The 57,671-nt window shown below is 39.4% G+C and carries 59 protein-coding genes, 9 tRNA genes, 3 rRNA genes and 1 pseudogene (2 of these 72 only partly in view); 69 read left to right on the top strand and 3 right to left on the bottom strand.

Annotated elements, in window-relative coordinates; translation table 11 throughout:
• The 50 genes and pseudogenes from rplB to JFU24_RS15515 form a co-directional block, all read left to right on the top strand.
• Positions 1-176, top strand: partial view of a 50S ribosomal protein L2 gene (gene rplB, locus JFU24_RS15755; protein ID WP_053349063.1) — the 3' portion only. It extends 655 nt beyond the left edge of the window; the window shows 176 of its 831 coding nt (coding positions 656-831); its start codon lies off the left edge, out of view; the stop codon is at positions 174-176.
• A gap of 60 nt (positions 177-236) precedes the next feature.
• Positions 237-515: a 30S ribosomal protein S19 gene (gene rpsS / locus JFU24_RS15750; protein ID WP_034305018.1), complete on the top strand. Its 279-nt coding sequence runs from the start codon at positions 237-239 to the stop codon at positions 513-515.
• A gap of 17 nt (positions 516-532) precedes the next feature.
• Positions 533-874, top strand: coding sequence for a 50S ribosomal protein L22 (gene rplV, locus JFU24_RS15745; RefSeq protein ID WP_034305017.1), 342 nt, complete (start codon positions 533-535; stop codon positions 872-874).
• Positions 875-877: 3 nt separating this feature from the next.
• Positions 878-1,534: a 30S ribosomal protein S3 gene (gene rpsC / locus JFU24_RS15740; protein ID WP_053349062.1), complete on the top strand. Its 657-nt coding sequence runs from the start codon at positions 878-880 to the stop codon at positions 1,532-1,534.
• Position 1,535: 1 nt separating this feature from the next.
• Positions 1,536-1,970 carry a 50S ribosomal protein L16 gene (gene rplP, locus JFU24_RS15735; RefSeq protein WP_053349061.1) on the top strand — a complete coding sequence of 145 codons (435 nt, stop codon included), beginning with the start codon at positions 1,536-1,538 and terminating at the stop codon, positions 1,968-1,970.
• A complete protein-coding gene (rpmC, locus tag JFU24_RS15730) occupies positions 1,960-2,163 on the top strand; it encodes a 50S ribosomal protein L29 (protein ID WP_034305010.1) in 204 nt (67 codons plus the stop codon). The genes rplP and rpmC overlap by 11 nt, the downstream gene beginning before the upstream one ends.
• A gap of 18 nt (positions 2,164-2,181) precedes the next feature.
• On the top strand, positions 2,182-2,445 hold the full coding sequence (gene rpsQ / locus JFU24_RS15725) for a 30S ribosomal protein S17 (protein WP_034305007.1): 264 nt from the start codon (positions 2,182-2,184) through the stop codon (positions 2,443-2,445).
• Positions 2,446-2,486: 41 nt separating this feature from the next.
• Complete coding sequence (rplN, locus tag JFU24_RS15720; RefSeq protein WP_053349060.1) at positions 2,487-2,855, top strand: 50S ribosomal protein L14; 369 nt, start codon at positions 2,487-2,489, stop codon at positions 2,853-2,855.
• Between the two features lie 43 nt (positions 2,856-2,898).
• Positions 2,899-3,210 (top strand): 50S ribosomal protein L24, encoded by a 312-nt coding sequence (gene rplX, locus JFU24_RS15715; RefSeq protein WP_053349059.1) that lies wholly within the window; start codon positions 2,899-2,901, stop codon positions 3,208-3,210.
• Between the two features lie 29 nt (positions 3,211-3,239).
• On the top strand, positions 3,240-3,779 hold the full coding sequence (gene rplE, locus JFU24_RS15710) for a 50S ribosomal protein L5 (protein WP_053349058.1): 540 nt from the start codon (positions 3,240-3,242) through the stop codon (positions 3,777-3,779).
• 25 nt (positions 3,780-3,804) lie between these two features.
• Positions 3,805-3,990 (top strand): type Z 30S ribosomal protein S14, encoded by a 186-nt coding sequence (locus JFU24_RS15705; protein WP_034304998.1) that lies wholly within the window; start codon positions 3,805-3,807, stop codon positions 3,988-3,990.
• A 30-nt stretch (positions 3,991-4,020) separates the two neighbouring features.
• Positions 4,021-4,419: a 30S ribosomal protein S8 gene (rpsH, locus tag JFU24_RS15700; RefSeq protein ID WP_053349057.1), complete on the top strand. Its 399-nt coding sequence runs from the start codon at positions 4,021-4,023 to the stop codon at positions 4,417-4,419.
• 30 nt (positions 4,420-4,449) lie between these two features.
• Positions 4,450-4,986: a 50S ribosomal protein L6 gene (rplF, locus tag JFU24_RS15695; RefSeq protein ID WP_053349056.1), complete on the top strand. Its 537-nt coding sequence runs from the start codon at positions 4,450-4,452 to the stop codon at positions 4,984-4,986.
• Positions 4,987-5,018: 32 nt separating this feature from the next.
• Positions 5,019-5,381, top strand: coding sequence for a 50S ribosomal protein L18 (rplR, locus tag JFU24_RS15690; RefSeq protein WP_053349055.1), 363 nt, complete (start codon positions 5,019-5,021; stop codon positions 5,379-5,381).
• Between the two features lie 23 nt (positions 5,382-5,404).
• Entirely contained in the window at positions 5,405-5,905 is a 501-nt protein-coding gene (gene rpsE / locus JFU24_RS15685) for a 30S ribosomal protein S5 (protein ID WP_034304987.1), read from the top strand.
• Between the two features lie 16 nt (positions 5,906-5,921).
• Complete coding sequence (rpmD, locus tag JFU24_RS15680; protein ID WP_053349054.1) at positions 5,922-6,104, top strand: 50S ribosomal protein L30; 183 nt, start codon at positions 5,922-5,924, stop codon at positions 6,102-6,104.
• A gap of 32 nt (positions 6,105-6,136) precedes the next feature.
• On the top strand, positions 6,137-6,577 hold the full coding sequence (rplO, locus tag JFU24_RS15675; RefSeq protein ID WP_053349053.1) for a 50S ribosomal protein L15: 441 nt from the start codon (positions 6,137-6,139) through the stop codon (positions 6,575-6,577).
• A complete protein-coding gene (secY, locus tag JFU24_RS15670) occupies positions 6,577-7,872 on the top strand; it encodes a preprotein translocase subunit SecY (protein ID WP_053349052.1) in 1,296 nt (431 codons plus the stop codon). Before rplO ends, secY begins: the two co-directional genes overlap by 1 nt.
• A 58-nt stretch (positions 7,873-7,930) precedes the next feature.
• The gene (locus JFU24_RS15665) at positions 7,931-8,584 is read left to right on the top strand and encodes an adenylate kinase (RefSeq protein ID WP_201188204.1); all 654 of its coding nucleotides are present in this window, start codon (positions 7,931-7,933) and stop codon (positions 8,582-8,584) included.
• A gap of 169 nt (positions 8,585-8,753) precedes the next feature.
• A pseudogene (locus JFU24_RS30345) lies at positions 8,754-8,971 on the top strand (M24 family metallopeptidase); the annotation flags it as partial.
• Between the two features lie 177 nt (positions 8,972-9,148).
• On the top strand, positions 9,149-9,367 hold the full coding sequence (gene infA / locus JFU24_RS15660) for a translation initiation factor IF-1 (RefSeq protein WP_028390440.1): 219 nt from the start codon (positions 9,149-9,151) through the stop codon (positions 9,365-9,367).
• Positions 9,368-9,407: 40 nt separating this feature from the next.
• A complete protein-coding gene (gene rpmJ / locus JFU24_RS15655; protein ID WP_003156543.1) occupies positions 9,408-9,521 on the top strand; it encodes a 50S ribosomal protein L36 in 114 nt (37 codons plus the stop codon).
• Between the two features lie 22 nt (positions 9,522-9,543).
• A complete protein-coding gene (rpsM, locus tag JFU24_RS15650) occupies positions 9,544-9,909 on the top strand; it encodes a 30S ribosomal protein S13 (RefSeq protein ID WP_053349050.1) in 366 nt (121 codons plus the stop codon).
• 22 nt (positions 9,910-9,931) lie between these two features.
• On the top strand, positions 9,932-10,321 hold the full coding sequence (rpsK, locus tag JFU24_RS15645; protein WP_028390438.1) for a 30S ribosomal protein S11: 390 nt from the start codon (positions 9,932-9,934) through the stop codon (positions 10,319-10,321).
• A 176-nt stretch (positions 10,322-10,497) separates the two neighbouring features.
• Complete coding sequence (locus JFU24_RS15640; RefSeq protein ID WP_053349049.1) at positions 10,498-11,442, top strand: DNA-directed RNA polymerase subunit alpha; 945 nt, start codon at positions 10,498-10,500, stop codon at positions 11,440-11,442.
• A gap of 82 nt (positions 11,443-11,524) precedes the next feature.
• Positions 11,525-11,887, top strand: coding sequence for a 50S ribosomal protein L17 (rplQ, locus tag JFU24_RS15635; RefSeq protein WP_056521835.1), 363 nt, complete (start codon positions 11,525-11,527; stop codon positions 11,885-11,887).
• Positions 11,888-12,262: 375 nt separating this feature from the next.
• Positions 12,263-13,102 carry an energy-coupling factor ABC transporter ATP-binding protein gene (locus JFU24_RS15630; protein ID WP_056521838.1) on the top strand — a complete coding sequence of 280 codons (840 nt, stop codon included), beginning with the start codon at positions 12,263-12,265 and terminating at the stop codon, positions 13,100-13,102.
• Positions 13,078-13,944 (top strand): energy-coupling factor ABC transporter ATP-binding protein, encoded by an 867-nt coding sequence (locus tag JFU24_RS15625; RefSeq protein ID WP_056521841.1) that lies wholly within the window; start codon positions 13,078-13,080, stop codon positions 13,942-13,944. The genes JFU24_RS15630 and JFU24_RS15625 overlap by 25 nt, the downstream gene beginning before the upstream one ends.
• A complete protein-coding gene (locus tag JFU24_RS15620) occupies positions 13,944-14,741 on the top strand; it encodes an energy-coupling factor transporter transmembrane component T family protein (protein WP_056521844.1) in 798 nt (265 codons plus the stop codon). The genes JFU24_RS15625 and JFU24_RS15620 overlap by 1 nt, the downstream gene beginning before the upstream one ends.
• Positions 14,742-14,757: 16 nt before the next feature.
• Positions 14,758-15,498 (top strand): tRNA pseudouridine(38-40) synthase TruA, encoded by a 741-nt coding sequence (truA, locus tag JFU24_RS15615; protein WP_201250180.1) that lies wholly within the window; start codon positions 14,758-14,760, stop codon positions 15,496-15,498.
• Between the two features lie 267 nt (positions 15,499-15,765).
• A complete protein-coding gene (gene rplM, locus JFU24_RS15610; RefSeq protein ID WP_034304960.1) occupies positions 15,766-16,203 on the top strand; it encodes a 50S ribosomal protein L13 in 438 nt (145 codons plus the stop codon).
• Positions 16,204-16,223: 20 nt separating this feature from the next.
• On the top strand, positions 16,224-16,616 hold the full coding sequence (gene rpsI / locus JFU24_RS15605; protein WP_053349043.1) for a 30S ribosomal protein S9: 393 nt from the start codon (positions 16,224-16,226) through the stop codon (positions 16,614-16,616).
• A 1,086-nt stretch (positions 16,617-17,702) separates the two neighbouring features.
• Entirely contained in the window at positions 17,703-20,420 is a 2,718-nt protein-coding gene (locus JFU24_RS15600) for an alpha-mannosidase (RefSeq protein WP_201250179.1), read from the top strand.
• A 5-nt stretch (positions 20,421-20,425) separates the two neighbouring features.
• Positions 20,426-21,754, top strand: coding sequence for a glycoside hydrolase family 125 protein (locus JFU24_RS15595; RefSeq protein ID WP_201250178.1), 1,329 nt, complete (start codon positions 20,426-20,428; stop codon positions 21,752-21,754).
• 75 nt (positions 21,755-21,829) lie between these two features.
• Complete coding sequence (locus JFU24_RS15590; protein WP_207203208.1) at positions 21,830-24,487, top strand: endo-beta-N-acetylglucosaminidase; 2,658 nt, start codon at positions 21,830-21,832, stop codon at positions 24,485-24,487.
• A gap of 67 nt (positions 24,488-24,554) precedes the next feature.
• The gene (locus JFU24_RS15585; protein WP_201188212.1) at positions 24,555-25,199 is read left to right on the top strand and encodes a YesL family protein; all 645 of its coding nucleotides are present in this window, start codon (positions 24,555-24,557) and stop codon (positions 25,197-25,199) included.
• Between the two features lie 20 nt (positions 25,200-25,219).
• Positions 25,220-28,354, top strand: a complete 3,135-nt coding sequence (locus JFU24_RS15580; RefSeq protein WP_201222454.1) for an alpha-mannosidase — start codon at positions 25,220-25,222, stop codon at positions 28,352-28,354.
• Between the two features lie 154 nt (positions 28,355-28,508).
• Complete coding sequence (locus JFU24_RS15575; RefSeq protein ID WP_201222453.1) at positions 28,509-30,329, top strand: sensor histidine kinase; 1,821 nt, start codon at positions 28,509-28,511, stop codon at positions 30,327-30,329.
• A 1-nt stretch (position 30,330) separates the two neighbouring features.
• Positions 30,331-31,836 (top strand): response regulator transcription factor, encoded by a 1,506-nt coding sequence (locus JFU24_RS15570; protein WP_201188217.1) that lies wholly within the window; start codon positions 30,331-30,333, stop codon positions 31,834-31,836.
• A 255-nt stretch (positions 31,837-32,091) separates the two neighbouring features.
• The gene (locus JFU24_RS15565; protein ID WP_053349096.1) at positions 32,092-32,976 is read left to right on the top strand and encodes an ABC transporter permease; all 885 of its coding nucleotides are present in this window, start codon (positions 32,092-32,094) and stop codon (positions 32,974-32,976) included.
• Between the two features lie 189 nt (positions 32,977-33,165).
• Positions 33,166-34,020 carry a carbohydrate ABC transporter permease gene (locus tag JFU24_RS15560; RefSeq protein ID WP_053349095.1) on the top strand — a complete coding sequence of 285 codons (855 nt, stop codon included), beginning with the start codon at positions 33,166-33,168 and terminating at the stop codon, positions 34,018-34,020.
• Positions 34,021-34,059: 39 nt separating this feature from the next.
• Positions 34,060-35,514 (top strand): ABC transporter substrate-binding protein, encoded by a 1,455-nt coding sequence (locus JFU24_RS15555; RefSeq protein ID WP_201188219.1) that lies wholly within the window; start codon positions 34,060-34,062, stop codon positions 35,512-35,514.
• A gap of 75 nt (positions 35,515-35,589) precedes the next feature.
• Positions 35,590-36,996, top strand: coding sequence for a glycoside hydrolase family 1 protein (locus tag JFU24_RS15550; RefSeq protein WP_201222452.1), 1,407 nt, complete (start codon positions 35,590-35,592; stop codon positions 36,994-36,996).
• A 61-nt stretch (positions 36,997-37,057) separates the two neighbouring features.
• A complete protein-coding gene (locus JFU24_RS15545; protein WP_201188223.1) occupies positions 37,058-37,957 on the top strand; it encodes an ROK family protein in 900 nt (299 codons plus the stop codon).
• 24 nt (positions 37,958-37,981) lie between these two features.
• The gene (locus JFU24_RS15540) at positions 37,982-38,875 is read left to right on the top strand and encodes an ROK family protein (protein WP_201222451.1); all 894 of its coding nucleotides are present in this window, start codon (positions 37,982-37,984) and stop codon (positions 38,873-38,875) included.
• A gap of 61 nt (positions 38,876-38,936) precedes the next feature.
• Positions 38,937-39,887 (top strand): mannose-6-phosphate isomerase, class I, encoded by a 951-nt coding sequence (manA, locus tag JFU24_RS15535; RefSeq protein WP_201188226.1) that lies wholly within the window; start codon positions 38,937-38,939, stop codon positions 39,885-39,887.
• Positions 39,888-40,540: 653 nt separating this feature from the next.
• Complete coding sequence (locus JFU24_RS15530) at positions 40,541-41,086, top strand: LysR substrate-binding domain-containing protein (protein ID WP_242485473.1); 546 nt, start codon at positions 40,541-40,543, stop codon at positions 41,084-41,086.
• Between the two features lie 438 nt (positions 41,087-41,524).
• Complete coding sequence (locus tag JFU24_RS15525; protein WP_201188230.1) at positions 41,525-41,950, top strand: DUF2521 family protein; 426 nt, start codon at positions 41,525-41,527, stop codon at positions 41,948-41,950.
• An 86-nt stretch (positions 41,951-42,036) separates the two neighbouring features.
• Entirely contained in the window at positions 42,037-42,753 is a 717-nt protein-coding gene (cwlD, locus tag JFU24_RS15520; RefSeq protein WP_201188232.1) for an N-acetylmuramoyl-L-alanine amidase CwlD, read from the top strand.
• Positions 42,754-42,902: 149 nt separating this feature from the next.
• Positions 42,903-43,961: an Mrp/NBP35 family ATP-binding protein gene (locus JFU24_RS15515; RefSeq protein WP_201188234.1), complete on the top strand. Its 1,059-nt coding sequence runs from the start codon at positions 42,903-42,905 to the stop codon at positions 43,959-43,961.
• Between the two features lie 36 nt (positions 43,962-43,997).
• Here the strand turns inward: JFU24_RS15515 and gerD are convergent, their stop codons facing one another.
• Positions 43,998-44,597, bottom strand: coding sequence for a spore germination lipoprotein GerD (gerD, locus tag JFU24_RS15510; protein WP_201188235.1), 600 nt, complete (start codon positions 44,595-44,597; stop codon positions 43,998-44,000).
• Positions 44,598-44,734: 137 nt separating this feature from the next.
• On the opposite strand from gerD, the gene JFU24_RS15505 reads away from it, so the two are divergent.
• Positions 44,735-45,412, top strand: coding sequence for a KinB-signaling pathway activation protein (locus JFU24_RS15505; RefSeq protein ID WP_201222445.1), 678 nt, complete (start codon positions 44,735-44,737; stop codon positions 45,410-45,412).
• A 129-nt stretch (positions 45,413-45,541) separates the two neighbouring features.
• Here the strand turns inward: JFU24_RS15505 and pdaB are convergent, their stop codons facing one another.
• Positions 45,542-46,294 carry a polysaccharide deacetylase family sporulation protein PdaB gene (gene pdaB, locus JFU24_RS15500; RefSeq protein WP_201188237.1) on the bottom strand — a complete coding sequence of 251 codons (753 nt, stop codon included), beginning with the start codon at positions 46,292-46,294 and terminating at the stop codon, positions 45,542-45,544.
• Between the two features lie 132 nt (positions 46,295-46,426).
• Here pdaB and JFU24_RS15495 point away from each other — a divergent pair, with 132 nt between their 5' ends.
• From JFU24_RS15495 to rocF, 14 genes are all read left to right on the top strand, one after another.
• Positions 46,427-46,657: a hypothetical protein gene (locus JFU24_RS15495; RefSeq protein ID WP_201188239.1), complete on the top strand. Its 231-nt coding sequence runs from the start codon at positions 46,427-46,429 to the stop codon at positions 46,655-46,657.
• A gap of 289 nt (positions 46,658-46,946) precedes the next feature.
• Positions 46,947-48,499, top strand: a 16S ribosomal RNA gene (locus JFU24_RS15490).
• Between the two features lie 175 nt (positions 48,500-48,674).
• Positions 48,675-51,608: ribosomal RNA gene (locus JFU24_RS15485) — 23S ribosomal RNA — on the top strand.
• Between the two features lie 74 nt (positions 51,609-51,682).
• Positions 51,683-51,798, top strand: a 5S ribosomal RNA gene (gene rrf / locus JFU24_RS15480).
• The 16S, 23S and 5S rRNA genes sit together here with 9 tRNA genes alongside, the layout of an rRNA operon.
• A 46-nt stretch (positions 51,799-51,844) precedes the next feature.
• Positions 51,845-51,919 (top strand) — tRNA-Asn (locus JFU24_RS15475).
• A gap of 3 nt (positions 51,920-51,922) precedes the next feature.
• Positions 51,923-51,995: transfer RNA gene (locus JFU24_RS15470), tRNA-Thr, on the top strand.
• Between the two features lie 29 nt (positions 51,996-52,024).
• Positions 52,025-52,099: transfer RNA gene (locus JFU24_RS15465), tRNA-Glu, on the top strand.
• A gap of 18 nt (positions 52,100-52,117) precedes the next feature.
• Positions 52,118-52,193: transfer RNA gene (locus JFU24_RS15460), tRNA-Val, on the top strand.
• 19 nt (positions 52,194-52,212) lie between these two features.
• Positions 52,213-52,288: transfer RNA gene (locus tag JFU24_RS15455), tRNA-Thr, on the top strand.
• 18 nt (positions 52,289-52,306) lie between these two features.
• Positions 52,307-52,390 (top strand) — tRNA-Tyr (locus tag JFU24_RS15450).
• A 103-nt stretch (positions 52,391-52,493) separates the two neighbouring features.
• Positions 52,494-52,568, top strand: a tRNA-Gln gene (locus tag JFU24_RS15445).
• Between the two features lie 3 nt (positions 52,569-52,571).
• Positions 52,572-52,643 (top strand) — tRNA-Gly (locus tag JFU24_RS15440).
• A gap of 21 nt (positions 52,644-52,664) precedes the next feature.
• A tRNA-Ala gene (locus tag JFU24_RS15435) sits at positions 52,665-52,740 on the top strand.
• A gap of 237 nt (positions 52,741-52,977) precedes the next feature.
• Positions 52,978-53,880, top strand: a complete 903-nt coding sequence (gene rocF / locus JFU24_RS15430; protein WP_201188241.1) for an arginase — start codon at positions 52,978-52,980, stop codon at positions 53,878-53,880.
• Between the two features lie 132 nt (positions 53,881-54,012).
• Here rocF and JFU24_RS15425 read toward each other — a convergent pair whose 3' ends face one another.
• The gene (locus tag JFU24_RS15425; RefSeq protein WP_098176662.1) at positions 54,013-54,198 is read right to left on the bottom strand and encodes an aspartyl-phosphate phosphatase Spo0E family protein; all 186 of its coding nucleotides are present in this window, start codon (positions 54,196-54,198) and stop codon (positions 54,013-54,015) included.
• A 170-nt stretch (positions 54,199-54,368) separates the two neighbouring features.
• On the opposite strand from JFU24_RS15425, the gene sigW reads away from it, so the two are divergent.
• The 4 genes from sigW to JFU24_RS15405 form a co-directional block, all read left to right on the top strand.
• Entirely contained in the window at positions 54,369-54,932 is a 564-nt protein-coding gene (gene sigW / locus JFU24_RS15420; protein WP_098176663.1) for an RNA polymerase sigma factor SigW, read from the top strand.
• 16 nt (positions 54,933-54,948) lie between these two features.
• Positions 54,949-55,578 carry an anti-sigma factor family protein gene (locus tag JFU24_RS15415; protein ID WP_201188245.1) on the top strand — a complete coding sequence of 210 codons (630 nt, stop codon included), beginning with the start codon at positions 54,949-54,951 and terminating at the stop codon, positions 55,576-55,578.
• Positions 55,579-55,789: 211 nt separating this feature from the next.
• A complete protein-coding gene (gene cdaA, locus JFU24_RS15410) occupies positions 55,790-56,614 on the top strand; it encodes a diadenylate cyclase CdaA (protein WP_056525977.1) in 825 nt (274 codons plus the stop codon).
• Positions 56,607-57,671, top strand: partial view of a CdaR family protein gene (locus JFU24_RS15405; RefSeq protein WP_201250177.1) — the 5' portion only. The gene runs 276 nt beyond the window's last position; 1,065 of the gene's 1,341 nt are visible here — the first part of the coding sequence; it begins with the start codon at positions 56,607-56,609; the stop codon falls past the right edge of the window. Before cdaA ends, JFU24_RS15405 begins: the two co-directional genes overlap by 8 nt.

Here is a 57,671-nt window from a genome sequence, read left to right as displayed (position 1 = left end):
CTGTTCGTGGATCAGTAATGAACCCGAATGATCACCCACACGGTGGTGGTGAAGGTAAATCTCCAATCGGACGTAAATCACCAATGTCTCCATGGGGTAAACCAACTCTTGGATTCAAAACTCGTAAGAAGAAAAATAAATCCGATAAATTTATCGTACGTCGTCGTAAAAAATAACGGGATTGACCTACGGTTCATATATAGAACCGTAGAACAGTCACGAAGGGAGGTACTCGCATGGGTCGTAGCTTAAAAAAAGGGCCTTTTGTTGATGATCATTTATTGGTAAAAGTTGAAAAATTAAATGAAGCTGACAAGAAACAGGTAGTAAAAACTTGGTCTCGTCGCTCAACAATCTTCCCGCAATTCATCGGACATACAATCGCTGTTTATGACGGTCGTAAGCATGTGCCGGTTTATGTAACAGAAGATATGGTAGGTCACAAACTAGGCGAATTCGCGCCTACACGCACTTATAAAGGTCACGCAAGTGATGACAAGAAAACAAGACGTTAATGAGAGGAGGGCATCTCATGCAAGCAAAAGCTGTCGCTAAAACAGTTCGTATTGCTCCTCGTAAAGTGCGTTTAGTCGCAGATTTAATTCGAGGAAAACAAGTAGGTGAAGCAGTGGCGATTCTTCGCTTAACACCAAAATCTGCTTCTCCAGTCGTAGAAAAAATTCTGAAATCTGCTATCGCAAATGCAGAACATAACTACGAAATGGATATTAATAACCTAGTCGTTTCAGAGGCATACGTTAACGAAGGACCAACATTAAAACGTTTCCGTCCTCGCGCTCAAGGTCGTGCGAGTGCAATAAACAAACGTACTAGTCATATTACAATCGTTGTATCAGAAAAGAAGGAGGGGTAATCTGTGGGTCAAAAGGTAAATCCTATCGGTTTGCGTATCGGAATCATTCGTGATTGGGAATCCAAATGGTACGCTGATAAAGACTACGCTACTCTTTTGCATGAAGACATTAAAGTTCGTGAATATATCGCGAAACGCTTAAGTGATGCTTCTGTATCCAAGGTTGAAATCGAACGTGCTGCTAACCGCATCAATGTATCAGTTCACACTGCTAAACCAGGAATGGTTATCGGTAAGGGCGGTACTGAAGTTGAAGCACTTCGTAAAGCTTTGAACCAGCTAACTGGCAAAAGAGTTCATATTAATATCATTGAAATTAAAAGAGCAGATCTTGACGCAAAATTGGTTGCTGAAAACATCGCTCGTCAATTAGAAAACCGTGTTTCATTCCGTCGTGCTCAAAAACAAGCTATTCAACGCACTATGCGTTCTGGCGCAAAAGGAATCAAAACACAAGTTTCTGGTCGTCTTGGCGGTGCTGATATTGCTCGTGCTGAACACTACAGCGAAGGAACAGTTCCACTTCACACACTTCGTGCTGACATAGATTATGCTCATGCTGAAGCAGATACTACTTACGGGAAGCTAGGCGTGAAAGTTTGGATCTACCGTGGAGAAGTTCTTCCTACTAAGAAGAAATCTGAGGAAGGAGGAAAATAATATGTTATTGCCAAAACGCGTAAAATACCGTCGTGAACATCGCGGTAAGATGAGAGGGATGGCTAAGGGCGGCACTGAAGTTCATTTTGGAGAATTTGGACTTCAAGCTCAAGAAGCTTCTTGGATCACTAACCGTCAAATCGAGGCAGCTCGTATTGCGATGACTCGTTACATGAAACGTGGAGGAAAAGTTTGGATTAAGATTTTCCCAAGCAAACCTTACACTGCAAAACCGCTTGAAGTACGGATGGGTTCCGGTAAAGGTGCTCCTGAAGGTTGGGTAGCAGTAGTTAAACCGGGCAAAGTATTGTTTGAAATCTCTGGTGTATCTGAAGAGGTGGCAAGAGAAGCATTGCGCCTTGCAGCACACAAACTTCCAATCAAATGTAAGTTTGTAAAAAGAGAGGAAATTGGTGGTGAAACAAATGAAAGCTAATGAAATCAAAGATCTAACCACTGCTGAAATTGAACAAAAACTAAAATCTCTTAAAGAAGAACTATTTAATCTTCGTTTCCAGTTAGCTACTGGACAACTTGAAAATACAGCTCGCATCCGTGAAGTTCGCAAATCGATTGCTCGTATGAAAACAGTTGTTCGTCAAAGAGAGATCGGTGTCACTAATCGATAATGAATGGAGGTTTGCAGAATGAGCGAACGCAACCAACGCAAAATCTACACTGGCCGCGTAGTATCCGATAAAATGGATAAAACAGTAACAGTTGTTGTAGAAACCTATAAAAAGCATTCTTTATACGGTAAACGCGTGAAATACTCTAAAAAGTTAAAAGCTCATGACGAGCTAAATGAAGCGAAAGCTGGCGACGTAGTACGTATTATGGAAACTCGTCCACTTTCAGCTACAAAACGCTTCCGTCTTGTAGAAGTAGTAGAAAAAGCAGTAATTATTTAATATAGTTCGGATTAAGCTAATTCCGAAGGGAGGTACCGTACATGATTCAACAAGAATCTCGTTTAAAAGTCGCTGACAATTCAGGTGCTCGTGAAGTACTAACAATTAAAGTCCTAGGTGGTTCTGGCCGTAAATATGCTAACATCGGTGATGTTATCGTTTGTACAGTTAAACAGGCAACACCAGGAGGCGTTGTTAAAAAAGGTGAAGTCGTTAAGGCTGTTGTTGTCCGTACAAAACGTGGTATGCGTCGTCCTGACGGTTCTTACATTCGTTTTGATGAAAACGCATGTGTAATTATCCGTGACGATAAGAGCCCACGTGGAACTCGTATTTTTGGACCTGTTGCTCGTGAATTACGTAACAATAGTTTCATGAAGATCGTTTCTCTAGCTCCAGAAGTTCTATAATATGTAAAATTTGTATAAAGCCTTTCAAGGAGGTGCCAAGCTAATGCATGTTAAAAAAGGTGACAAAGTCGTAGTCATCTCTGGTAAGGACAAAGGCAAACAAGGAACAATTCTTGAAGCATATCCGAAACAAAATCGTGTGCTTGTTGAAGGAATTAACATCGTGAAAAAGCATTCCAAGCCATCTCAAATTAATCCACAAGGTGGAATTATTAGCAGAGAAGCTGCAATTCACGTATCCAATGTAATGCCACTTGATCCAAAATCAGGTAAACCGACTCGTGTTGGATATAAGATTGAAAATGGTAAAAAAGTACGCGTAGCTAAAATATCAGGTGAAACTTTAGATAAATAAGTCATAAATGAAGGGAGGTACACTAAGCAATGAGCCGCCTTAAAGAAAAATTCAAAAGTGAAATTACACCATCATTGATGGGTAAATTCAACTATCAATCAGTAATGCAAGTACCAAACATTGAGAAAATCGTTATTAATATGGGTGTTGGTGACGCAGTATCTAACTCAAAAGCTTTAGATACAGCTGTTGAAGAACTTACACTTATCACTGGTCAAAAACCAGTTGTAACAAAAGCTAAAAAATCAATCGCAGGCTTCCGTTTGCGTGAAGGTATGCCTATCGGAGCGAAAGTTACATTACGTGGAGAACGTATGTATCAATTCCTTGATAAGCTAGTATCAGTATCTTTACCACGTGTACGTGATTTCCGCGGCGTTTCAAAGAAATCTTTTGACGGACGTGGGAACTATACATTAGGTGTTAAAGAACAACTTATCTTCCCTGAGATTGATTACGATAAAGTGAGCAAAGTTCGTGGTATGGATATCGTTATCGTAACGACTGCCAACACTGACGAAGAAGCTCGTGAACTACTTACTCAAGTTGGAATGCCGTTCCAAAAGTAATCTCTAAATAAAGGGAGGCGAAATCGTGGCTAAAAAGTCTATGATCGTAAAGCAAAAACGCGAACAAAAGTTTAAAGTACAAGAATATACACGTTGCGAACGTTGCGGACGTCCACATTCTGTATTACGTAAATTTAAGCTTTGTCGTATTTGTTTCCGCGAACTTGCATATAAAGGACAAATTCCTGGCGTTAAAAAAGCTAGCTGGTAAAACCCGAGTTTGGGAAGGAGGTAAAATATAATGGTCATGACAGATCCTATTGCAGATATGCTTACTCGCATCCGTAATGCGAATATGGTTCGTCACGAAAAACTAGAAGTTCCTGCTTCAAAGATCAAGAAAGAAATTGCTGAGATCTTAAAGCGTGAAGGCTTCGTACGTGACTTTGAATTAATCGAAGACAACAAACAAGGTATCATCCGTATCTTCTTAAAATACGGTGCAAACAACGAACGTGTTATCACTGGTCTAAAACGTATCAGCAAACCTGGTTTGCGTGTATATGCAAAAACTGGAGAAGTACCACGCGTTTTAAACGGTTTAGGTATCGCGGTTGTTTCTACTTCTCACGGAGTTTTAACTGACAAGGAAGCTCGCTCTAAACAAGTTGGCGGAGAAGTTTTAGCATACGTTTGGTAATACATTTTCACAAGAATGGAGGTGCACAATATGTCTCGTATAGGTAAAAAACCTATTGAAATCCCTGCAGGTGTAACAGTTACTGTTAACGGAAGTGAAGTAACTGTAAAAGGACCTAAAGGTGAATTATCTAGATCATTTAGTCCTGATCTTACAATCGTTGTTGAAGAGAACGTGGTAACTGTTACACGCCCGTCTGACGAGAAGACTCACCGTTCTTTACACGGTACTACTCGCGCACTTATCTCTAACATGGTTGAAGGTGTATCAAAAGGATTTGTAAAATCACTTGAACTTATTGGGGTTGGGTACCGTGCGCAAAAGCAAGGTACTAAGCTTATCCTTAACGTAGGATATTCTCACCCTGTAGAAATAGAACCAGAAGCTGGTGTTGAAGTCGAAGTTCCTTCTAATACAAAAGTAATTATTAAAGGTGCTAGCAAAGAACGTGTAGGAGCTCTTGCAGCTAATATCCGTGATGTTCGCCCACCTGAACCGTATAAAGGTAAAGGTATTCGTTACGAAGGCGAATTCGTTCGTCGTAAAGAAGGTAAAACTGGTAAGTAATGCCGCATAAGTAAACGAAAGGAGTGACGTAAATGATTACGAAGCTTGATAAAAATGCTACTCGTCAGAAAAGACATGCACGTGTGCGTGCAAAGCTTTCTGGAACAGAAGCTCGTCCTCGTTTAAATGTGTTTCGTTCAAACAAACACATTTACGCACAATTAATTGACGATGCAAAAGGCGTAACATTAGCAAGTGCTTCAACTCTTGATAAAGAGATCGGTATCGAAGCTAGTAGCAATGCTGAAGCAGCTCAAAAAGTTGGCGAACTTATTGCGAAACGTGCTGTTGAAAAAGGTTTCAAAGCTGTGGTATTTGACCGCGGTGGTTACCTCTTCCATGGTCGTGTTAAAGCATTGGCTGACGCTGCTCGTGAAAACGGCTTAGAATTTTAATGGATAAGGAGGGACATAAACAGATGCGTAGCATTGATCCTAATAAATTAGAACTTGAAGAACGCGTAGTTACAGTAAATCGTGTAGCTAAAGTTGTTAAAGGCGGACGTCGTTTCCGTTTCACTGCACTAGTAGTTGTAGGTGATAAAAACGGTCATGTTGGATTTGGTACTGGTAAAGCTCAAGAAGTTCCGGATGCAATCCGTAAAGCTATTGAGGACGCTAAGAAAAATCTAATTACTGTACCAATGGTTGGAACTACAATTCCTCACCTTGTGAACGGACGCTATGGCGCAGGTCACATTCTATTGAAACCAGCTTCTGAAGGTACAGGAGTAATTGCTGGTGGTCCTGTTCGTGCGGTACTTGAATTAGGCGGAGTTAGCGATATCTTGTCTAAATCACTAGGTACTAACACACCTATTAATATGGTTCGCGCAACAATCGAAGGATTGAAGCAATTGAAACGTGCTGAAGACGTAGCTAAGTTACGTGGAAAATCAGTACAAGAACTGTTAGGATAAGGAGGGAAATCAAATTATGGCTAATAAATTAGAAATTACCCTCACTCGCAGCTTGATTGGTCGTCCTGAAGATCAACGTGTTACAGTTAACACTTTGGGTTTACGTAAAATGCATCAAACGGTTGTTCATGATGATAACCCTGCGATTCGCGGTATGATTACCAAAGTTGCTCATCTTGTTACTGTAAAAGAACAATAAAATAATTTTTAACTTAACAAGGAGGTGCCAACATGAAACTTCATGAGTTAAAAGCTGCAGAAGGTTCTCGTAAAGAACGTAAACGTAAAGGTCGCGGTATTGGATCTGGTAACGGTAAAACAGCAGGTAAAGGTCACAAAGGACAAAACGCTCGTTCCGGCGGCGGTGTACGCCTTGGATTTGAAGGGGGACAAACTCCTCTATTCAGACGTTTACCTAAACGTGGATTTACCAACATTAACCGTAAAGACTATGCTATCGTGAATCTTGATACGTTAAATCTTTTCGAAGACGGTACTGAAGTAACACCAGCTCTATTACTTGAGACTGGTATTGTAAGTAAAGAAAAAGCAGGAATCAAAATTCTTGCAAAAGGAAGCATTGAGAAAAAGCTTACTGTTAAAGCTCACAAATTCTCTTCTACTGCTAAAGAAGCTATCGAAGCTGCTGGCGGTAATACAGAGGTGATCTAATGTTTCGCACGATCTCCAATTTTATGCGCGTGGGTGAAATAAGGAATAAGATTATTTTTACCCTTCTAATGTTAATCGTCTATCGCATCGGTACATTTATTCCTGTGCCGCATGTGAATGCCGATTTTCTCGCTGCACAGGACCAGCTAAGCGTCATAGGTCTTTTAAATACCTTTGGCGGCGGGGCACTTCAAAACTTCTCTATTTTAGCGATGGGTATTATGCCGTATATCACGGCATCTATTATCGTTCAACTATTACAGATGGATGTTGTACCAAAGTTCACTGAATGGTCTAAACAAGGAGAAGCAGGGCGCCGTAAATTAGCTCAATTCACGCGGTACTTCACTATTATACTCGGATTTATCCAAGCTTTTGGTATGTCTTATGGGTTCAATAATATGTCAGGTGGCCAATTGATTGAAAATCCTGGAATTGCAACATACTTGCTTATTGCGACTGTCTTAACGGCAGGAACAGCTTTTCTTTTGTGGTTAGGAGAGCTGATCACTGCTAAAGGTGTAGGTAATGGGATTTCTATCATAATCTTTGCTGGTATCGTGGCTAGTTTGCCAAATACGGCAAACCAGATCTACGCACAACAGTTCGAAAATGCTGGAGATCAATTATTTTTACGAATAATAACTATTGTCCTTATTGTTTTAGCAGTATTAGCAATCGTGGTTGCTGTTATTTTTATTCAGCAGGCATTGCGTAAAATTCCTATTCAGTATGCCAAGCGTGCTGCGGTAGGTCGTACACAAATGGGTGGCCAGTCTACACATTTACCATTGAAAGTAAATGCTGCGGGGGTTATTCCGGTAATCTTTGCAATGGCATTTCTTATCACCCCAACTACAATCGCTTCTTTTTTTGGAAAGAACAGTGTTACTAGTTGGATTACAGAACATCTTGTTTATACCAATCCAATTGGTATGATCATATATGTTGCTCTTATCATTGCTTTTGCGTATTTTTATGCATTCATTCAGGTTAATCCTGAACAAATGGCTGAGAATTTGAAAAAGCAAGGTGGCTATGTGCCAGGGATTCGTCCAGGTAAGAGTACACAAGAATATTTAACACGTGTTTTATACCGTCTAACGTTTGTTGGTTCTATATTCTTAGCAGTCATCGCCGTTTTACCGGTATTTTTCATAAAGCTTGCTGATCTTCCTCAATCTGCACAGATTGGTGGAACTAGTTTACTAATCGTTGTAGGGGTAGCCCTTGATACGATGAAACAGCTAGAGTCACAACTTGTGAAAAGACACTATAAAGGTTTTATAAAGTAATGAGTTTTGGGAACAACATGTTCCCTTTACCCATTATAGAGTTTGAGGGGGAAGAAAATTGAATCTAGTGTTAATGGGTCTGCCGGGTGCTGGTAAGGGTACTCAAGCCGAACAAATCGTAGAAAAATATAATATCCCTCATATTTCTACTGGAGATATGTTCCGAACAGCTATCAAAGATGGAACAGAATTAGGTCTAAAGGCAAAATCATTCATGGACAAAGGCGAATTGGTACCTGATGAAGTTACCATCGGCATTGTACGTGAGCGTTTAAGCAAGGAGGACTGCCTAAAAGGATTTTTGCTTGATGGATTCCCACGTACTGTGGCACAAGCAGAAGCACTTGAAAGCATCCTTACTGATTTAGATCGCAAAATAAATTTTGTCATTAATATCGATGTGGATAAAAGCATCTTAATGGAAAGATTGACAGGACGTCGTATTTGCAAATCATGTGGTGCGACATATCATCTTGTATTCAATCCTCCTGCTAAAGATGATGTATGCGACCGCTGTGGCGGAGAATTATATCAACGTGCTGACGATAATGAAGAAACGGTTCAAAATCGCTTAGATGTGAATTTGAAACAAACTAAGCCACTTCTTGATTTCTACGGAGAAAAAGGATACTTGGTAAACATTAACGGACAGCAAGATATTAATAAGGTATTTGAAAACATTGATGTGTTACTTGGTGCTTTGCAAAATTAATCATCGTATTGATTTATGAAATTCATACCATTTTTACAACTTACTAGTTAAACTTGGTGCATTCCTTTAATACAAAGGGTATAATGGATTTCGCTAGAGCATTCTCACATTTATTAATCAGGTTCTTGTACTTGGTATTCCCTGAATTGGGCGATTACTTTATAAGTAATCTTCATGGACATATCCGGTCGGCAAAATTGATGAAGAAATGCAGTGACTCTATTAGGATTCCTAAAGAGTCATGATATAGAGGGTTGAAAGAAGCTATGTCAGGCGTGCGCCTTTCAAACATCTCCCATGCTATTCAAACCTATGTCGAGACTAATTGCTTCTCTATTTTGAGAGTATGTCGGTCACGGAATCGGTCAAGACTTACATGAGGACCCATAAATTCCTCATTTCGGTCCAACTGATAAAGGTCCTCAGTTAAAGCCTGGTTCTACAAAATGGTGAATACTTGATGCAGAATTGTATGACTTTTGAGGATAATTGGACTGGAGTAATGTTGACGGAAAGATGTGTACCTTTAATAGGTTCACGCATAGAGAAGGGAGAATCACTTTAATGGCGAAAGATGATGTAATTGAAGTAGAAGGCACAGTACAAGAGACTTTGCCAAATGCAATGTTTAAGGTAGAATTAGAAAATGGTCATACTGTTTTAGCTCATGTATCCGGTAAAATTCGTATGCACTTTATTCGCATTTTGCCTGGAGATAAAGTTACGGTTGAGCTTTCCCCGTATGATCTAACTCGCGGCAGAATCACATACCGGTTTAAATAATCCGGTTACGCTCCGATCTGTATAAGGAGGTTAGATAGCAATGAAAGTCAGACCATCAGTCAAACCAATCTGCGAAAAGTGTAAAGTTATCCGCAGAAAAGGTAAAGTTATGGTTATTTGCGAAAACCCTAAACATAAACAAAAACAAGGCTAAATAGAAGGAGGTGCACTCAAGCATGGCACGTATTGCTGGAGTAGATATTCCCCGTGACAAACGTATTGTTATCTCATTAACATATATATATGGTATTGGAAAACAAACAGCGATTAAAGTTCTTGCAGAAGCTGGTGTTTCTGAAGAAACTCGCGTTCGTGACTTAACGGAAGACGAATTGAACAAAATTCGTGATATCATTGACAAGTTAAAAGTAGAAGGCGACCTTCGTCGTGAAATTTCCCTTAACATTAAACGTCTAATGGAAATCGGTTCTTACCGTGGTTTACGTCACCGTCGTGGACTTCCTGTTCGTGGACAAAATACAAAAAACAATGCTCGTACGCGTAAAGGACCTCGTCGTACTGTAGCTAACAAGAAAAAATAATTAGTAAAGGAGGTTACTTTTCATGGCACGTAAAACTAATACACGTAAACGTCGTGTGAAAAAGAATATAGAAACTGGTATTGCACATATTCGTTCAACATTCAATAACACAATCGTTACGATCACTGACTCTCATGGTAATGCTATTTCTTGGTCAAGTGCTGGAGCTTTAGGTTTCCGTGGATCTCGTAAATCTACGCCATTCGCTGCACAAATGGCTGCTGAAACAGCTGCTAAAACATCAATTGAACATGGTATGAAAACTCTTGAAGTTACAGTTAAAGGACCTGGTGCTGGACGTGAGGCTGCTATTCGTGCACTTCAAGCTGCTGGCCTAGAAGTAACTGCAATTAAAGATGTAACTCCAGTTCCACATAACGGATGCCGTCCACCAAAACGTCGCCGTGTTTAATTTTTCTGTATAGATTTTGTATTCCTGTCAATAATGGGATATAATACTAAGTTTGCGTTCTTACAGAAGATTAATTTTCAGTTGTTGCGCACAGCGGGAACGTATACATGGGGAATTTCGGTTTAAGTGACATGTTTACTTACCGGGGTTTTGACGTTTTGAAGGAGGGTTTATTGATGATCGAAATAGAAAAACCAAAAATCGAAACGGTTGAAATCAACGACGATACCAAATTCGGTAAATTCGTCGTAGAGCCACTAGAGCGTGGGTATGGTACTACATTGGGTAACTCCTTACGTCGTATCCTTTTATCCTCACTCCCAGGTGCTGCTGTCACAGCTATACAAATTGATGGAGTGCTACATGAGTTCTCAACAATTGAAGGCGTCGTAGAGGATGTTACATCTATCATTCTTAATGTGAAAAAACTAGCTCTAAAGATTTACTCTGATGAAGAGAAGACGCTAGAAATTGACGTTCAAGGTGACGGAGTCATTACGGCTGCTGATATCACTCATGATAGTGATGTAGAAATTCTTAATCCGGATTTATATATTGCTACAATCGGTAAAAACGGTCATATGCGTATGCGTTTATCTGCACGTCGCGGCCGCGGCTACACTCCTGCTGTTCAAAACAAGAGAGAAGATCAGCCAATTGGTGTAATTCCAATCGATGCTCTTTACACTCCAGTTTCACGAGTATCTTTCCAAGTTGAAAATACACGTGTTGGACAGTTGTCTAACTTTGACAAGTTAACGTTCGATGTTTGGACTGATGGCAGTACGGGTCCGCAAGAAGCGGTAGCACTTGGAGCTAAGATTTTAACAGAGCATTTAAATATCTTTGTTGGGTTAACTGACGAAGCTCAAAATGCTGAAATCATGGTTGAAAAAGAAGAGGATCAAAAAGAAAAAGTTCTTGAGATGACGATCGAAGAATTAGACCTTTCTGTTCGTTCTTATAACTGCTTGAAACGTGCTGGAATCAATACCGTTCAAGAGCTTGCTCACAAAACGGAAGAAGATATGATGAAAGTTCGCAATCTAGGCCGTAAATCACTTGAAGAAGTGAAAGCGAAACTAGAAGAATTAGGCTTAGGTCTTCGTAAAGACGACTGATAACATGGCGGAATCATCCATTATGTTGTGAGCCTTGTAATAGACACATAATATAGAACTTCAACAAAGGAGGGAATCTCTAATGGGTTACAGAAAGTTAGGACGCACTAGCGCACAACGTAAAGCATTACTTCGTGATTTAGCTACGGATCTTATTATCCATGAGCGCATTGAAACTACTGAAGCACGTGCAAAAGAATTACGTTCTGTAGTAGATAAAATGATCACTCTTGGTAAACGTGGTGACTTGCATGCACGCCGTCAAGCTGCAGCATTCATCCGTAACGAAATCGCTGACGCTGAGAATGGTACAGATGCCCTTCAAAAGCTATTCAGTGACGTTGCTCCACGTTATGAAGAACGTCAAGGCGGATACACTCGTATCATGAAAGTTGGTCCACGCCGCGGTGACGGTGCACCAGTCGTGGTTATTGAATTAGTTTAATAACAACGATGAAAAAGGGCAGGACAAATGAATATACTCACTTGTTCTTTGCCCTTTTTCTTTTTTTATAGAAATTCTGTTTTTTTAGAAATTCGCATTGAGTGTTACGATGGCTGGCGGAACCTGTTCTACAGGGAGCCTTCACGTCTAGCTCAAGCATCCCTTCCCGCTTTTTATAAGCGATTATAAGATAACCTGTTTTTCGTAACAGGCCCGCTGTAAGCTGCTCTTAATTTACCGAAAATTCTTTCGGTGGAAGGGGTGCAGCGTTTTTTTATATTTTCAGAAGAATAAATACTGATATTTCATTGTTTATTTATGTTAATTCAGCAGAGTTAAGATAAGATGAGTGCAGTCGAGGATGAGGAGGGCCACATGGGGAAGAAGCTGGTTTCTTTAGAGAATATTATTTTTAGATATGAGGGTCAGTCTCGAAACGCCTTAGATGATGTTTCTTTTGATATTTATCAAGGGGAGTGGCTTGCGATCGTTGGCCATAATGGTTCCGGCAAGTCGACATTAGCGAAGTTATTGAATGGTCTTCAGTTCGCCCACTCAGGTACGATTATGATTAATGATCAAATATTGACGGAAGAAACCGTTTGGGATGTACGCCAGAAAATTGGCATGGTTTTTCAAAATCCAGATAATCAATTTGTAGGCACTACAGTTCAGGATGATGTGGCTTTTGGTTTAGAAAACGCCGGTGTTTCTCAGCAGGTTATGGTGGAGCGTGTTCATGGTGCGCTGAATAAGGTTAAAATGAATGCCTTTCTTAATCAAGAGCCGCACCATCTATCCGGCGGTCAAAAGCAACGAGTGGCCATAGCAGGTGTCATTGCCTTACAGCCAGATATCATCATCTTAGATGAAGCAACCTCTATGCTTGACCCAAGAGGCCGTGAAGAAGTGCTTGAAACTGTGAGAGAATTAAAACAGGAAAATGAGATTACAGTTATATCGATTACCCATGATCTTGAGGAAGCTGCGAAAGCTGATCGTATGATAGTCATGAATCAAGGTCAGTTATATCGCGAAGGGCCTCCTCAAGATATTTTTGAATTAGAGGAAGAATTAATAGCTCTTGGTCTAGATATTCCCTTTTCGGTAAAACTAACTAAAGAGTTGCAAAAAAATGGTGTTCGTGTTGTGAATGGGCATTTGACAGAGGAAGAGTTGGTGAAGGATTTATGCGAATTACACTCGATGATGTAGAATACCGCTATCAGGTCAATACTCCCTTTGAACATCTAGCCCTTCATGATGTTAATATTTCAATGGAATCGGGAACCTATACTGCAATAATAGGCCATACAGGCTCCGGTAAATCAACGTTACTGCAGCATTTAAATGCTCTTTTAAAACCGACTAAGGGGCGAGTCTTCATTGGAGACCGGACGATAGAAGCCGGAAAAAAAGAAAAGTTATTACGGCCGATTAGACAAAAGGTCGGTATTGTTTTTCAGTTTCCGGAACACCAGCTATTTGATGAAACCGTTGAAAAGGATATATGTTTCGGGCCAATGAATTTTGGGGTTTCTGAAGTAGAAGCTAAGAAATTAGCAAGGAAAGCCATTGTACAAGTTGGACTAAGTGAGGATATTCTGGTAAAATCTCCATTCGACTTATCCGGTGGTCAAATGCGACGGGTAGCCATAGCAGGTGTACTGGCTATGGAACCGGAAGTATTGGTACTAGATGAGCCTACAGCCGGACTTGATCCACGAGGACGGAAAGAAATTATGGATATGTTTTATGATTTGCATAAAGTTCGCGGCATTTCAACGATTCTGGTGACTCATAGCATGGAGGATGCAGCTAAGTATGCGGATGACATTGTTATCATGCACCAGGGTACGGTGTTCAAAAAAGGAACTCCTCAGGAGATTTTTTCCCAGCCTGAGCAGTTGCTAGAGCTTGGTCTGGATGTACCTGATACGGTCCGTTTTCAACTCAAGCTTCAGAAGGAACTAGGTGTTCGTTTTGATCACCCTTGTCTTAATATCGGGGATTTAGCGATAGAAATCGATAAAGCGATGAAACGGGGGAACCGCTAATGCTGGATAAAATGATTATCGGGCGTTATGTCCCTTCTGACTCTGTGATGCATAAAATGGACCCGAGGGCTAAGCTACTCTTGGTATTCCTGTTTGTCTGTGTCGTTTTTTTGGCGAATAATGTCGTTTCATACTCTTTGCTTGCTGTATTTACTGTAATGTTGATTAGTCTTTCTAAGATTCCGCTTCGCTATCTTTATAATGGATTAAAACCTATCTTTTTCTTAATCGTCTTTACATTCTTACTGCATATCTTGTTTACGAAAGAAGGAGAAGTCCTTTTTAAATATGGCTGGTTTGAAATTTACGAAGGTGGCTTGATTCAAGGGTTATTTATATCCTTAAGGTTTACCTTACTAATTCTGGTTACGTCTCTATTAACGTTGACGACAACCCCGATATCCATTACTGATGGAATGGAGGAGTTGTTGGGGCCCTTAAAAAAATGGAAGATGCCGGTTCATGAACTAGCATTGATGATGTCCATTGCCCTTCGATTCATTCCAACGCTAATGGAAGAAACCGAAAAAATCATGAAGGCACAAACAGCAAGGGGAGTTGACTTTTCATCAGGTCCAATAAAGGATAGGGTTAAATCGATAGTACCGCTGCTTGTCCCATTATTTGTGAGCTCGTTCAAACGGGCAGAAGAATTGGCAACAGCCATGGAATCCAGAGGATACCGTGGTGGGGAAGGCCGTACAAAATACCGTCAATTAAGTTGGAAGACTAGTGACAGCCTGTTGATGGTCTCTCTAGGTGCTCTTGCGGTCATGTTATTTTTATTACGTTCATAATAAGGAAGAGTACTATATGCCAAAATATAAATGTGTGATTGCTTATGATGGCACAGATTTCGCTGGTTATCAGGTGCAACCTGAGAAACGAACGATACAAAGTGAATTTGAGGAAGTCCTAGCCAAAATGCATAAGGGTGAAATTGTAAAAGTGACAGCTTCAGGCCGGACAGATTCAGGGGTTCATGCAAAGGGTCAGGTCATTCATTTTGAATCACCCCTTACATTTCCTACTGAAAATTGGGTAAAGGCGTTCAGCGCCCTTCTTCCAAGCGATATCGTCGTTTTGGAAGTCGATATTGTGTCTGCAGATTTTCATGCAAGGTTCCATACGACTGGCAAGGAGTACCGATATATTATTGCCCGTTCAAAACTGCAGGATCCGTTTCAACGCAATTACGCCTATCATTATCCTTATTCATTAGATGAAAAGGCAATGAGGGAAGCAGTTTCCTATTTAATAGGGACCCATGACTTTACAAGTTTTTGTTCGGCAAAAACAGAAGTGGTCGATAAAGTCCGAACTATTCAAGAAATGGATTTTAATGAGACTGATGGATTTATGGTTTTTCGCTTTGTTGGAGAAGGCTTTCTGTATAATATGGTGCGTATCTTAGTTGGGACGCTTCTAGAAGTCGGGAGCGGCAAAATAGCACCTCAAGATATAATTGGGATATTGGACAAGAAAGACCGCAGTTTTGCTGGGAAAACAGCACCAGGTCATGGACTGTATTTATGGAAAGTATTTTACAAATAAAAATATTTTAAGTGTGATACCAGTTTTTTTACAAGTGACAAAATGGTTAAGATCAATAGTAAAGCGGGTTGAGGCGATACTGATCTTTTCGCTGAGTTGTAGAAAGTGTTTTATAGACAACTTATCCTAGTGTAACATTCCCTTGACAATGAAACTGGGAGAAGTTAATATAATATGGTATGTATTTTAATCCCACGATAAGCCCCGGAAGTTTATTGTGATTGAAAATAAATATAAAAAATTAAAAAGTTTTTTAGGAGGTTAACCATGCGTACGACATTTATGGCGAAAGCTAATGAAGTAGAACGTAAATGGTATGTGATTGACGCTGAAGGCAAAACTTTGGGTCGCCTTTCTACTGAAGTAGCATCCATCTTACGTGGTAAACATAAACCAACTTTTACACCAAACATTGACACTGGTGATCATGTAATTTTGATCAATGTTGAAAAAATCCATTTGACTGGTAAAAAATTGACTGACAAAATTTATTACCGTCACACTATGCATCCAGGCGGTCTTAAAACTAGAACTGCTCTTGAAATGCGTACAAACTACCCTGAGAGAATGCTTGAACTTGCTATCAAAGGTATGCTTCCAAAGAATTCTCTTGGTCGTCAAATCTATAAAAAATTACACGTATACGCTGGAGCTGAGCACCCACACGCTGCTCAACAACCAGAAGTATACGAATTACGCGGATAATTACTAAGGAGGTTACTATCTTGGCACAAGTTCAATATTATGGTACTGGTCGCCGTAAGAGCTCAGTAGCTCGTGTACGTTTAGTACCAGGCGAAGGTCGCATCGTTATTAACGGTCGTGACATTAATGAATATATTCCTTTCGCAGCATTACGTGAAGTTGTTAACCAACCACTAGTTGCAACAGAAACTACTGGAAATTACGACGTTCTTGTAAACGTTAGCGGTGGTGGATACACTGGTCAAGCTGGAGCAATCCGTCACGGTATCGCTCGTGCATTGCTTCAAGTTGATCCAGAATTCCGTCCAGCTCTTAAATCTGCTGGTTTACTAACTCGTGACCCACGTATGAAAGAACGTAAAAAATACGGTCTTAAAGGCGCACGTCGTGCACCTCAGTTCTCAAAACGTTAATTCTATTACCGTTTCAAAGGCTCTCAACCATTTTGGTTGGGGGTCTTTTTTTTGTATAAAATTTTTTAGCCCACACGTATTTCATCACTATCATAGCTCAATGTACCTTTGGGGCTCTCCTGTCTGCTCTATTAAGTAGTCTGTAAGGTGTTTATAGGAGTTCATTGTAATTTGAATATCCAGATGACCTAACCGCTCTTGAGCCTCTTTTATACCTGCACCAGCTTCAAATAAAAGGGAAGCATGTATAGTAATGGGGTAAAGTTCTTTATGCTTTTCAAAAATTACAGATACTTATCATAAAAGTAAGCCAAGCATTGAAATTTTGACTTTAAAATGATATCTCCCCCACTACTCTAAATTTGGGTGCATTGATCTACTCGGCTCTTTTTGTCTTTCTAAAGGTCTTAAACTAAAAATAATTTGCACTTTCATAAAATATGGATAAATTTTAGATTATATGGAAAAAGCTTATCACTTTCTCTGTGGTGATTGACTATTGATTTGCTGAAACATATCGTTAATGTGAAGAAAAGTAGAAGAAGGCGATTGTACATGAAAACTGGTATAGGCATGATATTGGAGCAACGAATATAGCGATTGACTTTGTACAAGAGGATGGAGACGTCCTACCAGCACATGAATTTCCGACCCAAGTAAAATACCAGGTTATACGCTACCAACTTGAGTGTATCGTGTGTAAAAGAATTCAATGCAACAATTCCTAACCATTACAGGAATCGGTATAGGTGCTCCGGGTCAGCTAGATTCGAAACAAGTGAAGGTACTAAATCCACACAATCTAAATCGTGGCATGGTTATCCTATAGTACAAAATATTGATAGCGCTTTCCTAATGCCGATCTAGCTATTCAAGTATTAAATCCTTAGCTGTTCGTATTAGGTGGTGGTGCCATCATCGAACAGCCAGCATTTTATTAATGGCTAGTAGAAAATAACCAATTACCTTTTACACCATGATAGCTAATTACTGAAGTTAGAAAAAGCGTCATGGTACATTGACGGGAATAAAGGGTGCTGCGGCTACTATCCTGTCGAAGGATTTGAGATATAGGAGGGAAACAAAATGGAATTTAAGACTACTGCGCATATTATTTCTCACTCCCACTGGGATCGGGAATGGTATATGCCTTTTGAAAAGCATCGGTACCACTTAGTGAAGTTGATGGATACACTTATCGATTTGTTTGAAAAGGGGGAAGATTTTCAGAGCTTTCACTTGGATGGACAAATGATTATTTTAGAAGATTATTTCCAAATTCGTCCTGATAAAAAAGAATTGATTAAGAAGCTAGTACAAGAAAAAAAGCTTCATATCGGTCCTTGGTATGTGTTACAGGACGCATTTTTAACAAGCTCGGAAGCGAATGTCAGAAATATGTTGTATGGGTTACAAGCTGCAAAGGAATACGGTGTTGTATCAAAGGTAGGGTACTTCCCAGATACATTTGGCATTTACGGTCAAGCACCTCAATTGCTTCAGCAAGCTAATATTAAAACTGCTGCGTTTGGGAGAGGTGTAAAACCAACCGGATTTAATAATATGGTGAGCGATGCGAAAACATTTGAATCGCCATATTCAGAACTTAAGTGGAAGTCGCCAGATGGATCGGCGGTGCTTGGTGTTTTGTTTGCGAATTGGTATTCAAACGGCAATGAAGTACCAGTGGATAGAGAGAGTGCGAAAAAATATTGGGAAACAAAACTAGCTGATGCTAAGAAATATTCTTCAACACCAAATCTTCTTTTCATGAATGGTTGTGATCATCAGCCAATTCAAGTGGATATAGGAGATGCAATCAAGGTGGCTGAAGAACTTTTTCCAGATATCACGTTTGTACACTCTAATTTTGATGATTATATGGAAGTACTTCAGGAATCATTACCAGAACAACTCCAGACGATTACCGGTGAACTGCGGAATCAACGTACAGATGGGTGGTCAACTCTTGTAAATACAGCCTCTGCCCGCATCTATTTAAAGCAGATGAATCAAAAGTGTCAAACACTTTTAGAAAAAGTGGCTGAGCCACTATCCGTTTTTTCCTATTTTCTTGGTCATGAATATCCACGTGATTATTTACGATATGCATGGAAAACTTTGATGGAAAACCATCCACATGACAGTATTTGCGGTTGTAGTGTAGATGAAGTACATCGAGAAATGGTAACTCGTTTTGAGAAGGTTCAGCAGACTGCATCAACTATTATCGAGGAGAAGGCCAATGAAGTTGTATCTCATATTTCAACGAAACAAAGTGTTGTTGATGAGGATATGATTCCAGTTGTTGTTTTTAACACATCAGGAAATACACGAGATGTGGTTATCGAAAAGGAAGTTGAGCTAGAAAAAGTCTATTTTTCAGATATGCCTTTTTCAGAGATTCCAGATTTCCTTGGTTCGAAGGATTTACCTGATATTAATTTGGTTGATAAAAGTGGTAAGGTACATGTTTGTAAAACAAAGGACATTGGTACCCGTTTTGGATATGAGCTACCAGGAGATGGTTTCCGACGTCCCTATTATGCAAGAATTATCAAATTAACATTCCTAGCTCAATCTCTTCCGGGCTATGGATATAAAACATTTTATATCAAACCGGCCAAGGAAACGAAGTTGAATGAACAGCCATCGATTAATCAATGTGCTCGTGAATTGGAGAATGAATTTGTTCATTTGTTTGTTCATGAAAATGGTTCGTATACATTGACTGACAAACAGACTGGGAAAGTATTCGAAAATCTAGGAATCTATGAAAATAGCGGGGACATTGGTAACGAATATATGTTTAGGAAGCCAAATGGTGAAGTTCCACTTACAACGAAAGATTTGAAAGCGGAGATAAGAGTAGTTGAAGACCATTCATTACGTTCCGTTATAGAACTTGTTCATGAGTGGAAGATTCCAAAAGAGGCTGATGAACAATTTCAACGAGAAAAGGAACTATTAGTTTGGCATAAGGACCGGCTATCAGGTCGATCTTCTGAAAATGTAACAATTCGTTTAACTACTCATATTCAGTTAGATCAAAAAGCGAAGGGGCCTTCTGTTAAGGTTACAATTGAAAACCAAGCAAAGGATCATCGTCTACGTGTTCTTTTTCCAACTAATCTAAGTACGAATGAACACTATGCAGACAGTATTTTTGAAGTGGCAAAACGTCCTAATATACCTGAAAGAGAGTGGGACAATCCTAGTTTCGATCATCACCAACAGGCTTTTGTAAGTGTAACAGATGGAAAGCATGGGATGACAATTGCGAATAAAGGATTACATGAGTATGAAATCCTTGAGGAACAACAAACAATAGCCGTTACGATTCTCCGTTCAACTTCTGAGTTAGGGGATTGGGGTCTATTTTCAACACCAGAGGCTCAATGTATTGGAACGTACCAAGCAGAATGGATGGTTATCCCTCACAAAGGTACAGTGGTTGAGTCAGAAGTATTCAAAGAGGCGTATGACTTCCAAGTGCCTGTGATTGCTGTACAAACAGATGTACATGAAGGGTTACTTCCAACCGAAAAGACATTTTTTTCTTGGGAAGGTAAATCATTAGCAATCTCTTCTATCAAATTAGCGGAGGAAAGAGATGATGTAATTGCTCGATGGTTTAACACATCTGAAAAAGAAACAAGGGTAATTGCTCAACCAATGCAAGGTACAAATAGCTATAAGAGTACTATCGTTGAGAATGTGAAAGAGCCGTTTGGAAATTCGCAAATTCAAGAAAAAGTAAAACCGTTTGAAATTATTAGCCTTGGTTGGCAAGTGAAGGAGTGAAGGTAATGAACACTGAGAAAACAATCCCACAATCACTATCTTATTTAATCGAAAAGGTGAAGAAGAATTTCCCTGAAGATAAAAAGCTTCATGAGATGTTTGAACAATGTTTTGTTAATACGTATGAAACAACACTAAAGCCACAAGAAGATGGAACAACATTTGTCATTACAGGTGATATACCAGCTATGTGGTTAAGAGATTCAGCTGCCCAAGTACGTCCATATTTACTTGCTGCTGAAAAGGACGAAGAAATGGCGAAATTAATTGAAGGTGTTGTTCGTCGTCAAATGAACTATATCGTTCATGACCCATATGCAAATGCATTCAATGAAACCGCTAATGGAAAAGGCCATCAAGATGATAAAACTGATATGTCCCCAATGACATGGGAACGTAAATATGAAATTGACTCACTTTGCTATCCAATTCAGCTTTCTTATCTTTTGTGGAAATCAACTGGAAGAACGGCCTACTTTGATGACACATTTGTAAAAGCATTGAACAAGATTTTGCATGTCTGGAAAGTGGAACAAAATCATGAGGATGAATCACCATATAGCTTTGAAAGAATGGATGTAAGACAATCAGATACTCTGAACAGGGATGGGAAAGGATCTAAAACTGTGAGAACAGGAATGACTTGGAGTGGATTTAGACCAAGTGATGATGCTTGTTTATATGGTTATTTAGTACCTGCAAATATGTTTGCGGTAGTAGTGCTAGGTTATGCATCAGAGATTTGTAGAGAAGTTTTAAAGGATGAAAGTCTTGCAAAGCAATGTGAGCAACTAGCTTCTGAGATAAAAGCAGGGATAGAAGAATATGCAGTGTTAGAACATCCGATTTATGGAGATTTATATGTCTATGAAACGGATGGAATGGGAAGATATCATCTTATGGATGATGCGAACATCCCTAGTTTACTAGCAGCTCCTTATCTGGGCTGGTGCCAATTTGATGATAAAACCTATCAGAATACTCGCGGCTTTTTATTAAGTAGAGATAATCCTTACTTTTATGAAGGAAAAGTGGCCAATGGAATTGGGAGTCCTCATACACCCGATCATTATATATGGCATATTGCATTAGCAATTGAGGGGATGACATCTACAGATGCTTCTGATAAAAAGAGAATTTTGGAAGAGATGAAGCAATCGGATGGCGGAACTGGATTTATGCATGAGGGCTTTAATTCAGACCAACCAGAAGAATTTACGAGAGAGTGGTTCTCATGGGCGAATTCGATGTTTAGTGAATTTGTATTAAGTTTATGTGGTTTTGCAGTTAAAGGTAGTCCGCTTTATAAAAAGCTACAAGAAAACAATATCTAAGTTAAGACACAGTACCGCATCTTGGTTGTTACAGAGGATGGATAAAATGATCTTACTAACAGGGGTGGGAATTTGTTGAAAATAAGCTATGGTCTTGTCACTGCGTTCTTAGGTTTGCTTTTAGTTTGTGTACTTCCGATTACGGGTTTTGCAAAACAGCCGGAATCATCTTATTGGTATCCTGAAACATTATTAAAGTGGAGTCCAGAAAATGATTCTGATGCTGTATATAACAAAAGTACTGTTCCATTAGCTGATAGAGAAGTTGTTTTCAATGTGAATGAAACATCTCAGTCAGAAGCTAAATTGGTTGCATTATCGGCATTAAATTCCAACACAAGCGGGGTTCCATCTCAAGGCGGAAATAAATTTTTTGCAAATACATTTAGCTACTGGCAGTACGTTGATTTAATGGTGTATTGGGCGGGTTCTGCTGGAGAAGGAATTATTACTCCTCCAAGCGCTGATGTGATTGATGCTTCTCATAAAAATGGCGTTCCAATCTTAGGTACTATTTTCTTTCCTCCAATAACGTACGGAGGACAAGCGAAATGGGTAGACCAAATGCTTACACAGCGTGAGGATGGGTCATTTCCTGCTGCTGACAAACTTTTAGAGGTTGCTAAATATTACGGATTTGACGGCTGGTTTATCAACCAAGAAACAGCAGGTGGAAATAATGAGACTGCACAAAAAACGAAAAAGTTTTTAAAATATCTACAAGGCAATAAGCAAGAAGACATGCACATTATGTGGTATGACTCAATGGTAGAAAACGGATCAATTAACTGGCAAAATCACTTAACAGATCGTAATAAAATGTTCTTACAAGATGGTAATGACAGAATTTCCGACAGTATGTTTTTAAATTTCTGGTGGACGAATCAACAATCTTCTCATGATAAGGCATTGGAAATTGGTAGAAGTCCATATGACCTATATACTGGCATTGATGTAGAAGCAAATGGAACTAAGACAAACATTCCTTGGAATGGCATTTTCCCAGAAGGACAAAAACCTTTGACTTCCTTAGGGATTTACCGTCCAGACTGGGCTTTTAAAACAACTGAAACAATGGAAGCGTTCTATCAGAAAGAACAAGAATTCTGGACTGGAAAAGCTGGGGATCCTCGCAAGACTGGTGAAAATGGAAACTGGAAAGGGATGGCTCACTATTTTACTGCAAAAACGGTAATTCAAGAGCTTCCGTTTGTAACACATTTTAATACAGGTAGTGGGAAATTCTTTGCAGTAGGTGGTTCTACACAAAGTATAAAAGAATGGAATAACCGTAGTTTACAAGATATTTTACCAACATGGCGCTGGTTAAAGGATAGCAAAGGGGAGCCTCTAAATGTTGATTTCGATTGGGATACAGCATTTTACGGTGGTAGCTCTTTGAAGGTTTCTGGTAACCTAACGAAAAAAAATGCGACACATGTGAAGCTTTATAAAACGAATCTACCAGTTGAAAAGGATACTGAGATTTCTGTAACTTACAAAACTGATGTGAAAAAGCCTAACATGAAGCTTGGTGTAAGCTTTGTGGATCAACCCGATGATTTTGTGTTTTTTGATGTGAAGAAAAAGAGTCGAGATCAATGGATGGAAGAAACATTTAAATTAAACAAATATAAGGGAAAAAAAATTGCAACTATTTCTCTATTCTTCGAGAGTGATGATGCAATAAAAGATTATCAAATCAACATCGGAGAAATTAAAGTTACAAATAAACATAACGATAAAGAGGTCCCAGCTATACCAACGAAAGCTAAGGTGAAAAATCCAACTTTCTCGAAGGGACTATATGCTGATTTAGATTTATCATGGGAGTCAGTGGAAGGTGATATTCAGCATTATGAAATTTATCGCGACCTTCCTAAAGGTAAAAAAGAATTTATCGGAGCAGTTCCAAACGATGCATACTACATTTCGAATTTACGAAGAAGTGGTAAGGAAACAGCAACTACCCTAGAAATCGTAGCTGTAACTACTGATTTTGTTCGAGGTAAAGCTGCGAAGGTAATGTTTAAATGGCCTGCATACCCACAACCAAAGGCAGACTTTAGCGTAAGTCAAACAGTCGCAGCACCAGGTGAAGAAATCCAATTTTTCAACAATTCATCTGAAGCGACAGAAGAAGTTGAATGGCAGATTGAAGGTGGTACACCTTTAGTAAGTACTGAGAAAAATCCAGTTGTAAGGTATGAAGAAGAAGGAGTGTACTCAGTTACCCTAATCGCTAAAAATAGCGAAGGGGAGGATGTCCTTACAAAAGAGGGATTTATTACAATTTCAAAGGATGCAAAAAACATTACTAACGTTGCACTGGACAAAACTGCAACTGCTAGTGGACAATGCGCCCCTTCTGAAGGACCAAAGTACGCGATTGATGGAATCGTGACGAATAATAGTAAATGGTGTGCAATTGGTGCAAATCATTGGTTAGAAGTCGATTTCGGTGAGGCGTTTCATCTATCAAAGTTTGTTGTCAAACATGCTGAAGCGGGTGGAGAGCCAGCCGCCTTTAATACGAGGGCATTCACGATCGAGGTAAGTCTTGACGGTGAAAATTGGACGAACGCAGTAACTGTCACAAATAATACAGATGCTATCTCAGAACATGCCATTACAACGACAGAAGCTCGATATATTCGCTTTTCTGTCCAACAACCAACTCAAGGTGGAGATCAAGCAATTAGAATATTTGAAGTCGAAGCATATGGATATTAAGTAATATGATAATCGGAAAGGGGTTTTTCCCCCTTTCCTTTTATCATATTGGTAGGGGATGAAAAACATGGGGAGAATGTTACAAGAAGTAAGTGAATGGATCGTTAGGTTAGTATGGACGAATATTCTTTGGTTTGTATTTATTGTAGCTGGATTAGGTGTTTTTGGGATTATGCCGGCGACTGTTGCTTTATTTGCTGTTACACGAAAGTGGAAGATGAAGGACCTGGATGTTTCCTTATTGAAAACATTTAAAGAAACCTTTAAAAAAGAGTTTGTCCGTTCAAATTGTATTGGGCTGATTTATGCAGTAATTGGCTTTTTTTTATATGTCGATTTAAGAATTGCTGAAAGCATGGAAGGAACGTTTTCCGTTATTCTTTATGTCTTTATTAGCTTTATCATTCTTTTATATTTGAATGCTATTGTTCACTTTTTCCCTCTGTATGTACATTATCATTACTCAATAAAGGATTACATAAAACAATCATTTATTATTTCACTTATTAGTCCTTTTTCTACATTAATGATTTGTATTGGTTTGTTTTTTATTGGCTATTTAATCACGAATATGCCGGGACTTATACCATTTATTTCAGGTGTACTACCTGCATATTGGATTATGAATGTTTGTATAAAAAGGTTTAAAACTCTAGAACAACAGCAATCACAAGTAAATGAACATATGAAGATCGAGGAAAGTATAAATTAATATAAAAATGGGGGATTTATATGTTTTTAGTAGAAAGAAAGCTAGAAGCAAGAATACAAGAATTGGCGCAGTACCGCTATCGTGATGGAATTGAGATTGGTCAGTTTAGTACGATTGAGGATGAGGGTGTAGTAGGCACATATCCTCCTATAGAAAAGGGTGAATCGACTTTACAACTAAGAGACCAATGGACGGGGCGAGACCGGTATCTTTGGCTACATGCAGATGTTCAACTTCCGACGGAATGGGCAAATAGAAAAGTAGTTGGTTTATTTGACTTTGGACGTACAGGCGGAGGAAATAATTCTGGATTTGAATCATTATTATTCTTAAATGGGAATCCATACCAAGGTGTTGATTCTAACCATCAGGAAGTATTTTTTCCACCAACCGAAATAGGAAACACTGTTCAATTAGATTTCAGACTTTGGTCTGGACTTGAAGGTGGTGGAGAGCCAAAGGAGCAAATTTATACACTTGAGATGGCCCAATTGGCTTGGTTAGACGAGGCTGTAGATGATTTATATTATACATCCCTAGCAGCGTGGCAAACAATTAAAGAACTTGGTGATGACCGACCAGAAAAACATGCAATTATAAAAGCGTTGAATCAAGCTTTTATGAAAATAAATTGGAGTAAACCAGGTAATGAAGCATTTTTTAGTAGTTGTGAGATTGCTAGTGTGGAATTAAATAAAAGTCTTAACGAAATCGAAAAACATCATCCTGTGACCATTCATTGTGTTGGTCATACACATATTGATGTTGCATGGCTATGGCGTTTAAAACATACACGTGAAAAGGCTGCTCGATCTTTTTCTACTGTTTTAAGATTAATGGAACAATATCCTGAATATTATTTTCTCCAAACACAGCCACAGTTATATGAATATATTAAAGAAGACTACCCAGAAATCTATGAAAATATTAAAAAGCGTGTAAAAGAAGGTCGTTGGGAAACTGAGGGTGCAATGTGGTTAGAAGCAGATTGTAATATTCCAAGCGGGGAATCACTAGTGAGACAAATTTTGTACGGGAAGGAATTCTTTAAAAGGGAATTTGAGGTAGATTGCAAGTATCTATGGCTGCCAGATGTATTTGGGTATTGCTGGGCACTTCCACAAATTTTGAAAAAGTCAGGAATCGATACATTTATGACCACTAAAATAAGTTGGAATCAGTACAATCGTATGCCAAATGATACTTTTAAATGGCGTGGAATTGATGGGACAGAAATCCTAACTCATTTTGTAACCACTCCTGAACCTTGGAATTCGGAAGATTCATGGTTTTATACATATAATGGGCTGATTACCGCAAAGACTGTAAACGGTACATGGAATTCATACCGGAATAAAGATGTTAACCAAGATTTACTTCTTTCCTATGGGTATGGTGATGGGGGTGGAGGAGTCAATCGAGAGATGATAGAGCTTCGTCGCAGATTTGAGAATATGCCAGGACTGCCAAAAGTAAAAACGACAAAAGCTGGAGAGTACTTCCAAAAGTTACACGAAAATATTGAGAATTCAAATGAGTATGTCCACACTTGGGACGGTGAATTGTACCTTGAATACCACAGGGGGACCTATACAAGTCAAGCATATACAAAACGAATGAATCGTAAACTCGAGTTGAGTTATAGGGAGTCGGAATGGTTGTCTGTGTGGAACTCTCTAATGTCTTCATGGGCGAAATATCCTAAGCAACAGCTTGATGAAGGTTGGAAGATTATTTTGCGAAATCAATTCCATGATATTATTCCTGGTTCATCCATTAAGGAAGTATATGAAGATGCAAAAGTGGAATATAAACAAGCAGAAGATATACAACTCGAAATTGATCAGAATAATTTCAATGAGTTTATTGAACCTAAGCATGGAACGTATACAGTCTTCAATGCAACTAGTTGGCAAGATCAACAAAGTGTATTCATCCCATACGATCAAACGAATGATGTGGTTGGAGGATGGACATCAGGTTCAGGTGAAATTCTAAATAGCCAACGAACTGAAAATGGTTGGTTAGTTGAATTAGAGGAGACCAAACAATTTGGTGCAGTAGAAATTCAATTCAAACAAGATCCTATGGTAGAAAATAAAACACCATTTCTTATTAAGGGAATGTTGTTAGAAACACCTTTTTATCAAGTTGAATGGAATAACTCCCTGCAACTGACTCGTATATTTGATAAGGAAGCTAGGCGTGAAGTAATAGCACAACAGGAAAAAGGAAACACCATTCAAATTTTTGAAGATAAACCATTAGCACACGATGCGTGGGATATTGATTTGTATTACCAAGAAAAAATGGAGGAAATCCGTGATGTAGTATCAAGTGAAGTTGTTGAAAATGGTCCGCTTCGTATTGTCATCCGGACGAAATGGAAGTATCAAAATTCTTTGGTTGAACAAGATATGATTTTCTATGCTCAAAATAGACGTATTGATTTTAAAACAAAAGTGGATTGGCATGAGCAACGTAAGTTAATGAAGGTAGCATTCCCAATTGATATTCGTTCTACCGAAGCAACTTATGATATTCAATTTGGTAATGTTAAGAGACCGACACATTGGAATACGAGCTGGGATATGGCACGATTTGAAACAGTTGGACATCAGTGGGCAGACCTTTCTGAAACAGGGTACGGAGTGAGTTTGTTAAATGATTGCAAATACGGGTATGACATTAAGGACCAAACGATTCGCTTATCCTTGCTAAAAGCAGCAATCTACCCTGATCCAACCGCAGATCAAGGAGAACACGAGTTTACGTATTCACTGCTACCTCATCAGGGAGATTGGAGAGTTGGGCAAACAGTAAAGCAAGCTTGGTTTTTAAATAATCAATTGAAAGTAGTAAAAGGTGGATTTTCACCAGAAGAAAGCTCGTTTATGAATCTGAATAACGATCATGTTAAGGTCGATGCGATAAAGAAAAAAGAGGGTGATGACGCAGTAATTATTCGCCTTCATGAGTATGAAGGGCGACGCGGAAATGTCTTGATTGAATTCCCAAGAAACGTTAAAGAATGGTATGAAACAAACTTGATGGAACAAGTTGATAGCAAGAAACAAACCGAACAAATCGACTTAGAAATAAAACCGTATGAAATTAAAACAATACTAGTCTATTTTCATGATGAAATAAGATAATACATTATAAACTATTTATCCCACTGTCGGGCAGTGAATCAACTTCACTTTCCGGCAGGAAATACAGTAAAATAGTAGTTGAGTTAGTAAATCTGCAGGGAAGGATATAAGGGATGTTCTTGAGTTAGTAAGTCATCATGGGAGGATATAAAGGATGTTCTTGAGTAATATAATAAGGCGGCGGCTAACGAATAAGGTGTTTAGCAAAATTTTAATCACTTATTCCGTAACAATCCTTCTTACAATGTTTCTATTACTACTTGTATTATCACGCTATTATACAGAAGTTATTATTCAGAAAGAAATGGACGCAAGTACAGAAACACTAGAAAGGGTCGAATCTTATCTCCAGCAAAAAGATGAGCATGTACAATATGTTATGCAAGAATTATATTTAAAAACAGATCTGATTTATAATGATATTGCATTTGCATTACAGCATGATTATGATTCATATCTTGCGTATCGACTAGATAAGTACAGTGAAAACTCTTCATTTATTCCGAACAACCTTAATACATTTTTCCAAGCGTATTTTAGTCAAGACCCTGATATCAATGCAGTGCGTTTAAAAAGTGCAAGCCCCGGTACAGAGTATGAATATATAAATAGCCACTATAGATGGAATAAATATATGGATAGGAGAGAGCAAAAGAAAGGGACTCAGGAAGATATAGCTGTTCATCCTCAAGACTTGCAACTTAAGCAAGTTGAGTGGGAGCAAGAAAGGAGTATCTTCAACAATATTCAAATATCTCGTTCCATTAATGATCCTGCGACCCTTAAGAAATTAGGGGATCTGACGGTTTTTTATGATACAGCGGGAATTCAAGATTTGATTCGTTTGAGGAAATCCCAATTTAAAGGAACAGTTCATATTTTTCAACGTAATGGGGATTATCTTTACTCGTCAGACGATGGTACCATTCCAGTACCATTGAAAGATATATCATTTGAAACGAGCTTTAAGAAAATAAAGTGGAAGGGAAAAAACTACTATATTAATACATTGGCTGATGACCACAGGGGCTACTTATATGTAGGTTTCATGCCTGAGGATGATATTAAGAAAATAACGATTGTTCATAGGTATATGTTATTATCTACAGTTTTACTTTCCTGTATAGCAATTGCTGTAACCTATTTTGCGATGAGATCTTATTCTAGAAGAATTAATAAAATAGAAACTGCCATTCACGAAGTTCGAGATGGAAACTTGCAAATTAGAATACCTGATAGTAGAGAAAAAGACGAGTTAACAGCCATATCAGAAAGTTTCAATGATATGTTAGATGATCTAAACATGTATATTAAAGATGTATATGTTTTAAATATCCGCCAAAGAGAGGCTGAAATGAAAGCGCTTCAGTCACAAATTCAGCCGCATTTTCTATATAATACATTGGAAGCTATTCGCATGAAAGCTATAGCTGACGGATCTAAACCAACTAGTAATATGATTTATAGTTTAGGACAATTATTTCGTTATTCTTTAAGTAGTAAAGAAATCGTTCAAATTTCTGATGAAATCCAACATGTTAAGGAGTATATAGGTCTAAATCAGATTAGATATTCTAACCGCTTACACGTAACGTACGAGATTCCAGAAAATTGTTTAGACGAAAAAATTCTCAAATTTACCCTTCAACCCCTTATTGAAAATTATTTGATTCATGGCTTCCGAAAAGAAACAAATAATAATGAATTACTAATAAAAGTTCAAAGAATTCATCGGGAAATAGAAATAATAATAAAAGACAATGGGAGAGGTATTCCAATAGATAAACTATTGGCTATTCAAACTAAATTATTAGAAGGAACTACCACCTCAGAGGGCTCAATCGGGCTGAGTAATGTTCATCAAAGAATACAATTAAAATACGGACAAAATTATGGAATTCAGATTAGTAGTAATGAAGGAGAAGAAACTATTGTAGAAGTTAGAATTCCAGCAGCTAGGAGGGAACAGATATAACATGTATAACGTATTTTTAGTAGATGATGAACCATTTATTATTGAAGGCATGAGAGCATTGGTACCTTGGGAAGATTATGGACTAAAAGTTGTTGGTGAAGCTTCTAATGGTAGTGAGGCTATTAAAAAGTTAGAAACGTGTCATGTTGATATATTATTAACTGATATAATGATGCCCATAATGGATGGATTAGAGTTAATTAGTACGTTGAAAGAACGTCATCCTAATACAAAATATATCGTTTTATCTGGATACGAAGAATTTGAATATGTGAAAAAGGGTATGAAGCTAGGAATCGAAAATTATCTTTTAAAGCCTGTCAATGAGCAAGAACTCATTTCAACATTGGAAAATAGTATAGAGAAACTTGAGAAATCTACAAATAATGAGGAAGCCTATACTATTTTAAGAGATAATACGATTTGGCGATGTCTTAATCAAGACATCGATGCAAAAGAATGGCGTGAAAGAGTAGAGTTGTATAGTTTGGAGTTCGATGGTCAGAATCTAGCTGTTGTTTTAATGCAAATATCAGATGGCGAACATGAAAACTCTTCCTTTTTTAGAAAAAGAGTAGAGGAGTTATTTCAGTCTGTCTGTATTATTAATCCAGATGGCGAACTTATCCTTTTAGTTTCGTTTAATTGTGAAGATGGCCTTAAGAAAAAACTAGATGAATTGAACATGCTATTTGCTGGATATGTTTCTGGAAAGTATCATATTAATGTTGGATCATTTGTTTGCTCCACAAGTGAATTGTATAAGAGCTATCAACGTGCAAAAGAGTTATCTAGCTATCGATTAGTACTCAAAGAAAGTGGACTCATAACAGATGAATTAACAAAGCAGTATACGCAAGCAAGCCTTTCTACTTCGAATGAATTGGATGATCTAAAGAGATATATTGTTGGCTCAGAACAGGAAAAGGCGTTTTTGTGGATCAAAGGTGCCTTCGATGAGATTAATAAATCTACTAAAAAGGTTGCTCCAACTATTATTAGAGGGTTCGCTATTGAAATAGTTACGTCTATCCAAAAAGATGTATCATCACATGCAAATGATCAAACAGTAGGTATTGTAAAGCGAATCTTAGAGGCCTATTCAATTGGAATTTTAGTTGACATTCTTATTGATTTTATCGAAGGAATTTTTAGAACATTGGAACAAAAGCCGGAGCATCGAAGTCCTATTATTCAAAGCGTGGTGCAATATATTCAAGAACATTTTTATGAGGAACTTTCTTTGAAAACATTAAGCTATAAATTTCATATAAATTCGATTTACTTAGGACAACTTTTCCAGAAAGAAACTGGCTTAGTTTTCTCTGAGTATATTAATCATTTAAGACTCGAAAAAGCAAAGCAATTGTTGAGAGGGACACATTTAAAGGCTGGAATAATTGGAAAACAAGTTGGCTATTCGGATTCTGCTTATTTTTATAAACAGTTTAAGAAGGCGGTGGGGATTACACCATCAGCATGGAGAACAATGAATATCAAATCTTGATATCCCGTTATTCGGGATTTTTTTTGTTTTGAGGAGCGTCTCTGATCCTAAAAGAATCAAAAAATGATGAAAAATGCTGTATTAACTATCGAATGTTTAATAAGTACAGTAAATCTTAATATTGTTAACTTTATACATTTTTTACTTTTTCTTAATATAGAGATGTAAGGGTTTTCAATATAAGGGAGGAGGGGCTTTGTGAATCGTATCAAGAGTTTTTTCCAAGATGTTTATAAGAATCGTGTGTGGCTCCTCATGGTTTTACCAGGAACCATTTGGCTATTGTTATTTTCATATCTTCCGATGTTTGGAACTGTCATTGCCTTTAAAAATTTCCGATATGATCCGAATGGTTTTTTTGCAAGTATCCTAAATAGTGAGTGGGTTGCCTTTGAAAACTTCAAGTTTTTATTTAATACAAATGACGCCTGGATCATTACAAGAAATACGGTTCTATATAATTTAGTCTTTATCGTTGTTGGGCTTATATTAGCAGTGTTTGTGGCAATTGTTCTAAGTGAGCTCGCAAATAAGAGATTGTCTAAAATTTACCAAACAGGAATGCTGTTTCCACACTTTTTATCATGGGTTGTTGTTAGTTATTTCGTATTCACGTTTCTAAGCGTGGATAGAGGTCTACTTAATAATATACTTCTATGGTTTGGAGTAGAAGACCCTATATCGTGGTATAACGAAGCAAAATATTGGCCTGTTATTATCGTTCTAACAAGTATGTGGAAGGGCGTTGGTTATGGAAGTATTGTTTATTTAGCAGCTATAGTTGGGATTGATAAAAACTATTACGAAGCCGCTATGATAGATGGTGCAAATAAGTGGCAACAAATTCGTAATATTACGATTCCGATGATAACACCGCTCATTGTTATTTTAACCATTTTAAACGTTGGTAGAATTTTTAGTGCAGACTTTGGTCTGTTTTTTCAGGTTCCTCGTGATTCAGGTCCGTTATATTCAGTAACAAACGTTATAGATACTTATGTATACCGAGGGATAACGACAATGGGGGACATTAGTATGAGTACTGCCGCTGGTCTTTACCAATCAATTGTTGGATTTGCATTAGTAATGCTGACAAATTATCTTGTTCAGAAGGTTGATAAAGAATATGCCCTATTTTAAAAAAACGAGAGAGAAAGGAGGGTGGCCGCAGTTTTGTGGCAAAATACAATGATAACAAATCAAAATAGCTCTCAACCTACTCCATTAAATAAAGGGAATGCTCAAAACCAAGTGAATCAACCAAACAAAAAAAGTAAGCGTAAGAAAAAGTACACACCACATGGTCTAAGTGGGTTTCCTAATCTTTTAATGAACATTTTGTTAGGGTCATTTTCTATAATGTGTATCTTTCCATTTCTATATGTAATCGTCATCTCTTTAACTGATGAAAAAACCTTAGCGCGAAATGGATATCAGCTTCTACCTGAAATATGGAGTTTTGAAGCATATCGATACTTGTGGCAAATGAAGGATCAATTACTTCAATCTTATACTATAACGATTGTAGTAACGGTGCTTGGTACACTTGTCAGTGTAATAATGATTTCTTTATATGCCTACGCTATTTCTAGAAAGCAATTCAAATATCGCGGTTTCTTTACTTTTATTGCATTCTTTACAATGCTTTTTAGTGGAGGACTAATTCCTTTCTATATAGTAGCAACACAGTTTTTACATCTACGTAACTCTATTTGGGCATTGATATTACCACTTGCAATGAATGCATTCTACATTCTAATTATGAGAACCTTTTTCCAAAGGTCTGTACCTGAATCCATTTTGGAATCGGCTAGAATTGATGGAGCAAGTGAATTACGAATCTTTGTCAAAATTGTTGCTCCACTTTCATTACCAGGTCTTGCAACTATTGCCCTTTTTAGTACATTGGGTTACTGGAATGATTGGTTTAATGCACTGTTGTTCATTGATGAACCGCACTTGGTGCCACTGCAATCAATGCTGATGAAAATTGAAAACAACATAGAATTTTTAAGGCAAAATTCGTTAGCAGGCGGTATACAAAATGATTTATTAAGTGCAATACCTCAAGATGCTGCAAAAATGGCAATGGTTGTTATTTCAACTTTGCCAATAGCAATTGCATATCCATTTTTCCAAAAATACTTTGTTAGTGGATTGACAATCGGTGGGGTTAAGGAATAATTGCTTTTTGAAATAAACAAATAAAAGGGGGGAGTTAAAATGAATAAGAAGTTAGCTATTATTCTAGTACTCTTATTAAGTTTATCTACATTTTTAGCTGCATGTAGTGGAGGGAATTCAGATAAAACGAGCGGAAGTAAAGCTGGTGAAGAAAAACCTTATGAAATTACGTGGTACACGATTGGGACACCTCAAAAAGATGTCGATAAAGTAATGGAGGAAGTAAGTAAATACACGAAAGAGAAAATTAACGCAACCGTTAAAATGAGACAAATTGACTGGGGCGATTATGATCAAAAAATGCAAGTTATGATTGCTTCAGGTGAATCATTTGATATTGCCTATACTGCAGGTGGAAACTATGTGTTAAATGCACAAAAAGGAGCATTTAAAGACCTAAATGAACTTCTTGACACACATGGAAAAGAATTAAAAGCAACAATTGATCCAGCGTACTTAGAAGGGGCTAAAATTGATGGAAAGCTTTACGGTATTCCTTCTAACAAAGAAGTAGGTCAGCAAAGTGTGTACGTATTTAATAAGGATATAGTCGATAAATACAATATGGATATTTCAAGCATTAACTCTTTAGAAGACTTGAAACCTTTATTGCAGACAGTTAAAGAAAATGAGCCAGACTTTACACCAATTGCAACTTTCAAACCGTATTTACCATTTGATTATGTATTAGAAGATGAATTGCCGTTTGCGTTTCCTCTAGAAGGAGATAAAGGAAAGGTAGTTAATATCTTTGAATCAGATATTATGATGGAAACGTTAAAAACAATGCACGAATTCTATAAAGCTGGTTATATAAAAGCGGATGCAGCAACAAGTACAGATCCATGGCCGTTAGAGGTACAAAACTGGTTCGTACGTAAAGAAATGTACCAGCCATATGCGGAATTAATATGGTCTCGTTCTGCAGGTTATAATGTAGCCGTTCAACCAATGCATGATCCGATTACATTTAACAACTCTGTAACAGGGGCTATTCAAGCTATCTCAGCAACTTCCAAACATCCAGAGAAGGCTATGGCGTTCTTAAATCTATTAAATACAGATCCATACCTTCGTAATTTAATTGATAGAGGTATTGAAGGTGTGCATTATGAAGAGGTCGATAACGGTAAAATTAAAGACCTTCCAGCTCGTGTAGAAAGCTACAACATGCCAAGTTACTCTCTAGGAAACCATTTCATTCTTAAGTTATATGAAAATGATCCTGAAGATAAATGGGATGCGTTCAAAAAATTCAATGATGCTTCTGTTCAAGCACCAACCTTAGGTTTCTATTTTGATACAAATCCTGTTCGTACAGAGATCGCAGCAATTGCAAACGTTGCGAATGAATATGCACCTCCGCTATTAACTGGCAGTGTTGACCCTGAGGAATATCTACCAAAGGCTAATAAGAAGTTTAAAGAAGCTGGATTAGATAAAGTGCTTGCAGAAATTCAAAAACAATATGATGAGTGGAAGAAAAATAACTAATAGATCTCATTCAGGAGGCAAAGTCGGAAACTTAATTTTCCGACTGCTTTCTTTTAAGGGAAGGCAGGATTGAAAATGAGTACAGAAGTAGAAAAGAATATTTACATGTTTCCGAAAGACTTTTGGTGGGGATCTGCATCATCTGCAACACAAATGGAAGGATTTTCAGGGGCAGATGGTAAAGGGAAGAATATATGGGACTACTGGTATGAAACAGAACCGAATCGTTTTTACCAGGGTATTGGACCTAATAACACTTCACTGTTTTATACGAATTTTATTGACGATATTCAGCTCATGAAAGAAACGGGACATAACAGTTTTCGATTTTCTATCTCGTGGTCCCGCATGTTTCCAAAGGGGCGTGGAGAAATAAATCCAAAGGCGATTGACTTTTATAATACCGTCATTAACACCTTACTAGAAAATGAGATTGAGCCTTTTGTGAATCTCTATCATTTTGACATGCCTATGGCTATGCAAGAAGAGGGTGGTTGGGAAAGCCGCTCAGTAGTTGATGCGTATGTGGAATATGCGTCTACTTGTTTTGAGAACTTTGGAGACCGTGTGATGAAATGGTTCACACATAATGAGCCAATCGTACCTGTTGAATGCGGTTATTTATATGGACATCATTATCCAGCATTTTGTGATTTTGGAAAGGCTGTTCAAGTTGGGTTCCATTCTGTATTAGCCTCCGCAAAAGCAATTAAGGCATACCATGATAAAGAGCTAGGAGGAAAAATTGGAATTATACTGAATGTTACTCCCTCGTATCCAAGGAGTAATCACCCTGCTGACTTAGATGCTGCTGAAAAAGCGGATTTGCTATTTAACCGTTCCTTTCTAGATCCATCAGTCAAAGGCACTTTTCCTGAGAAACTAATTGACATGTTGCGGGTAGAAAACTTTTTACCTAAGTATTTAACTGAAGATTTGGATATTATTCGTGAAAATACAGTTGACCTTTTAGGGATTAATTACTACCAACCACGAAGAGTTAAGGCGAAGGAAAACATCCCAAATCCAAATGCTCCATTCATGCCAGAACGGTACTTTGATAATTATGACATGCCAGGGAAAAAGGTGAACCCATACAGAGGCTGGGAGATTTATGAAAAGGGTGTCTACGATATTTTAAAAAACATCCAAGAAAACTATGGGAATATTGAATGTTTCATATCGGAAAGCGGTATGGGAGTTGAAGCAGAAGAACGCTTTAAGGATGAGAGTGGAATGATTCAGGATGATTATCGAATTACCTTTTACGAAGATCATTTAAAGTGGATACATAAAGCACTAAACGAAGGTGCCAATGTAAAAGGGTATCATGTATGGACATTTATGGATAACTGGTCATGGTTAAATTCATATAAGAACCGATACGGACTAGTAGAAGTAGATTTAAATAGAAACTTCAAGCGCACAATCAAGAAATCAGGTAAATGGTACAAAGAATTATCTGAAAACAACGGTTTTTGATTATTAGAAGAGCGCTACTAAGCATTTGTTCTATCAGAATATCACGAAGGAAGTGAAGGGAATGGACAAGTATCTTCTTGGCATTGATTTGGGTGGAACAAACTTGAGAATTGCCGTTGTGACATTGGAAGGCAAACTTATAGAAGAGGTCAATGTAAAAACGGAAAGTGACAAAGGACCACATCATGTCATCGATAACATGATTAAAATATGCGAGGGGCTGTTACAGAAAAGAAAAATTGAAGCAATAGGAATCGGAGCTCCGGGTCCTTTAGATTCAAAGCAAGGTATTATTTTAAGCCCTCCCAATTTACCTGGGTGGGATGAGGTTCCTTTAGCTCTAATGTTAGAAAAAGCTTTAGAGAAAAAAGTAGTGCTCGATAATGATGCCAACGCAGCTGCTTTAGCGGAAGCAACGATTGGGGCAGGCAAAGGAAAAGAATCTGTTTTTTATATGACGATCAGTACAGGAATCGGCGGAGGATATGTATATCGCAATCAGTTGATTCAAGGTGCTAATTTCTGTGCGGGGGAAGTTGGCAACATGATGGTTAATCGAGATGGTCCAACGCATTATATTCTGAATATTGGCTCTTTGGAATCTTTGGCAAGCGGTACAGCTGTGCATCGTCTCGGAAAAGAAAAGTTAGGTATAACAGGACATGCGGGAGAAGTGTTTACTTTGGCGATGAACGGCCAGCAAGAAGCGGAAGCGATAGTTGATACCATGCTAACTTATTTGGCAAAAGGAATCTCCAATATTGTTCATACAATTGACCCGCACATGATTGTGTTAGGCGGGGGGGTCATGCAATCAAGAGAGTATATAATGCCGATTCTTCTTGAAAAAGTAAATGATTACTTATATCCACAGTTACGTAATAGGGTACAAATTGAATGTGCCTCGTTAGGAACAAAAGCTGGTGTTATCGGCGCGGCTCTGTTGACACAGCAAGCATAGTTCCAGTAAGTGAAGGGGATGACAATGAAAGCTTACATGGTGTTTGATTTTGGCGGAACTTATATAAAGTATGCGGTAATGGATGACAAATCAAAGAAACTGGAATGCGGGAAGATTCCAACTCCTAAAGAAGGATTAGATATATTTTTAGATCACATTACCGAAATAGTTAAACATTATTCGGAGTCATTTGAAATTCAAGGTATCGCTTTAAGTTCGCCCGGTGCCGTAGACGTGGAAACAGGGTTTATTGGTGGGGCAAGTGCAATTCCCTTTATACATGGAGTAAACATGACAAGCTTACTAAAGGAACGAACAGGTCTGGAGGTGTCAGTTGAAAATGATGCAAACTGCGCGGCTTTGGCAGAAGGTTGGTTAGGTGCAGCGAAGGAAACTGATTTCTACATTTGTATTGTAATTGGTACAGGAATTGGCGGGGGAATTGTGATTAACCAATCTATTTTACGTGGAGCTACCCTTCACGGAGGTGAGTTTGGGTACATGATAATGGGAGAATCATGTAAGAGCCCTCTACAATCAACTTGGAGCAAAGTTGCATCGACAAATTCACTTGTAGAAGAAGTCGAAATGAGAAAATCTCTAGTAAGGGGAACGTTGGACGGAGAAGAAATATTTCGATTGGCGGAAGCAGGAGACTCCATTGCGAATGAATGCATTGCCAACCTATATAAGAAGCTGGCAATAGGAATCTATAATTTGAAGTATGTACTAGATCCTAACAAGATCCTAATTGGCGGGGGAATCAGCAAGCGACCGGATGTAATTGAAGGCATAAATAATAAATTGGCACAATTGAAGGATGATATCTCTACATTGGATATTACGGTTGAAGCTTGTAAATTTGATAACGATGCAAACTTAATTGGAGCCTTATTTCATTTCTTGAATCGGAAATAGGGAGTATTTTACAAAAATGATATTCTCTTTTACTTATACTAATAAAGAAAGGAATAGAAAAATGAATGATACACCATTATTTTTAAAACCGGTTTTTCAAGAACGTATTTGGGGTGGAACAGCTCTTTATGACCGTTTTGGCTATGAAATCCCATCAGCAATTACAGGAGAATGCTGGGCAATTTCTGCCCATCCAAACGGCCTGAGTCTTATTGAAAATGGTAAGTTTCAAGGTAAATCATTAAAAGAAGTATGGGAAAATCACCATGAGTTGTTTGGAAACTATAAGAGTGAGAAATTTCCGCTTCTTATAAAGATTTTGGATGCGAATGAAGAATTGTCTGTACAAGTACATCCAAATGATGATTATGCCAACGAGCATGAAAATGGCGAGTACGGTAAAACGGAATGTTGGTACATCATTGATTGTGATCAAGATGCTGAATTAGTGTTTGGACATCATGCTAAAACAAAAGAAGAAGTACGAGAAATGATTCAAAGTGGAAATTGGGAGAGGTTTTTACGTAAAGTTACCATTAGACCTGGTGATTTTTTCTACGTACCAAGTGGAACCGTTCATGCCTTATGTAATGGGACGTTGGTGTTAGAAACACAACAAAGCTCAGATACAACATACCGAGTTTATGATTATGACCGTATAGATAATCAAGGGAGTAAACGTGAGCTGCATTTAGAAAAAGCAATGGGCGTCATTAATGCACCTCATATTGATACCAATATCGCTCCTAAAATAGAAAAGCGAGAAGGTGTAGAAGTTACAAAGTTTGTACAAAATCACTTTTTCTCTGTTAATAAATGGGATGTGAATGGAGAAGCGACATTTCAGCAAAATCAAGCGTTTATGCTTGTAAGCATCATCGATGGGGAAGGAAGATTGTTGAAAGGCAGTGAAGGTTACACAATAAGAAAAGGAGCTCATTTTATTTTGCCGTATAAATATGGTGAATTTATCTTAAAGGGGAATATGAAGCTTATTGTATCACACCCTTAGACCTCATCCGGCTCTGTTGCGGAAAACGATTAATAGAAACATAGATTCACTTTGCACCACGTTCCAGCTTTAAAAAGAGACGTAAGTTTTACCATCTATCTTTTTATTGGTTTCTGTCATACACGGAAAAAAGAATTGCAGAGAGCTGTGTGAGTATGAAAAATTCAAATTTCTTCTGCTATCTTGCTTGCATCTGTGTCCTTCTTTTAAGCGGCTGCTGGAATCAACATTATTTAAAAGATACCGACGGAAAAATATTAAATTATCCGAACTTCTAACGGATGAAGTTAATGATGCAATTAAATAAATCTGAAAATTCTGACATTGTTCAAGTTGGGATACATATAATGGCTTTACATCATGATGCTTGGGTGGGATAATATTCCAATGTTAACTTTAATGTAAAAGTAAATGCTGGATTTTTCAAACATAGAATTACTTATTAACCAGTTGAAGATCCTTTAAGAATACAAAGCTATTGTTAGGTAGTGGAAAGCATGAATGAAGTACAGGGGACTTATAAAAGAGTTTTAGCGACGCTAGCAGTGAGCGACCCGCGGTGGCAAGGATAGCCTCGAGAAGCAACCCGAGAAGCAAGTTACCGGAGGATAGTTATACTTCATATAGAAGAAGGAGAACGCCAATTGAAAGACATGGCTGGATTAATAGAAAGGTCGATCTCTGTCTCTATTGCGTTGCCTCATATTCTTCCTATATTAATCGCTGAATTTTTGAAACTTAACCCTAATGTACATATTAGCCAGTATTTGGCTTCATCCACTGGGATGAAAAAACAACTAGAGAATGTCGAAGTCGACCTTTGTATTTCAATGAGTCCTATTTATGGAGACGACATTGAATGGATGCCCTTATTAGAAGAAGAGATTTTTTTATCGGTACCACCAAGCCATCACTTAGCAAAGCAAAAATCCATTGCTCTTCAGGAAGCAGCAAATGAGGCCTTCATCAGCAGAACGTCAGGGTACGGATTCCGGGACGTTACGGATAAGTATTGCAGGGAAGCGGGCTTTGAACCTTACACCCCAATTGAACTAGAAGAAGCAGGAGCAATACTCCGACTTGTAGAAATGGGAATGGGTGTTTCATTCACGCCTCAATTGTCTTTATTACGCCAATCAATGCCGAAACCGTTCAGATTCCAATCACCTATCCGAATTGCAAACGAACGATTGGGATAGCATGGAAAAAAACTCACTATCTCTCTCAAGCTGCAATAGATTTCCGGGAATTCACCTCTGGCTTTTTTAAACATGAAGTAAGTAAATATTTCTATCTATAAAGTCTTAATAAAAATAAGGTGGCAGGCATTACATCCAAGACGGTGTTGCCTGCCTTTTTCAACATGGATGGTAGAGGATTGCCTCCTTAATCTAAGGGGAGTCTTATTACATGCTTCTTTTAAACAAAAGAACGTAAAAATAAGGTCTGAGGTACAAGTCGTCCACTTCAGTCTTCAAATGTTAATTTTGATATTATTGGCGTTTATAAACATATCTAAAACTATCCTCATTAATTATTGCCAACTGTATAAATGAATGGTTCATGATAGAACGCAAAAACTACATATTACTTGGGAAATAATTTGGGAAATGGGGTCTGACCCCGGAGGTGATATGATGGCTGTGATTTTAGGTTTACAGGAGATGCAAAGGGAGAGGCAGTTGAAGTTTGAGCGAAGGTTACTTAGGGAACTTTCAATCGAGGATATGAAGGTGAGGATTCAGCGTTACTTTGGACAGGATTTCATGGAGGTGTTGGAGGAAGGCTATTTTGATGTTGCCATTGAGGCCTATTTATTGGGAGCTAACTATAGTAAGTTTGGCTATTATGGTGAGTCGGAGGATGATGTAAGGGCTCGGTGCTGGAGGGAAGAGAAATTTTTGATTGATACCCTTTTTAATTTTATTTTGTATTGGCGGGAAGTAACGGCAAATAACGCTTTCAATGAAGGTTTGTTTTATTGCTGTGAAGGGTTTGTAGGTGAATGGTGGATGGACGGCTTTAAGACGGGTGAAAAGCGATATAAAATGAAGTTGCACTAAGAAGGAGTGAAGTATCCATTCTTTGTTCTAATTCCATGGTTTGTCCCATACTTTTAGATATAGGGACTTGTGGAAGGAGAACGTTCATGCGTAGTAAGCTAAAATATACAGGAATCGCGATGGGATTGTTTATCCTTTTTTTAATTGTAACTTTCAAATTTGTTGAAGATGATTCTTGGGACTCCTGGAACCTTCCCTTGGCAGGTAAGGTAATCGTTTTGGATGCTGGACATGGAGGAATGGATGGCGGGGCAAATGTGCAAAAGGTAATGGAAAAAGAAATTGCCCTTTCTGTTTCGTTAAAGGTTAGGGACTATTTACAGGAACAGGGTGCCCTTGTCATTATGACTCGTGAGAAAGATGAAGATCTGGCACAGGGGGATACAAAAGGGATCCGTCAGCGAAAACAGGAAGACCTGCGAAATCGGGTTGAAATGATTAATGATTCAGAAGCGGATTTATTTTTAAGTATTCATTTAAATTCTTTTCCGTCAGCATCATCAAAAGGTGCTCAAACATTTTATACGAAAAGGTTTGAGGAAAATGAACAGGTGGCAAAGTTTATTCAGACTGAAATCATAAGAAACCTAGAAAATACAAAGCGAGATGCAAAAACGATTAATAATGTGTATTTGATGAATTATACGAAGAAACCAGGGGCGCTTGTTGAAATTGGCTTTCTTTCTAATACGGAGGAAAGGGAACGCCTTATCAGTGATGGGTATCAAGAAAAGATTGCAAGTTCGATTTATATGGGGATTTTACGGTATTTCACAGAGGAAAAACTTTCAGATGAAGAGTGATTCTCTAGTTCGGGTCTTGTATGGTACAAGGCCTTTTTATTATTGAGATAAAAGTCATGTGCTCACTTAAAGGGCAGATAATAAGCTTTATTTAAGTGATATGGTATACTTAAATGGGAAAATAAAACGAATTCAAAGGGGTGCTCGACTTGTTAACTGAAGAGAAAGTACTGAATTTATTAAAGGATCTTAAAGACCCTTTTCTACATAAAAGCCTTGAAGAAACAAATGGAATCATTGAAGTGAAAATAAAGCCTGAAAAAAATCATGTAAGCGTTAAGCTTGCCATTGCAAAAACAGGGACTGCCGAGCAAATGCAAATGCAAACAGAAGTGGTGAACTTGCTGAAAGAAGGCGGGGCAGAATCTGTAGGGATTCGTTTCACAGAACTTTCTGAAGAAGAGTTATCCAAGCATCGTGAAAATATACCACAGGATGAAGTGGATCAAGGTTTACTTGGACCGAATAGCAAGACGCAATTTATTGCGATTGCTAGTGGTAAAGGCGGAGTTGGTAAATCAACGATTTCAGTGAACTTTGCTACTTCACTTGCACGACTTGGTAAAAAGGTTGGACTTGTGGACGCTGATATTTATGGTTTTAGCGTACCAGATATGATGGGGATTACAAAAAGGCCGGTGGTGCGTGGGGAGAAAATTATTCCTGTGGAACGTTTTGGTGTTCAGGTTATCTCAATGGGATTCTTTGTAGAAGATAACGCGCCTATTATCTGGAGAGGGCCAATGCTAGGAAAGATGCTGAACAGTTTCTTTAACGAGGTAGAATGGGGAGAGTTAGATTATTTAGTCCTTGATTTACCACCGGGTACAGGCGATGTTGCGTTGGACGTGCATACAATGCTACCTTCATGTAAGGAAATTATCGTAACGACACCGCATCCAACTGCAGCCTTTGTTGCAGCAAGAGCGGGCGCGATGGCCATCAAGACTGAACATGAAGTCATTGGTGTCATTGAAAACATGTCGTTCTTCGAGAGTAAAACGACAGGTGAAAAAGAATATGTATTCGGTAAAGGCGGCGGTGCGAAGCTTGCAGATGAACTACGTACAGAAGTCTTAGGGCAGCTTCCTTTGCAACAGCCAGATTGGAACGAAGAAGATTTTGCACCTTCTATTTACGCAGCAGACCATAGATTAGGCAGAATTTATGAAGATATTGCTAAAAAAGTCATTGAAAAGTTGCAATAAAAATAAAGGCTGATTCCAATTGGAATCAGCCTTTTGTTATTCTTTGTCTTTTTTCTCAGTTTTATCACCTGATTCCGCCTTTGTTGCCTTTTCAGCTGCTTTTGTTACAGCTTGATCCAATCTTTCTTGGATCTTCGCTTGAACTAAAGGACTATCCATAGTTTCTATGATAACTTCTTTATAAATGGCCCGCATGTCTTTAGTCTTCAGTAACTTATTCATTTCTTTTTCCAAATCTGGGTCTTTTAAAATTTCAATAAGCATTCCGCGATACTGAGGGTCATTGGTTAATTCTTTCAATACCTTTTTGTGTTCGTCTTTTAAAGCTTTAGCATAGGCAGAGGTAAATTCAGGATCTTTAAAGGTCTTTTTCCAAAATTCCTTCCCTTTATCTGAAGTGACCGTATCTTCAATGGATTTCTTAATGATCTCTGAGTCCATAATAAGTTCAGTTTTTGTTTTCTCATCAGAAATGATATCCTGGATGGCCTTTTTACCATCGTCTGTTTTTAAAATATCGACGACCATTTTCTTTGTCTCTTCATACTCATTTTTATCTGCGCTTGCTCCATTCTGCGCACAACCGGAACAAACGAGTAAGAATGACGTGAAAAGCAAAGCAACTCCCACTCTCATACGCAGGGCCCCTTTCATCCTTCTTATTGTTAATATGGTTCCAATCGACGATATTATTCCCTTGTAGAATAAGTGGATTTTTCCAAATTTGGTTGGTACAATTAAGGAAATGAAATAGAAATGTATGGAGGAAAACAATGAACAGCCGTAATTTAGTTAAATTGTTTTTAACAACATTGCTTATCGGTGGTGTAACGGGCGGAGTTGTAGGGTTCTTAGCTCGTTGGAATGAGTTTAAGCCTTATTTTTCTTCTTTTGAAATCAGTGCCATTCTTTCAACGTTTTTATGGTTATTCGGTGTCGGATTAATTTTTAGTGTCATAAGCCAAGCTGGTTTTTTTGCCTATTTAACGATACATCGTTTCGGTCTAGGGATATTTAAAAGTGCTTCCTTATGGAATGCAGTACAACTCGTACTTATTCTTTTCGTTGTATTTGATCTAGTCTATTTACGATATCTTAATTTTGGTTCAGGTGAGGGGATTAGTTCCTACATTGTGTTAGCTTTGGTTGTATTAGCCGCAGCGTTGATTACGGCCTATTTTAAAATGAAACAAACAAATAAACAGTCATTTATTCCGGCGATGTTTTTTATGGTTGTGGCCACAGTATTAGAGTGGGTACCTGTACTAAGTTCTAATGATGAAGGCTGGCTCTACTTCATGCTGTTTCCATTACTAGTATGCAATGCTTATCAATTATTGGTTTTAAGCAAATTAATCGATCGTTCACAAAAAGAATTAGCCAGTAAAAAAACACGGATGCAAACTAAAGCAAAGGGAAAGAAATTAAAAGCAGGAGAATTAGGGAAGTAGGTAAAAGTGGCTAACCTTATTGGAAAGCGGAATACATAAGAAATTCTACATACAAAAAACTGCGTCCTAAAGGTTAAGCATGACCCTTAGTACGCAGTTTTTTATGTTTTTGTGTTCTAGTAAATGATGTTACCGGATTTCTTCACTGCTTGCTGATGAATTAGAGATCATCTCAGAAACGTTTACGAAGTTTAAATTTTTGGAGCGAAGTTCATCTATTAGTTCTGGCAATGCTTTATTAGTTTGTTTTGCTGAGTCTGAAGCGTGTAATAAGATGATATCACCCTTTTGAGCCTTGTTAACGTTATGAACAATTCGATCAACGCCTGGGTTAGTCCAATCCTTTGAATCGATACTCCAATGAACCACAGTATAGCCGAATTTTTCACTAATTTTCAGGAGGCGCTTATCAAAGTGTCCGGTGGGCGCACGTAAAAGCTCGATATTTTTAACATTTAGTTTTTTAAAAGCTTCCTGTGCTTTTGAAATATCACGGATGATTTCTTGGTCATCCAGATCGGAATAATCTTTGTAATCGTATCCGAGCATTCCGATTTCATAGCCTTCTTTTTCAATTTCATCCACTATGTCAGGGTGACGCTCTGCCCAAGATCCGGAAAGGAAGAAGGTGGCGGATTTAATCTTTTCTTTTTTCAATGTCTCTAAAATCGGGGCTGCTTTTTCATCGCCCCAGCCAATATTGAATGTGACGGCTACATTCTTTTCCCCTTTATAAACCGCTTTTGGTCCATCTTCGGTAGAAAAAACAGGTGAATGAAGAATGTTTTGTACAAAAAGGAACCAAGCGGTAAAGAGTGCCGTAAGTAAAATTAACGAATAATGTTTGATGTTCTTTGCCTGGAGCACCATGAAAAATTTCATTAATCCATCCCCTTGTCCAAAAGCTCTTGTTTTCATATTTATGCAGAGGCTGTTCCGTTATGCAAAAAAATCAATATAAAAATTCATAAAATTAAGATGAATGGGGAAAAATGACTGATGGAGGTGTGAGTTATGCTTGGCTTATTGATTAATGAAAAAGAAAAGAAGGAATTAGAGTACCTCTTAAAAAGAGAGATGGATGAAATATTATTTGATTTACAAGATGATAGAATCGATTGCATAGTTAAAAGAGCTATAAATGAAAAATATAATATCCTTTTCAGATTGTTTAAAAGGCTAAGTACAGAAAAGGAATGCCTTATTTATATGAAAGTAAAAACAAACTTTAATGAGAAGAATTAGTCCTGATTTTTAAAAGTGAATTAAATTTAAAAAATCTATTGACTATTAATTTATACGCTGGTATATTATAAAAGTTGCTGCAAGATAATAGCTTTTAAAAAAGAACAAAAAAAACTTTTTTAAAAAAGTTATTGACGAAGCAGAGATAAGATGTTAAGATATTAAAAGTCGCTAAGAGATAAAGCGAAACAAATTGCTCTTTGAAAACTGAACAAAACAAAGCGCCAACGTTAATTTTTTTAAGTGAGCACACACTATCAAAAAAAGCAAAATGAGCAAGTCAAACATTTCTTCGGAGAGTTTGATCCTGGCTCAGGACGAACGCTGGCGGCGTGCCTAATACATGCAAGTCGAGCGAATCGATGGGAGCTTGCTCCCTGAGATTAGCGGCGGACGGGTGAGTAACACGTGGGCAACCTGCCTATAAGACTGGGATAACTTCGGGAAACCGGAGCTAATACCGGATACGTTCTTTTCTCGCATGAGAGAAGATGGAAAGACGGTTTCGGCTGTCACTTATAGATGGGCCCGCGGCGCATTAGCTAGTTGGTGAGGTAATGGCTCACCAAGGCGACGATGCGTAGCCGACCTGAGAGGGTGATCGGCCACACTGGGACTGAGACACGGCCCAGACTCCTACGGGAGGCAGCAGTAGGGAATCTTCCGCAATGGACGAAAGTCTGACGGAGCAACGCCGCGTGAACGAAGAAGGCCTTCGGGTCGTAAAGTTCTGTTGTTAGGGAAGAACAAGTACCAGAGTAACTGCTGGTACCTTGACGGTACCTAACCAGAAAGCCACGGCTAACTACGTGCCAGCAGCCGCGGTAATACGTAGGTGGCAAGCGTTGTCCGGAATTATTGGGCGTAAAGCGCGCGCAGGTGGTTCCTTAAGTCTGATGTGAAAGCCCACGGCTCAACCGTGGAGGGTCATTGGAAACTGGGGGACTTGAGTGCAGAAGAGGAAAGTGGAATTCCAAGTGTAGCGGTGAAATGCGTAGAGATTTGGAGGAACACCAGTGGCGAAGGCGACTTTCTGGTCTGTAACTGACACTGAGGCGCGAAAGCGTGGGGAGCAAACAGGATTAGATACCCTGGTAGTCCACGCCGTAAACGATGAGTGCTAAGTGTTAGAGGGTTTCCGCCCTTTAGTCTCTGCAGACTAACGCATTAAGCACTCCGCCTGGGGAGTACGGCCGCAAGGCTGAAACTCAAAGGAATTGACGGGGGCCCGCACAAGCGGTGGAGCATGTGGTTTAATTCGAAGCAACGCGAAGAACCTTACCAGGTCTTGACATCCTCTGACAACCCTAGAGATAGGGCGTTCCCCTTCGGGGGACAGAGTGACAGGTGGTGCATGGTTGTCGTCAGCTCGTGTCGTGAGATGTTGGGTTAAGTCCCGCAACGAGCGCAACCCTTGATCTTAGTTGCCAGCATTCAGTTGGGCACTCTAAGGTGACTGCCGGTGACAAACCGGAGGAAGGTGGGGATGACGTCAAATCATCATGCCCCTTATGACCTGGGCTACACACGTGCTACAATGGATGGTACAAAGGGCTGCAAACCTGCGAAGGTAAGCGAATCCCATAAAGCCATTCTCAGTTCGGATTGTAGGCTGCAACTCGCCTACATGAAGCCGGAATCGCTAGTAATCGCGGATCAGCATGCCGCGGTGAATACGTTCCCGGGCCTTGTACACACCGCCCGTCACACCACGAGAGTTTGTAACACCCGAAGTCGGTGAGGTAACCTTTATGGAGCCAGCCGCCTAAGGTGGGACAGATGATTGGGGTGAAGTCGTAACAAGGTAGCCGTATCGGAAGGTGCGGCTGGATCACCTCCTTTCTAAGGATAAATACGAGAGCGCTTTTGTTTTGTTCAGTTTTGAATGAGTAATTCATTCAGATACGAAAGATCTCATCACGTTGTGATGGAATTTTTTCTTCTTTGTTCCTTGAAAACTAGATAATAGATAGAAGGCAATTAATTTTTTCAAAGCATCAGTAAGATCTTTTTTAACGGTTAAGTTAGAAAGGGCGCACGGTGGATGCCTTGGCACTAGGAGCCGATGAAGGACGGGACTAACACCGATATGCTTCGGGGAGCTGTAAGTAAGCTTTGATCCGGAGATTTCCGAATGGGGAAACCCACTGTTCGTAATGGAACAGTATCTTTACCTGAATACATAGGGTACTGAAGGCAGACCCGGGGAACTGAAACATCTAAGTACCCGGAGGAAGAGAAAGCAAATGCGATTTCCTGAGTAGCGGCGAGCGAAACGGAATTAGCCCAAACCAAGAGGCTTGCCTCTTGGGGTTGTAGGACACTCAACATGGAGTTACAAAGGAACGGGGTAAATGAAGTGATCTGGAAAGGTCCGTCAAAGAAGGTAAAAACCCTGTAGTTGAAACTTCGTTCCCTCCTGAGTGGATCCTGAGTACGGCGGGACACGAGAAATCCCGTCGGAAGCAGGGAGGACCATCTCCCAAGGCTAAATACTACCTAGTGACCGATAGTGAACCAGTACCGTGAGGGAAAGGTGAAAAGCACCCCGGAAGGGGAGTGAAATAGATCCTGAAACCGTGTGCCTACAAGTAGTCAAAGCCCGTTAATGGGTAATGGCGTGCCTTTTGTAGAATGAACCGGCGAGTTACGATTTCATGCGAGGTTAAGTTGATAAGACGGAGCCGCGACGAAAGCGAGTCTGAATAGGGCGAATGAGTATGAGGTCGTAGACCCGAAACCAGGTGATCTACCCATGTCCAGGGTGAAGTTCAGGTAACACTGAATGGAGGCCCGAACCCACGCACGTTGAAAAGTGCGGGGATGAGGTGTGGGTAGCGGAGAAATTCCAATCGAACCTGGAGATAGCTGGTTCTCTCCGAAATAGCTTTAGGGCTAGCCTCAAGATGAGAGTATTGGAGGTAGAGCACTGATTGGACTAGGGGCCCCCAACGGGTTACCGAATTCAGTCAAACTCCGAATGCCAAATACTTATTCTTGGGAGTCAGACTGCGAGTGATAAGATCCGTAGTCGAAAGGGAAACAGCCCAGACCACCAGCTAAGGTCCCAAAGTATACGTTAAGTGGAAAAGGATGTGGAGTTGCTTAGACAACCAGGATGTTGGCTCAGAAGCAGCCATCATTTAAAGAGTGCGTAATAGCTCACTGGTCGAGTGACTCCGCGCCGAAAATGTACCGGGGCTAAACGTATCACCGAAGCTGTGGATTGACACCGTATGGTGTCGATGGTAGGAGAGCGTTCTAAGGGCGTTGAAGTCAGACCGGAAGGACTGGTGGAGCGCTTAGAAGTGAGAATGCCGGTATGAGTAGCGAAAGAAGGGTGAGAATCCCTTCCACCGAATGCCTAAGGTTTCCTGAGGAAGGCTCGTCCGCTCAGGGTTAGTCGGGACCTAAGCCGAGGCCGAAAGGCGTAGGCGATGGACAACAGGTTGATATTCCTGTACCACCTATACATCGTTTGAACGATGGGGGGACGCAGAAGGATAGGGTAAGCGCGCTGTTGGATATGCGCGTCCAAGCAGTTAGGCCGGAAACGAGGCAAATCCCGTTTCCATTAAGGCGGAGCTGTGATGGCGAGGGAAATATAGTACCGAAGTTCCTGATTCCACAGCTGCCAAGAAAAGCCTCTAGTGAGATGTAAGGTGCCCGTACCGCAAACCGACACAGGTAGGCGAGGAGAGAATCCTAAGGTGTGCGAGAGAACTCTCGTTAAGGAACTCGGCAAAATGACCCCGTAACTTCGGGAGAAGGGGTGCTTTTTAGGGTGAATAGCCCGGAAAAGCCGCAGTGAATAGGCCCAGGCGACTGTTTAGCAAAAACACAGGTCTCTGCGAAGCCGCAAGGCGAAGTATAGGGGCTGACACCTGCCCGGTGCTGGAAGGTTAAGGGGAGAGGTTAGCGCAAGCGAAGCTTTGAACCGAAGCCCCAGTAAACGGCGGCCGTAACTATAACGGTCCTAAGGTAGCGAAATTCCTTGTCGGGTAAGTTCCGACCCGCACGAAAGGTGTAACGATCTGGGCACTGTCTCAACGAGAGACTCGGTGAAATTATAGTACCTGTGAAGATGCAGGTTACCCGCGACAGGACGGAAAGACCCCGTGGAGCTTTACTGCTGACCTGATATTGAATTTTGGTACAGCTTGTACAGGATAGGTAGGAGCCTGAGAAGCCGGAGCGCTAGCTTCGGTGGAGGCGTTGGTGGGATACTACCCTGGCTGTATTGAAATTCTAACCCGCGCCCCTTATCGGGGTGGGAGACAGTGTCAGGTGGGCAGTTTGACTGGGGCGGTCGCCTCCTAAAGAGTAACGGAGGCGCCCAAAGGTTCCCTCAGAATGGTTGGAAATCATTCGTAGAGTGTAAAGGCACAAGGGAGCTTGACTGCGAGACCTACAAGTCGAGCAGGGACGAAAGTCGGGCTTAGTGATCCGGTGGTTCCGCATGGAAGGGCCATCGCTCAACGGATAAAAGCTACCCCGGGGATAACAGGCTTATCTCCCCCAAGAGTCCACATCGACGGGGAGGTTTGGCACCTCGATGTCGGCTCATCGCATCCTGGGGCTGTAGTCGGTCCCAAGGGTTGGGCTGTTCGCCCATTAAAGCGGTACGCGAGCTGGGTTCAGAACGTCGTGAGACAGTTCGGTCCCTATCCGTCGCGGGCGCAGGAAATTTGAGAGGAGCTGTCCTTAGTACGAGAGGACCGGGATGGACGCACCGCTGGTGTACCAGTTGTCTTGCCAAAGGCATAGCTGGGTAGCTACGTGCGGACGGGATAAGTGCTGAAAGCATCTAAGCATGAAGCCCCCTCGAGATGAGATTTCCCATAGCGCAAGCTAGTAAGATCCCTGAAAGATGATCAGGTTGATAGGTCAGAGGTGGAAGCGTGGCGACATGTGGAGCTGACTGATACTAATAGATCGAGGACTTAACCACGCTTTAAAAAATGAAATACCTTCTTATTATCTAGTTTTGAAGGAATGAAAATTTCTTCAAAAAAATGAATATAGTCTGGCAATGATGGCGAAGAGGTCACACCCGTTCCCATTCCGAACACGGAAGTTAAGTTCTTCAGCGCCGATGGTAGTTGGGGGTTTCCCCCTGTGAGAGTAGGACGTTGCCAGGCTATTCATTTAAAATCTTTAAATGAGTATTAGGAAACATTATATTATTCCGCAGTAGCTCAGTGGTAGAGCATTCGGCTGTTAACCGAACGGTCGTAGGTTCGAGTCCTACCTGCGGAGCCATATGCTTCCATAGCTCAGTAGGTAGAGCACTTCCATGGTAAGGAAGAGGTCAGCGGTTCGAATCCGCTTGGGAGCTTCCCAATCTATCTATTATCATAAAATATCGGCCCGTTGGTCAAGCGGTTAAGACACCGCCCTTTCACGGCGGTAACACGGGTTCGAATCCCGTACGGGTCACCATTATATACTTATTAGTCCGGAGGATTAGCTCAGCTGGGAGAGCATCTGCCTTACAAGCAGAGGGTCGGCGGTTCGATCCCGTCATCCTCCACCATTTTATTTTAAAAATATTTGCCGGTGTAGCTCAACTGGTAGAGCAACTGACTTGTAATCAGTAGGTTGGGGGTTCAAGTCCTCTTGCCGGCACCATTTACAACCATATATTGCGGAGGGGTAGCGAAGTGGCTAAACGCGGCGGACTGTAAATCCGCTCCTTCGGGTTCGGCAGTTCGAATCTGCCCCCCTCCACCATTTTAATAAAAACCTGTGGATCAGTTATATATTCTCTGTAAAAGGGAAATATATGATTACCACCTTTTTATTTTGTTGAATATTAATTATACATATTATATATTGGGCTATAGCCAAGCGGTAAGGCAACGGATTTTGATTCCGTCATGCGAAGGTTCGATCCCTTCTAGCCCAGCCATTTGCGGAAGTAGTTCAGTGGTAGAATACAACCTTGCCAAGGTTGGGGTCGCGGGTTCGAATCCCGTCTTCCGCTTACTATATATTTATTCCTTTAGGGGCCTTAGCTCAGCTGGGAGAGCGCCTGCCTTGCACGCAGGAGGTCAGCGGTTCGATCCCGCTAGGCTCCACCATCTAACTACATACACTAAAACTTACGTCTTAAGCCGATTACGGCTTAAGACTTTTTTTTATTTTAAATATCTAACTTTTATTACTTTTACCTTCTAATAAGAGAACGGTTCAATTAGGGATTTTAAGACAAAGAGTAAATACTGTAAAAAAGCTAATTAGCTGCATCTTTATACATATAAATGTTCAGTTGAACCACTAGGCATATAAGATATAAAATGGTAGAAAGGGGGAATTATATGTCTATTCAGAAAATTTCCATTATCGGTCTACCTATGGATCTTGGTCAGGCGAGACGAGGGGTTGATATGGGACCGAGTGCAATCCGCTGTGCAGGGATTGTCGAACGGCTTGAACGATTAAAAATAGAAGTTGAGGATTTAGGAGATATAGTAGTAGGACGCCCTGAAAATGCACAGAAATCTGGTACAAATTTAAAAAACTTATCGCTAGTTGCTAAGGGAAACATTCAATTAGCAACAAGAGTAGATAAAATTATACAAGACGGATCTTTCCCGCTCGTTCTTGGGGGAGACCATTCGATAGCCATCGGAACACTCGCAGGGGTTTCGAAGCACTATGAAAATGTAGGTGTAATTTGGTATGATGCACATGGAGATTTAAATACGGAGGAAACTTCACCATCAGGGAATATACATGGTATGCCTCTGGCTGTCAGTATGGGGCTTGGCCATCCCGATCTAGTCAATATTCATGGTTCAACTTCTAAAGTAAAACCAGAAAATATCGTAATTATCGGGGCACGTTCATTAGATGAAGGTGAAAAAGAATTAATACGTGAAAAAGGGATTAAAGTGTTTACAATGCATGAAATTGACCGAATGGGAATGGCTAGAGTCATGGAAGAGTGTATAGATTATTTAAGAGAAAGAACAGATGGTGTTCACCTTTCTTTGGACCTGGATGGAGTAGATCCCGCGGATGCGCCTGGGGTAGGAACACCGGTAATTGGTGGTATTAGTTATCGTGAGAGTCATTTGGCTATGGAAATGCTGGCGGAGTCTGAGTTAATTACATCAGCTGAATTTGTTGAGGTAAACCCTATTTTAGATGAACGTAATAAAACCGCAATCGTTGCCGTGGCCTTAATGGGCTCGCTATTTGGAGAAAAGCTAGTATAACTGATAAAATAAAAGAAACAGTAACCAGCTTGTGTTAGGTTACTGTTTTTTATATGCTAGAAGACGTAAGTTGATTTTTCAGGATGGTTTTATAATATCTATATTTATATGGTTGTAATCTCAGCTCCATATTCACTTTAGAGCACATCGGTCGATTTGGCTTCCATTTTTAGTTAAATGGAAGTATTGATTGATCAAAACATCTAGTTTACTGCTTACTTCAATAACTTCATTATCAACCATCGAGGAGCGGGAAGCTAAAATTATCATTTTCTGTCTGTATAGTTCAATATGATCTAAAATTTGTTCAGCAGTCATACAGCGATTCACTCCCTTAGGTTTTACAATTTTTAATTATATAGCCTTGTTTTTTTTCTTAAACATAAATTGTAAAACTTTGTTAAAATTAAAGTAATAAATTTTGAAACCTTTTAGCTTACGATTCGTAATAATCGTATAGCCGCATGAGCGGGGGTAAAAACCGGAAAATGGATGCACTCATTAAAGAGAGAATTAATCAAGTATTAAAGGGAGACCATAATGCATTTGGGGAAATTGTCGAACTATACAAGGACAAAGTTTTCCAGATATGTTTTAGGATGCTCGGAAACAGGCAAGAAGCAGAAGATTTGGCACAAGAGGCCTTTGTTAGAGCCTTTGTGAATATTCGTAGTTTCAATATACAAATGAAATTTTCTACGTGGTTATACCGTATTGCGACGAATCTTTGCATTGACCGTCTTCGTAAGAAAAAGCCGGATTACTATTTGGATGCAGAAGTTAGTGGAACTGAGGGATTGAATATGTATTCCCAAATTGCATCAGATATGGCAAAGCCCGAGGATGAAGTTGAATCTTTAGAACTTCAGGAAACCATTCAAGTAGAAATTATGAAGTTGCCGGAGAAATATCGGTCGGTAATCGTATTGAAGTACATTGAAGAATTATCGTTAAAGGAAATCAGTGAAATACTTGATTTGCCAGTCGGCACGGTTAAGACGAGAATACATCGTGGTCGGGAAGCCTTGCGTAAACAACTACGCCATTTATAAAAAGAAGGTGAGAAAAATGAACTACCATGAGGAAATCATTGATTATATGCATGATTATTTAGATGAGGACATCAAACCAGAGCATAAAGAAGCTTTACGTGATCACTTGCATACTTGTGCTGAATGCCGGGATTATTTTCATGAAATGAAAAAGGCAGTCGCTCTTGTACAAAGTACCTCCCATATTAAGGCTCCAGATGACTTTACAGCAAGGGTAATGGCTCAATTGCCAAAGGAAACGAAAACAACGGGTGCCAAGCGTTGGTTAAAAAGCCATCCTTTTATGACGGCAGCAGCCGTGTTCATTGTATTGATGACAGGTTCTCTTTTTTCCACATATAATCAGGACGAACATTTTTCAGTTTCCAAGCAATCTAATTTATTAGTCGAAGGAGAAACGGTGATTGTGCCTGCAGGTGAGACCGTTGAGGGGAATGTGGTAGTTCAAAACGGTAACATTCGAATTGAAGGTGAAGTGAAGGGAGATGTGACGGTCATTAATGGACATAATTATATGTCTAAGGCGGGGAATGTGACCGGAAGCATCCATGTTATTGACCAAGCTTTTGAGTGGATGTGGTACAAAATTAAGGATACCGCAACGTCTGTGCTTCCTATTAAAGAGGAAAAAGGGAATAAGGAGTAAGATGAGCTGAGCGAATGCATCGTTTTCAATATACGGTGCCATCGCTCAGCTTTACTTTGTAAAAGGAGGGGATTTTTTACTTCATTAGACCTTAACATGTAACTTTATCACACTAGTTTTAGAAGTATTATTTAAAAAATGGTATACTATTAAGGTTATTACATAACGATTGTTATTGTTATTTGGAGTAATACTGACTGGAGGAAACAACATGTCTTTATCCAATTTGAATGTTTGGGACTATGTAGTAAATTTCATTGATATTCTCCTTGTTTGGTTTGTGATATATAAATTGTTAACTATTATTCGAGGCACGAAGGCTATACAGCTGCTCAAAGGAATTTTTGTAATAGTCATTGTAAAAAGCTTAAGCAACCTGTTTGGTTTCAATACACTTGGATGGTTAATGGCACAAGTCATGAATTGGGGAGTACTGGCGATTCTTGTCATTTTTCAACCTGAACTGAGGAGAGCGCTTGAACAATTAGGACGTGGGAAGCTCTTTACAAGAGGTAGCGTTCCAGAAGAGAACCAGCAAGAGCGTTTAGTAGAAGAAATATTAAAGGCGTCCACTTATATGGCGAAAAGGCGAATTGGAGCCTTGATTACGATTGAAAAAGGAACGGCACTGGGCGATTATGTTGAAACAGGGATTCCTCTAAAGTCCTATATTTCTTCAGAGTTGCTTATTAATATCTTTATACCTAATACGCCGCTCCATGATGGTGCAGTGATTTTACAAAATAACCAGGTGGCAGCTGCAGCTTGCTATCTGCCTTTATCAGAAAGTCCGTTCATTTCAAAAGAACTTGGTACTCGGCATAGGGCAGCTATTGGTATGAGTGAAGTGACGGATAGTATTACAATCGTTGTATCTGAAGAAACGGGAGGAATCTCTGTTACTAAAAATGGAGAACTGTTCCGAGATTTGAATCAAGAGTCATTTAGGGCAATGCTTACTAGTGAACTGGTAGTGGAAAATATCAAAACAACTTCCTCGAGTATCTGGAATTGGAGGGGGAAGAAAAATGGATAAATATACCAATAGTACATGGTTTATGAGAATTGTTGCTTTTGCTTTGGCAGCTCTGTTATTCATCTCCGTTAATTTTGAGATGGAGTCAGATAAAAAATCTCTTGGTTTATCTACTGCCCCTGAGATTAGTACGGAAACCATTGAAAATGTACCGGTTGAAGTGTACTATGACCGTGAAAATTTGGTGGTGAGCGGAGTACCAGAAACGGTGGATGTTACTTTAAAGGGAGCTAAAAGCCTACTGATAAGTGCAAAAAACCAAAGAGACTTTAAAGTATATGTAGACCTTTCTGATCCTGAAATCTCGATGGGAGACAGAACTGTTACCTTCAAAATAAGCGATTTAAACGAAAAGTTAGTGGCGACAATCGAGCCTGAATATGCAGAAGTCAATGTTCAGGAACGAGTGACGAAGGAATTCTCCGTCGAAGCAGAATATAATAATTCTTTACTTGAAGAGGGTTATACCGCTGGACAGCCAACAGTCGACCCTAAAACTGTTAAAATAACTGGGGCTAAAGATGTAATTGAACAAATTTCCTATGTTAAGGCAAATCTTGAAATAAGTAAGGGTCTTAACGAAACGATGAACGGCAAGGCGACAGTAAAAGCTCTTGACCGGGACTTAAACAAGTTGGATGTTACGATTGAACCTGCTTCAGTTGCAGTGTCACTAAAAGTTAGTATCCCGTCGAAAACGGTAACCATTGCACCTAAGCAAACTGGAAAAGTAAAGGACGGCATCCGTATTAAGAGTATAAGTGTCGATCCAAAAGAGGTAATCCTTTATGGGTCAGAAGCCAGCCTTGAACAAATAAGCGAAATAAATCTCCCTGTTAATATTTCCAAAATTGATGGAGATGCCGAATTGGAATTGGATCTTACTAAACCAGAAAGTGTACAAAAAATGTCCTTGGGTAAGGCAAAGGTCAAAATTAATACAGAAAAAATTGATGTAGAAGATGAGAATGTAGAGGATGTAGAGGCAGTCGAAGAAGTCGAAAAAGTCGAAGAAGAGGTAGTTGAAGAGGATGAACCACCTGCCATCGAGACTAAA

Origin of the sequence: Peribacillus sp. TH27 (assembly GCF_016650915.1) — a bacterium.
Classification (GTDB): domain Bacteria; phylum Bacillota; class Bacilli; order Bacillales; family DSM-1321; genus Peribacillus; species Peribacillus butanolivorans.
The sequence above is the reverse complement of the archived record's forward strand: the minus strand, read 5'-3'. Positions and strand labels throughout refer to the sequence as shown.

Excerpts from the sequence above, each read along its gene's own strand:
- rpsS (WP_034305018.1), top strand. The coding sequence starts at position 237 with ATGGGTCGTAGCTTAAAAAAAGGGCCTTTTGTTGATGATCATTTATTG.
- rplV (WP_034305017.1), top strand. The coding sequence starts at position 533 with ATGCAAGCAAAAGCTGTCGCTAAAACAGTTCGTATTGCTCCTCGTAAA.
- rplP (WP_053349061.1), top strand. The coding sequence starts at position 1,536 with ATGTTATTGCCAAAACGCGTAAAATACCGTCGTGAACATCGCGGTAAG.
- rpmC (WP_034305010.1), top strand. The coding sequence starts at position 1,960 with ATGAAAGCTAATGAAATCAAAGATCTAACCACTGCTGAAATTGAACAA.
- rpsQ (WP_034305007.1), top strand. The coding sequence starts at position 2,182 with ATGAGCGAACGCAACCAACGCAAAATCTACACTGGCCGCGTAGTATCC.
- rplN (WP_053349060.1), top strand. The coding sequence starts at position 2,487 with ATGATTCAACAAGAATCTCGTTTAAAAGTCGCTGACAATTCAGGTGCT.
- rplX (WP_053349059.1), top strand. The coding sequence starts at position 2,899 with ATGCATGTTAAAAAAGGTGACAAAGTCGTAGTCATCTCTGGTAAGGAC.
- rplE (WP_053349058.1), top strand. The coding sequence starts at position 3,240 with ATGAGCCGCCTTAAAGAAAAATTCAAAAGTGAAATTACACCATCATTG.
- rpsH (WP_053349057.1), top strand. The coding sequence starts at position 4,021 with ATGGTCATGACAGATCCTATTGCAGATATGCTTACTCGCATCCGTAAT.
- rplF (WP_053349056.1), top strand. The coding sequence starts at position 4,450 with ATGTCTCGTATAGGTAAAAAACCTATTGAAATCCCTGCAGGTGTAACA.
- rplR (WP_053349055.1), top strand. The coding sequence starts at position 5,019 with ATGATTACGAAGCTTGATAAAAATGCTACTCGTCAGAAAAGACATGCA.
- rpsE (WP_034304987.1), top strand. The coding sequence starts at position 5,405 with ATGCGTAGCATTGATCCTAATAAATTAGAACTTGAAGAACGCGTAGTT.
- rpmD (WP_053349054.1), top strand. The coding sequence starts at position 5,922 with ATGGCTAATAAATTAGAAATTACCCTCACTCGCAGCTTGATTGGTCGT.
- rplO (WP_053349053.1), top strand. The coding sequence starts at position 6,137 with ATGAAACTTCATGAGTTAAAAGCTGCAGAAGGTTCTCGTAAAGAACGT.
- secY (WP_053349052.1), top strand. The coding sequence starts at position 6,577 with ATGTTTCGCACGATCTCCAATTTTATGCGCGTGGGTGAAATAAGGAAT.
- infA (WP_028390440.1), top strand. The coding sequence starts at position 9,149 with ATGGCGAAAGATGATGTAATTGAAGTAGAAGGCACAGTACAAGAGACT.
- rpmJ (WP_003156543.1), top strand. The coding sequence starts at position 9,408 with ATGAAAGTCAGACCATCAGTCAAACCAATCTGCGAAAAGTGTAAAGTT.
- rpsM (WP_053349050.1), top strand. The coding sequence starts at position 9,544 with ATGGCACGTATTGCTGGAGTAGATATTCCCCGTGACAAACGTATTGTT.
- rpsK (WP_028390438.1), top strand. The coding sequence starts at position 9,932 with ATGGCACGTAAAACTAATACACGTAAACGTCGTGTGAAAAAGAATATA.
- JFU24_RS15640 (WP_053349049.1), top strand. The coding sequence starts at position 10,498 with ATGATCGAAATAGAAAAACCAAAAATCGAAACGGTTGAAATCAACGAC.
- rplQ (WP_056521835.1), top strand. The coding sequence starts at position 11,525 with ATGGGTTACAGAAAGTTAGGACGCACTAGCGCACAACGTAAAGCATTA.
- JFU24_RS15630 (WP_056521838.1), top strand. The coding sequence starts at position 12,263 with ATGGGGAAGAAGCTGGTTTCTTTAGAGAATATTATTTTTAGATATGAG.
- JFU24_RS15625 (WP_056521841.1), top strand. The coding sequence starts at position 13,078 with ATGCGAATTACACTCGATGATGTAGAATACCGCTATCAGGTCAATACT.
- JFU24_RS15620 (WP_056521844.1), top strand. The coding sequence starts at position 13,944 with ATGCTGGATAAAATGATTATCGGGCGTTATGTCCCTTCTGACTCTGTG.
- truA (WP_201250180.1), top strand. The coding sequence starts at position 14,758 with ATGCCAAAATATAAATGTGTGATTGCTTATGATGGCACAGATTTCGCT.
- rplM (WP_034304960.1), top strand. The coding sequence starts at position 15,766 with ATGCGTACGACATTTATGGCGAAAGCTAATGAAGTAGAACGTAAATGG.
- JFU24_RS15600 (WP_201250179.1), top strand. The coding sequence starts at position 17,703 with ATGGAATTTAAGACTACTGCGCATATTATTTCTCACTCCCACTGGGAT.
- JFU24_RS15595 (WP_201250178.1), top strand. The coding sequence starts at position 20,426 with ATGAACACTGAGAAAACAATCCCACAATCACTATCTTATTTAATCGAA.
- JFU24_RS15585 (WP_201188212.1), top strand. The coding sequence starts at position 24,555 with ATGGGGAGAATGTTACAAGAAGTAAGTGAATGGATCGTTAGGTTAGTA.
- JFU24_RS15580 (WP_201222454.1), top strand. The coding sequence starts at position 25,220 with ATGTTTTTAGTAGAAAGAAAGCTAGAAGCAAGAATACAAGAATTGGCG.
- JFU24_RS15575 (WP_201222453.1), top strand. The coding sequence starts at position 28,509 with ATGTTCTTGAGTAATATAATAAGGCGGCGGCTAACGAATAAGGTGTTT.
- JFU24_RS15570 (WP_201188217.1), top strand. The coding sequence starts at position 30,331 with ATGTATAACGTATTTTTAGTAGATGATGAACCATTTATTATTGAAGGC.
- JFU24_RS15565 (WP_053349096.1), top strand. The coding sequence starts at position 32,092 with ATGGTTTTACCAGGAACCATTTGGCTATTGTTATTTTCATATCTTCCG.
- JFU24_RS15560 (WP_053349095.1), top strand. The coding sequence starts at position 33,166 with ATGAACATTTTGTTAGGGTCATTTTCTATAATGTGTATCTTTCCATTT.
- JFU24_RS15555 (WP_201188219.1), top strand. The coding sequence starts at position 34,060 with ATGAATAAGAAGTTAGCTATTATTCTAGTACTCTTATTAAGTTTATCT.
- JFU24_RS15550 (WP_201222452.1), top strand. The coding sequence starts at position 35,590 with ATGAGTACAGAAGTAGAAAAGAATATTTACATGTTTCCGAAAGACTTT.
- JFU24_RS15545 (WP_201188223.1), top strand. The coding sequence starts at position 37,058 with ATGGACAAGTATCTTCTTGGCATTGATTTGGGTGGAACAAACTTGAGA.
- JFU24_RS15540 (WP_201222451.1), top strand. The coding sequence starts at position 37,982 with ATGAAAGCTTACATGGTGTTTGATTTTGGCGGAACTTATATAAAGTAT.
- manA (WP_201188226.1), top strand. The coding sequence starts at position 38,937 with ATGAATGATACACCATTATTTTTAAAACCGGTTTTTCAAGAACGTATT.
- JFU24_RS15530 (WP_242485473.1), top strand. The coding sequence starts at position 40,541 with ATGGCTGGATTAATAGAAAGGTCGATCTCTGTCTCTATTGCGTTGCCT.
- JFU24_RS15525 (WP_201188230.1), top strand. The coding sequence starts at position 41,525 with ATGGCTGTGATTTTAGGTTTACAGGAGATGCAAAGGGAGAGGCAGTTG.
- cwlD (WP_201188232.1), top strand. The coding sequence starts at position 42,037 with ATGCGTAGTAAGCTAAAATATACAGGAATCGCGATGGGATTGTTTATC.
- gerD (WP_201188235.1), bottom strand. The coding sequence starts at position 44,597 with ATGAGAGTGGGAGTTGCTTTGCTTTTCACGTCATTCTTACTCGTTTGT.
- JFU24_RS15505 (WP_201222445.1), top strand. The coding sequence starts at position 44,735 with ATGAACAGCCGTAATTTAGTTAAATTGTTTTTAACAACATTGCTTATC.
- pdaB (WP_201188237.1), bottom strand. The coding sequence starts at position 46,294 with ATGAAATTTTTCATGGTGCTCCAGGCAAAGAACATCAAACATTATTCG.
- JFU24_RS15495 (WP_201188239.1), top strand. The coding sequence starts at position 46,427 with ATGCTTGGCTTATTGATTAATGAAAAAGAAAAGAAGGAATTAGAGTAC.
- rocF (WP_201188241.1), top strand. The coding sequence starts at position 52,978 with ATGTCTATTCAGAAAATTTCCATTATCGGTCTACCTATGGATCTTGGT.
- JFU24_RS15425 (WP_098176662.1), bottom strand. The coding sequence starts at position 54,198 with ATGACTGCTGAACAAATTTTAGATCATATTGAACTATACAGACAGAAA.
- sigW (WP_098176663.1), top strand. The coding sequence starts at position 54,369 with ATGGATGCACTCATTAAAGAGAGAATTAATCAAGTATTAAAGGGAGAC.
- JFU24_RS15415 (WP_201188245.1), top strand. The coding sequence starts at position 54,949 with ATGAACTACCATGAGGAAATCATTGATTATATGCATGATTATTTAGAT.
- cdaA (WP_056525977.1), top strand. The coding sequence starts at position 55,790 with ATGTCTTTATCCAATTTGAATGTTTGGGACTATGTAGTAAATTTCATT.